This window comes from Pseudarthrobacter sp. B4EP4b, from assembly GCF_006680095.1.
Classification (GTDB): domain Bacteria; phylum Actinomycetota; class Actinomycetes; order Actinomycetales; family Micrococcaceae; genus Arthrobacter.
Map to the genome: position 1 here is coordinate 56,237 of NZ_VHIJ01000016.1, position 50,699 is coordinate 106,935.

Consider the following 50,699-nt stretch of genomic DNA (forward strand, 5'->3'; position numbering starts at 1 on the left):
AAGGTGTCAGCCTGCGGGTTGACGATGAGGATCAGCGGCTGGCGCTCCAGTTCCAGGACCTCCACGCCGGGGACCCGGATGGGCGTGGGGGAGCCTGCCAGCCCGATTTCCGTGCTGCCGCTGCGGACGGAATCGATGACTTCCTCCGGCGTAAAGGCGGCGCTGACGTTGAGCCGGACCGAGGGGTGGAGCCTGGTGAAGTCCGCGATCATCGACGTCAGGGGTTCGATGCCGGGGGAAGGCATGGTGATGATGTCCAGCCGCCCGCTGCGGATGCCGCGCAGTGCCTGGACCGCGGACTGGGCGGCGTCGAGGTCCCGCATCACCAGCCGTGCCGGGCCCACCAGTTCCTTCCCCGCTTCGCTGAGTACCGCCCGCCGTCCGATGCGGTGGAACAGCGGAACGCCAAGTTCCTTCTCCAGGCTGGCGATGGTCTGGCTCAGCGACGGCTGGGCGATCAGCAGGTGCTCCGCCGCCCGGTTGAAGCCGTCATGGTCCACCACGGCGAGGAAGTATTTGAGTTTGCGGGTGTCCACGCCTGCTCCTTTGCCGGTAAGCCTGACCGGGTGGAACGGCAGACGGAAACGGAGCTGATGCACTCCTTCCATTTCCAATGTATCGCCCCGGGTGGGGCTTGCCGCAAGGCCCCGTGGGGGCCGGATAATCGACGAGGCCTCAACCGGAGAGAACGGGAGCAAGCGATGACTGAGCATGCGGTAGTGATTGTGGGTGGCGGCCCCACGGGGTTGATGCTGGCAGGGGAGTTGGCGCTCGCGGGAGTTGATGCAGCCATTGTGGAGCGGCGCCCCAGCCAGGAGCTGGCAGGTGCACGGGCAGGCGGCCTGCACTCACGGACCCTTGAAGTCCTGGACCAGCGCGGCATCGCCGGGCGGTTCATCGCCGAAGGGCAGCCGGCCCAGGTGGCAGGGTTCGCGATGACGCGCCTGGACATCAGTGACTTTCCCACCCGCCATCCCTACGGGCTGGGGCTGTGGCAGAACCACATCGAACGCATCCTGGCGGGTTGGGTGGACGAGTTGGCCGTGACGTTCTACCGCGGGACGGAGGTGACGGGCCTCGCCCAGGACAGTGCCGGCGTCGACCTCCAACTCAAGGATGGCAGCACCCTGCGTGCAGGCTATGTTGTGGGGTGCGACGGCGGCAGGAGCCTGGTGCGCAAAGCGGCGGGCATTGAATTTCCCGGCTGGGATCCCACCACCAGCGCCCTGATCGCCGAGGTGGAGATGACTGGCCAGCCCGAATTCGGCGTGCACCAGAATGCTTTCGGCATCCATTCCTTTGGCCGGCGGGAGTACAAGATCGTGGACGGCAAGGTGGTCTACGCGGACAGCGGGCCGGTGGGCGTGATGGTGACCGAGGAACACGTGGGGCCTCCCACCGAGCCAACCCTGGAGGATCTCCAAGCAGCACTGGTTGCCGTTTGCGGCACCGATTACGGGGCCCACAGTCCCACGTGGATTTCCCGGTTCACGGACATGACCCGGCAGGCTTCGACGTACCGCTCCGGCCGGATCCTGCTGGCCGGCGACGCCGCACACGTGCATGCCCCGGACGGCGGGCAGGGCCTGAACATCGGGGTGCAGGATGCGGTGAACCTGGGCTGGAAGCTGGGGCAGGTGGTCAAGGGGGCCGCCCCGGAAACCCTCCTGGACACCTATCAGGCGGAGCGGCATCCCGTGGCGGCGCGGGTGCTGCGCAACACCATGGCGCAGAGTGCGCTGCGCCGCCCGGATCCTCGGATCAAGGCCGCCGGGGAGGTGGTGGCCGAGCTCCTTGGCATGGAGGAGCCGCGCCGGAAGTTCGCCGGGATGCAGTCCGGCCTGGACGTCCATTACGACCTAGGCGAGGGACACCCGCTGCTGGGACGCCGGATGCCCGACGTCGATCTTGCCACCGGGGATGGGGCGCTGACCGTGTATTCGCTGCTGCACGAAGCGCGGCCGCTGCTGCTGAACCTAGGTGCGCCGGGCGTCTTGGACAACGTGCAGCGGCCGGATCGGGTGAAGCTGGTGGTTGCGCAGTATGGCGGGACGTGGGAACTGCCGGTGCTCGGGGAGGTCCCCGCTCCCGCAGCTGTCCTGGTCCGGCCGGACGGATATGTCGCCTGGGTGTGGGATGGTACGGATGCGGGCTTGGCGGAGGCTCTGGCAACCTGGTGCTGATGCGCCCTAGGTTAGGAGTATGACCGCCAAGACCGCACTTGTAACAGGAGCATCCTCAGGAATCGGGGAGGCCACTGTCCGCAAGCTGCAGGGCCTCGGCTATACCGTGTACGGCGCGGCCCGGCGCACGGACCGGCTGCAGGAAATGGCGGCAGAGGGCATCCGGCCGCTCGCCATGGACGTCACCGACGAGGCCTCGATGAGCACCGGCGTCGAGCAGATCATTGCCGATGCCGGCCGCATCGACGTCCTGGTCAACAATGCCGGATACGGCTCCTACGGCGCCTTGGAGGATGTCCCCATTGATGAGGGCCGGCGGCAGTTTGAGGTCAACGTCATCGGGGCCATCCGGCTGGCGCAGCTGGTCCTGCCGCACATGCGCGGGCAAGCTTCGGGCACCATCGTGAACGTCACCTCGATGGGCGGCAAGATCTATACCCCGCTGGGCGGCTGGTACCACGGGACGAAGTTTGCCCTGGAGGCGCTCAGCGACTGCCTCCGCCTGGAGGTCAAACCGTTCGGCATCAATGTGGTGGTTATTGAGCCCGGCAGCATCGCCACGGAGTGGGGCGGCATCGCGGCGGACAATCTGGAAGCTACCTCCGGGCGCGGACCGTATGGGGCGCAGGCCGAAGCTGTGGCCAGGACCTTGCGGGCGGAGTCGGCCGGAAACCGGAACTCACCGCCGTCGGTGGTGGCGGACGCAATCGGGAAGGCGGTGACCGCCGCGAAGCCCAAGACCCGCTACGCGATGGGCTTCGGCGCCAAACCGCTGATAACTGCACGAGGATTGCTCGGCGACCGCCAGTTCGACGCTGTGATCAGCCGGGCCCTCGGACTGCCGCGCAGTTGACCGCCGGATTGGCCGGTCCCCTGCTCAGGAGCTTTTACAGGTGCGCATCCCTGACATCCGGCGGCGTGGCGCCCTGGAGGACCCACCGGTTGCCGTCCGGATCGGCGAACTGGGCAAACAGCACGCCACCCATGTCCTGGACTTCGCTGATGTCCGCGCCGCGGCGGACCAGTTCGTCGCGGGTGGCACCCATATCCGGCACCACCAGCTGCAGTCCCTCCAGGCTGCCCGGCGGCATGGCAGTCATCCCGGTGCCGATAACGATCGACGTGGCCGAGCCCGGGGGCGTCAGCTGCACCACCCGCATCCCCGGAACGTGCTCCACGTCGTGGTCGAGCACGAAGCCCAGTTGCTCGGTGTAGAAGGACTTTGCCCGGTCCACATCGGACACGGGTACCTGGACAACCTCAAGGCGCATCTCCATTGGGCCACCGTACCCTGCGCAGCCCTTCAGGGAGCGTCATTTAGACGACGGCGCTGTCCCGGCTTTCAGCATCTGCGCCTTGCGCGGCGGCAGCCCGCGGGGAGGCTGGGGCGGCAGCCCGGTACGGCAGGTCAAGGGTGAAAACAGCCAACGGGACTTTGGGCGGTTCCCGGTGGACGTCCCGCTCAGGCCGGTGTTCAAAACCAAACCGGACGTACAGGCGCTGCGAACGCAGGTTGTGCTGCGCGGTATCCAGGACCAGGCGTTCAGCACCCCACTCCGTGGCCACATTCGCCCCTTCCGCCAGGAGGGCGTAGCCAAGCCCTTGTTTCCGGGCCGCCGGAAGTACGGCGAGCAGTCTCAGTTCTGCTTCTCCCACACCGGCCTGGCGCGCGTAGGGGACACCGTGCGGGAAGATGCTGGCGGTGCCCAGGAGTTGGCCGTCGGTTCCCTCGGCCACCAGCAATACGCCCTGCCGGTCCCGGCCCTCGGCATCGAGCAGCAGGGCGAGGCGTTCCCCGTCCGGCAGGGCGGCGCCCGGTTCGAGGTGGCCGAATCCAGCCAGCGTCAGTTGCCCGATGTCCCGGTATTCGTCGGGGCGTGCCCGGCGCACAATAAAAGTCATTGGCCCACCCTACGGCCCCAAAAATCAGCAGCCCAAAGCAGGTGAGCAGTGTTTCACGAGGTTGCGCTGTGTGTTTTCCAACGCCCCGCCTTGCGCCATCAGTGCTGGCCAGATGCCCCTTTTCGTTACTCCATGCTTCGGGCCATGACCGCATGTTGCCTACGGCGTCAGTGGGTTTCAGCCGGGATTGAACAGCGCACCGGCGGGTGGTTGGTTGGAATAACCGGCCTTGAAAGGAAAGAACATGACGGAACACTTTGATCTCACCCCGCAGCGCCTGCGCCACGTCCTGGGCCACTTTGCCTCCGGACTGACCGTCATCACCGCCGCCACGGACAATGGTCCGGCGGGCTTCACGTGCCAGTCCTTCTCTTCCCTGTCGCTGGAACCCGCACTGGTCACCTTCAGCCCGGCACGCAGCTCCAGCACCTGGCCGCAGCTGCGCAACGCCGGCCGGTTCACGGTCAACATCCTGCCCGGGGAGCACCAGCACCTGGCAGCCCAGTTCGCCCGGTCCGGCACCGACAAGTTTGCCGGCGTGGACTACTCGGAGTCGCCCCTGGGCAACCCCGTGCTGGACCAGGCGCTCGCCTGGGTGGATTGCGAACTGCATCAGGAGTACGACGGCGGCGATCACACCATTGTGGTGGGTGCCGTCCGCGCCCTGGGGGCACGGGACGGCGCAGAGCCGCTCCTCTTCTTCAAAGGCCGCTACTTCGAAGGAGTGGAAGCGCGCGCCCGCCGGCTGGAGCAGGTCGCATGACGGGGGCGAGATCCCGCTCGCGGGGACGGGTCCGGCGCGCGGCAGGAGCCTGACGGCATGATCGGCACACTCACCCGCAGGATCCAGGCGACCTGCGCTGATGAGCTTTCCCTGCTCCGCCGCCAGATGTATTCCCTGGCCTGGCAGGAGATCCGCGAAGGCGGGGTGGAGGGGGCCGCCACGGCGATGGCCCGCAAACCTTCGTGCGTAACCCACGGGGTCAGCGTGGACGTTGTCTGCTTCGCCCAACGCGCCACCCTCGAGGACGCGCCCTTGATGATTTCGGTTGCCATGCACCTCCACCCTGGCCGCCGGTCCGATGAGGTGTACTGGGAGGAGGCCGATGCGTGGGCGCAGGCGGTGGCCGGCCACGAACGGTTCAGGGTTGAAGCGCGCGGCGGCCTGGAAACCCTGGATGGCAGGGTCTTCCACTATGCGCTGACCGAGAAGGCGCCCGAGGCCCGGGCCGTTCCGCTGGCATGGCCGTCCTGATCCAAGAAAGGCGCCGTCCAGGAGGCTCATGACCTGGACGGCGCCTTTCTTGCTTTCGCAAGTATCAGTTAGAGCTGGAGTCTGCAGTTGCTGCGTTTTTTGCGTCCAGCTCCTGGGCGGCTGAAATACGCCGATCGAGCTTCGAAAGCGTTTCCGGAGCGAGGATTGTGGCGACCACGGTGATAACGCCAATGATGCTGAAGTACAGGATGACCCAGCCCGGCTTGCCGTTGCCGGCGGTGAGGAGCGCGACGGCGACAAGGGGTGCGATGCCGCCGGCCAGGACCGAGCCGAATTGGTAGCCCATGGACGCGCCGCTGTAGCGCAGCTTGGTGGAGAACAGTTCCGCGAAGAAGGCGGCCTGGGGGCCGTACATTGAGTTGTGGAAGACTGCGAGGCCGATGATGATGGCCAGCGTTGCCAGCAGTGCGCTGCCGGTATCCGTCATGACGAAGTACAGCGGGAAGAACAGGAGTCCGCCGATGGAACCGAACAGGTACAGCGGCTTGCGGCCGATCTTGTCGGAGAGGATTGCCCACAGCGGGACGGCGAAGACGCCGATGGCGGAGGCAATCAGAACGGACATGGTGCCCTGGTTGGCGCGTTCAGCACCGAAGGTCTTCATGATGTAGACCACGGAGAAGGTGGTGTACAGGTAAAACGCGGAGTTTTCGGCCAGGCGCATTCCGACGACCAGCCAGATGCCCTTGGTTTCCTTCTTCATGGCCTCGCCCAGCGGCTTCTTCGCGGTCTCGTTGGCCGCCAGGAGTTCCTTGAAGTCATTGGAGTCTTCGAGCTTATTGCGGACCACCATGCCGGTCACGATCAGGATGACGCTGAGCAGGAACGGCAGGCGCCAGGCCCAGGCGTCAAACTCGGCTGCCGGGACGGCTGCCTTGACGGCAAGGACGCTGGAGTTGGCCAGCAGCATGCCTGCCGGGACGCCCATCTGGGTGAAGCTACCGAAGAATCCGCTGCGTCCGGCAGGGGCGTGTTCGATGGAGATGACAGCCGCGCCGGCCCACTCGGCTCCGGCGCCAAAGCCCTGCAGCAGGCGCAGGACGGTCAGCAGGATGGGAGCCCAGACGCCGATCTGTGCGTAGGTGGGCAGCATTCCCATGGCCAGGGTGGCGAAACCCATGATGAGCAGGGAGAGCACCAGCATCGGCTTGCGGCCGATCTTGTCACCGAAGTGGCCGGCGAACATGCCGCCGAACGGGCGGGCAACGAAGCCCACCGCGTAGGTGACAAATGCCATCAGCAGGCCAGTGGCCGGATCCTGTTCCGGGAAGTACAGGCGGCTGAAGACACCGGTCGCGGCGAGCAGGCCGAAGATGTAGTAGTCATACCACTCAATGGTGGTGCCGATGAAGCTGGCGAGGGGAACGCGCCACGGCGTCTTCGCCTTGGCTTGGGTGTTCGAGATCGTCATTAATCTTTTCTTTCGGATGGAGACGGTGGGACCGGCAGTGCTACCAGTCGAGGGCGATGTATTTGGTTTCGGTGAAGTCCAGCAGGCCCTGGTGGGCACCTTCGCGGCCCAGGCCGCTCTGCTTGACGCCACCGAACGGTGCTGCGGGGTCTGACACAAGTCCGCGGTTGAGGGCCACCATTCCGCTTTCGATGCGCTCGGAGACCCGGAGCCCCCGGCGGAGGTCCTCGGTGAACACGTACGCGGCGAGGCCGTACTCGGAGTCGTTTGCGGCTGCGATGACTTCCTCTTCGGTGTCGAAGGGGATGACCGAGGCCACCGGTCCGAAGATTTCCTCGGTGACCATACGGGCCTGAAGCGGCACGTTGGTCACGACGGTGGGCGGGTAGTAGTACCCGGCGCCGTCGACGGCCTGGCCGCCGGCGAGGAGCCGTGCGCCCTGGCTGACCGCGTCGCGGACCAGCGAATCGACTTTGCGGACGCTGGCCTCATCCACCAAAGGTCCAACTTCGGTGCTGGCATCGGTGCCTGGGCCCACCCGCATGGCGCCCATGCGTTCGGCCAACCTGCGGGCGAACTCGTCGTGGATGCCGCGCTGGACGTAGATCCGGTTCGCCGCGGTGCAGGCCTGTCCGCCGTTGCGCATCTTGGCTACCATCGCGCCCTCGAGCGCCAGGTCCAGGTCTGCGTCATCGAACACCAGGAACGGGGCGTTGCCGCCTAGTTCCATGGAGCATTTGAGGACGTTGTCGGCGGCCTGGCGGAGCAGGTGGCGTCCGACGCTGGTGGAACCGGTGAAGGACAGCTTGCGCACCCGGGGGTCGGCGAGGATGGGCGTCATGACTTCACTGGTCTTGCTCGTGGTGATGATGTTCACCACGCCTGCCGGGACACCGGCGTCGATCATCAGCTGGGCGATCGCCAGGGTGGTCAGCGGCGTGAGCGTGGCCGGCTTGAGCACTGCGGTGCAGCCGGCGGCCAGCGCCGGCGCCAGCTTCCGGGTAGCCATGGCCGCCGGGAAGTTCCAGGGGGTGATCAGGACGCAGACGCCGATCGGCATGTGCTGGACGAGGATCCGGTTGGCGCCCGACGGCGAGACGGACACATCGCCGATGATCCGGACCGCTTCCTCGGCGTACCAGCGGAAGAATTCGGCGGCATACGCCACTTCGCCGCGGGCGTCGCTGAGGGCTTTGCCGTTTTCGAGGGAGATGAGGCGGGCGATCTGCTCGCTGCGCTCGGTCATCAGGTCGAAGCAGCGGCGCAGGATTTCAGCCCGCCGGCGCGGCGGGGTCGCTGCCCAGTCCGGGAAGGCTGCGGCGGCGGCGTCGACGGAGGCGAGCCCGTCCTCGACATCGGCGTCGGCGATGTCGGTGATGACGGAAGCATCGGAGGGGTTGATCACCTCGACGGTGTCACCGTTGCTGGCGTCCTGCCACTTCCCGGCAACCAGCAGCTGGCGGGGCACGGTCAGGCCGTTAATGTCGAGCGGTTCAGAGATTGAAAGGAGGGTCATCAGTGGTCCTTAAGTGCTGATCAACGGATGGTGCGGTCGCCGGCATAGGCAGCGGAAACGATGGAGGTGACGGCGTCGAGGTCAAGCGGCACCGGGTTGTTGTCGATGAGCCGCTTCGAGTTCAGCGACAGTTTGGCGATCCGGGCGAGGTCGCTTTCCTGCACGCCAAGGTCCTGCAGCGTCGGGGGCAGCTCGATGGCTGCGATGACCTCATCGATTGCCTCAACACCTGCGACGGCAGCGGCACGGGTGTCCAGCCCGCGGATGTCGCGCCCCAGGGCTTCAGCGATCTGCGCCAGCTGCGGCTGGATGGCCTCGAAGTTGTGCCGGACAACGTAGGGCAGCAGAAGGCCGACGCCCACGCCGTGGGGAGTGTGGGTGAGGGCGCCTACCGGGTACTGGATGGCGTGTGCCGCCGCGGTTCCGGCGTTGCTGAGGACCACGCCGCCGTAGAGTGCGGCGAGCATCATCCCGGCCCGGGCCTCGGTGTTTTCGGGGTCCTTGTAGGCGGTCACCAGGCTACGGCCCACGAGTCCGATGCCGTTCAGGGCAATGGAGTCCGTCAGGATGTTCTTGCCGACGAAGACCCGTTCGCTTGCCAGTGAGGAGGTGGGTTCCCGGGTGATGGCGGTGAAGGACTCCACCAGGTGCACGAAGGTGTCAGCGCCGGTCGCCGCCGTCAGGGACGGCGGGCAGGAGTAGGTCAACTCGGGGTCGCACACCGAGGCGAACGGGATGATGTGGGGGCTCGAGATGCCCATTTTCATGCCAAGTTCAGGATCGGACACGACGGCGATGGCCGTGGCTTCGGAACCGGTGCCGGCGGTGGTGGGCAGCGCGATGACGGGCTTGACGGGGCCGGGGACGGCGAACTCGCCGTAGTAGTCGCTGGGCTTGCCGCCGTGGGTGAGCAGCACGGAGACGACCTTTGCCATGTCCATGCAGCTGCCGCCGCCGAAACCGATGATGACATCGATCTCCTGGCCCTTGAGCTCCTCGACGCAGGCCACGATCCCGGGCACCGGCAACTCCGCCTGGGTGTCGCCGTAAACCCGGACGGTCAGGTTCTTGTCTTCGAGGCTGCGGACCAGGGCCGAAAGGTCCTCGGAGACGGCCAGCCGCGGATCGGTGCAGATGAGGACGTCGGTTCCGAATTCGGCTGCGATATCGGCGACGGCGAAGCGCTGCTGGGCGCCGACGACGACGCTCCGCGGCAGACGGAGGACGCCGAAAGTTGCGGGACGGATACCCGCTGCGTGCGCACACGACATTGTGAATAACTCCTAGAAATGGGATGGGCGGGCTTCCTGAAAGGTGCCGCAGATCTCAGCATTCCAGAAGCGGGTGACCCTCACCATGTGGTTCCATGCCATATAAATGGCCAGCACGTGTGTGTCGGTGCCATGGGCTTTGGGCTGGCGGCAAAGAGGGTGCGTTGTTCAGGAACCGGCGGAACCGACGCCTGCCGTCTTCATTCGCCACAAGCGCAGCGCAACCTGGACGTCCAGGGAACGGCTTCCCCGGCGCCACGAGGCACCCGCCAGCGCGTCGATCCGGTCCAGCCGTTGTCTCAGGGTGTTCGAGTGGATGTGAAGCGCATCGGCCGTCTCTTGCGTGGCGCCACCGTTGTTGTGGAACGTCCACGCTGTGAGGACCAACTGTGTGCCCCGCCGCTCGTCGTAGTCCAGGAGGGGCCCCAACTGCGCAGAGAGCAGTTGTCCAGCGAAAGGGCTATCCATCGCTCCGAGCAGCATCCCCGCGGTACCCAGGGCTGCGCGGTCCGCTGCCTCTCCGTCACGCGAGAGGGCCTGCAGGGCACGGAGGACGGAGTGGGCTTCACTGTGGGCCGTGGAGAGTCGGGCAAAGCCGGTCACTGGTTCTGAGGACCCAACGGTGGCCGTGATGCGGCGTCGCCTTAGTTCGTCAATGATGGATTGGCCGGCGCGGCCGGAAGCGCGGGCGTCATCCTGACGGCTGCCGTTCCCGTCCACAGGTTCAATGATGCACAGATGTGATTCGTGCAGTGCGGTGATTCCCGGGCTGCCCTCGGACCGGTGCCTGAGCACGGAAAGAGCCCGTTGGCGCTGGTCGTCGGCGACGCCCACCACGCGAACTGCGAGCCGGGCGTGGTTTGCCAAGCCGAACTGCCCGGCCCTGCGGGTCAGTGCGGCCGAGTGCTCAGCCCGGGGGCTGAGCAGGTCATCGATGAGTTCGAGCTGCAGACGGTATTGGGCGTCCTGATAGGTGCGTTCGAAAAGCAGCGACACACTGAGCACCAGGGCGCTGCGTTCCAGGACGGCGAGCTGGGCCGGGCGCAGCTGCTCTGCGACGATCAGGGAGGCCAGGTGCTGCTCGCCCGCGACGGCAGACATGACTGTGTACTTCTTGTCGTTGACCTCGAACTCGATGGCCACACTCTTGGCAGCTGACTCCTCGGCGGCGCTCAGGGCCGGAAGGCTTCCAAAGTCAGGATGCGCCGTCCCGTCCGCCAGCGGCTCGCCCATGGGCGAAACCAAGAAGACAGGACTGCCGAGGGACTCGGCCAGCAGGTGGAGCAGGTGTGGAAGGCTTCCGGCTGACGCCAGGGTCTCCATGAGCCGTCGGTCCAGGGTTGAGAGCTCTTCGAGTGCCTGCATGTGGGACAGGTTCTGTTGCTGTGCCTGGTCCAGCCGCGCTAGAGCATCAGCCATCTCGCTGAAGTAGCGGGCGTTTTCCAGCGCGACGGCAGCGTGCGTACCGATGGATTCCATGAGCGCCACGTCGTCACTGCTGAAATCGTGTGCATGCCTGTCGGCCACCAGCAGCGCGCCGATCACTTTCCCTTCTGCGCGAAGGGGAACGCCCATGATCGCCCGGACACCTTCGGCCGCCACAGCAGCGTCGCTGGATTCCAGATGGGATTTTGACCCGTCCAAGAGGTAGTCCGCGCTCTGGGCCGGCGCCTCGCCGGTGGCCACAGCACCGAGCACGCCTTCGCCCAGGGGCATGCGGATGTTCCGGAAAAGAGCGGTCGTTGCGCCGTCGGTCACCCGGACGTAGGACTCGCCGGTGTCATAGTTGTTCAGGCTCAAGTAGGCGATGTCGCTGCCGATCAAAGACCGGGTCCGCCGTACGATGGCCTTGAGCACCGCCTCGACATCGCGTATGCCCGTCAGGTCGGTAGCCGTATCGTAGAGCACGCGAAGCAGACCCTCCCTGCGGCTCGCCTCCCATAACCGTGCGTTCAGCCGGCGCGCGGCTGCAGCGCTTGACTGGTCGATGGACCCGGAGTCCAGCCAGGCAGAGAGCGTCGTCTCTAGTTCAGCCGCGGAGATGCCGCGATCAAGCATGTCCATAATCTGGCCGGCACCCTTGGCATCGCCCGACGTGCCGCCGCCATGAACAGCAGAGACGTCATTCGTAGCCATGAGCCAATGCTAGTCCGGAGTCCACGGCGCAAACCCAGGAGGAGGCTTCAGTAAACGGAGCCCTCGAGCAGCTCGGAAAGCCTGCTGGCTGCACGCCGGAGTTCCGGGACGCCTGCCTTGAGCGTGGCCTCGCTGGCTGCCTCCACGGGACTGGTGAGGGAAATGGATTCGCTCGGGCGGCGCCCCGTCCTGTTCGGCACGGCCACGGCTACGGAGAGAACCCCAGTGGCCCGCTCATCCGCAGAGTACGCATACTCGGCGTCGGGCTCCGGCAGCCTGGAACGAAGTTCCCCGGCGGTCAATTCTGGGTCCTGACCTGCAATAACGGCCGCCGCCACCACCTGCTCCAGCTCGTCGTCGGACGCCGAAGCGAGCAGGATCTTGCCGGCGGCGCCTAGTGTGAGCGGCAGCCGCTTGCCCAGCGGAAGGTCGTATCGCAGCGGGGCCTCGCCGTCTACGCGTGCCACGAGGATGCGCTCGAACCCCAGCCGCGTGTACAGCGACGCCGTCAGCCCGGTCTGTGACGCGACCTGCTGGAGGATGGGCCGGGCGGCGACCACGAGAGGATCGTTTTCGAGGAAACTCCGGGCGGCAGGCAGGACCGCCGGCCCTATCCGGTAGGACTTGTCGGTCTGGCTCACCATGCCGAAGTCCTGCAGCACGCGCAAGATCCGCAACGTGGTGGGCAGGCTCATGCCGCAATTCCTGGCCAGGTCGCTGAGCCGCTGCGGCCGCTCAGCGCGCTGCAGCTCCGCGAAGACCTGCATGGCCCGTGAGAGGGAGCGCATGTTCGAGGCTTTAGGGCCTTCCTCTGCCGGGGCACCCGAGGCGCTGGATGTCGTCGTCGTCATTCTTCCATTCTATGTAAGTTCCTTGCGCTTGACAGCTCATGTGTCTGCTGTCACTATTTCTCTGTACGCAATATAGTTTCATTCTGTGAAATGAAGCAACGCAGACTGGAACAACGCACGGAGAAGGAACCCATGACAACGAAGTCAGTTGCAATCGCCCCCAAAAGCACTGTCCGAGTGGCACCGTCAGTGTTGGCGGGCATCGGAGCCTTTGCTGCTGTGGGCGCCTACGTCCTGGTCGCCTCGATCGACCTCGGCCTCTGGACTTCCCTGGGCCCGGGCGCCGGTCTGTTCCCCTTCGCCATGGGCGCCGTCCTGGTGGCCATGGCTGTTGTCTGGCTGATCCAGGAACTCCGTCGGCCCAGCCACACGGCAGAAGGTGTTGACCGCGGGCTGGTCCTCGCCGTCGTCCTGAGCCTGGTGGTCCTCGCGGCGGTCCTGGACCTGATCGGCTTCCAGCTGGGCATGTTCCTGTTCCTCATGTACCACCTGAAGCTGCGCGGCCGCAGGGGCTGGCCCTCCTCGCTGATCACCGCGCTGGCCGGCAGCGTCGGCGCGTTCTACGCCTTCAACTACGGCCTGAACGTGTCCCTGCCCGTCTCGGCCTTTCCCTTGCTGAACACGATCGGACTCTGAACGTGGATACCCTCAACGAACTTATGGGCGGCTTCGCGGCCGCCATGACCTGGCAAAACCTGCTTTTTGCCTTCCTTGGCTGCCTGCTGGGCACCATCATCGGCGTGCTGCCCGGCATCGGCCCCGTAGCCGGCGTTGCGCTGCTCATTCCCCTCACGCTGAACCTGGACGCGACCGGCGCGATCATCATGCTCTGCGCCATCTTCTACGGCACCGCCTACGGAGGAACCATCACCAGCGTCCTGCTGAACACCCCTGGCGAAGCCGCCTCGGCCATCACCACCATCGACGGCTATGCCATGACCAAGATCGGCAAGGCCGGCGCCGCCCTGACCATTGCCGCCGTGGGGTCCTTCGTGGGCGGAACCGTTGCAACCATCGGCCTGGTGGCGGCCGCCAAGCCGCTCGGTGAACTGGGCCTGCTGGTAGGGCCGCCGGAATTCTTTGCCCTGATGGTGGTGGGGATCTCCCTGCTCGTCGCACTTGCCGGCAAATCCATGGTCAAGGCCGTCATCTCCGGCGCCCTGGGCCTGCTGATCGCCATGGTGGGCATCGACCCCGTTGCCGGGGCCCCGCGGTTCACCTTCGGCATGGACCGGCTTCTGGACGGCGTGAGCTTTGTTGCCGTAATCGTGGGTGTCTTTGGCCTTTCGGAGCTCCTTTCCTACCGCAAGGACACGGCCACCCCCATAGTGCACGCACCGAACCTGCGGTCCCTGCTTCCCACCCGCGGGGAATGGCGCCGTAGCGCCCCGGCCATGGCGCGCGGCACCGGCATCGGGTTCGGCCTGGGACTCATCCCGGGCATGACCGGTTCAGTATCCTCGCTGCTGGCCTACGGTGCGGAAAAGAAGTTCTCCCGCCACCGCAACGAGCTGGGCAAGGGCGCCATCGAAGGTGTTGCCGGCCCGGAAACAGCCAACAACTCGCACGCCAACGCTGCCCTGATCCCGCTGTTCACCCTCGGCATCCCGGCATCACCCACCATCGCGGTGCTGATGGGCGCCTTCCTCCAGCAGGGCCTCACCCCGGGTCCCACCCTCTTCACCGAACACTCCGAGATCGCGTGGGCCATCATCGCCAGCCTCTTCATCGGAAACCTGCTCCTCCTGCTGCTGAACGTTCCGCTGGTGGGTCTGTGGACCTCCATCCTCCGCGTCCCGTCGTCGATCCTCACCGCACTGATCCTGCTGTTTATGGTGATCGGCGCCTACACCATCAACTTCAGCGTTTTCGATGTCTTCGTGATGATCGGTTTCGGCCTGCTGGGCCTCGCCCTCCGGCACCTGGACATCCCGCTGGCGCCGATGGTGCTGACCCTGGTGCTCGGCCCGCTCATGGAACGTTCCCTGCGGGAATCCCTTGAAATCTCGCAGGGCGACTTCAGCATCTTCACCAGCCGCCCCATCTCCGCAGTCCTGATCGGCCTGGGCCTGCTGATCGTCTTCAGTCCGCTGCTCAAGCTGCGCAAGCCGAAGGCACTCAACGAAGACCCCGAAACCTAGGCCCAAACCCGTACACCCCCAAGCACTACCCCAAGCACACCTTCAAAGGAGAAGAACCATGAAAACCCGTGCACGCATCGCAGCCGCCCTGGCCGCCGCATCCCTGATCGCCCTGACCGGCTGCGGCGCCAACGCCGGCGCCACCAACGCCCCGGCCGGCGACTTCCCCAAAAAGGGCAAAACAATCGACCTCGTCGTCGCCTTCTCCTCCGGAGGCGCGGTGGACACCGCTGCCCGGCTGATCCAGCCCATCCTGGAAAAGGAACTGGGCACCAACGTGGAGGTCATCAACAAGCCCGGCGCCGGCGGACAGATCGGCTATACGCAGCTGACCAGTGCCAAGCCTGACGGATACACCATCGGCGCCACCGGCTCCCCGTCCGTCGTCGTCTCACCCCTGGATCCCGCCCGCGGCGCCAAATACACCCGCGACAGCTTCCAGCCACTGGGCCGCCAGGTCATCGACCCCACCGTGATCGCAGTGCAGCCGGACAGCCCCTACAAAACGCTGAAGGAACTCCTGGACGCGGCCAAGGCCAGCCCCAAGTCCCTGACCGCCAGCACCACCGGGCTCCAGACCGGCGAACACTTCGCCCTGGCGCAGATCCAGGAGAACACCAGCTCCGAATTCGCTCCGGTCCACTTCTCCGAAGGTGCATCCCAGGCCACCACCGCTTTCCTTGGCAAACATGTGGACGTCCTGGTGGCCAACGTCAGTGACGTCACCGACCTGACCAAGCAGGGCAAGGCCCGCGTCCTGGGCGTCATGACGTCAGAGCGGGCACCCTCGCTGCCGGACGTTCCGACGTTCAAGGAAGCGGGCTACGACCTCGAAGCCGGCACGGTCCGCGGCTACTCCGCCCCCGCCGGCCTGCCGGACGACGTGGCCAAGAAGCTCGAAGCCGCCATCAAGACGGCCATCGAAGACCCCACGGTCAAGGAAAAGATGAGCGCCCTCGGCCTGCAGACCAGCTACCTCTCCGGCGAGGACTACAAGCAGTTCTGGGCCGGACAGGAAGAGGACTTCAAGAAGGTCCTGCCGCTGGTCCAGAAGACCAACTGACCCTGCCGCAAACCCACCGGACGGAAGAAACCCTCATGACAACCCCAGCAATCGACACCATCGATGCCGACTTCCCCCGCCCCGACAGGGACGTGGTGGAGCGCCTCGCCAAGCTGCCCGCCGCCAACATCGGCGATGCGATGGACCGGCTCGGCGTGGCGGACTCCGCCATCCAGGCCATCTGGCCCGGCGCCCTTCTCGCCGGCCCCGCCTTCACGGTGTGGACGAGGCCCGGCGACAACCAGGGCATCCACAAGGCCCTGGAACAGGCCCGGCCGGGGGACGTCATTGTGGTGGCCGGCGGCGGCGACGCCTCCCGCGCGCTGCTTGGCGAGCTCATCGGCGAACGCGCCATCAACCTTGGCATCGCCGGCTTCGCACTGGACGGAGCAGCGCGCGACGCCGAAGCGCTGGGTGAGATCGGCATGCCCGTCTTCGCCCGGGCTACTTCCCCCGCCGGCCCTTACAAGAACGGTCCCTTCCGCCTCGGGACAGCGCTCGCCTTCGGCGGCGTCCCCGTCCTGCCCGGCGATGTGATCATCGGCGACTCCGACGGTGTGGTGGTGGTGCCCCGCGATCAGGCAGCCGCAGTGGCCGAGGCTGCCGAAGCAGTCTTCGCAGACGAAACGAACCGCAGGCAAGCCATCGTGGCCGCCCGCGCCTGAAGCAAGAAAGACAGAGAAACCATGACAGCGGTAACCGTCATTGGCCTCGGCGAAGCCGGCGCCACCTACGCCGCGGCGCTCCACGCCGCGGGCCACAAGGTCACCGGGTTTGACCCGGTTGCGCCCACCACCCCCGCCGGCGTCACCCGCGCAGGAACAGCAGCGGAAGCCTGTGAAGGCACGGACATCGTCCTCGTCATGACAGGAGCCGCCGCTGCCCGCAGCGTCGCCCGGGAGTGCCTTCCGGTCCTGGAAGCGGGCAGCTGCTACGCGGACTTCACCTCGTCCTCTCCCGGAGTGATGCGCGAACTCGGACAGCTGCCCGGCAAAGCCGACTTTGCCGACGTCGCCATCCTTGGACCCGTCGCCGCGCTCGGCGAGAAGACGCCCCTGATGGCCAGTGGACCGGGAGCGCAGGCGGTGGCTGACCTGCTCGGTCCAGTAGGCGCCGACGTCGAAATTGCAACGGGAGAACCAGGTGCGGCCATGGCCCACAAACTCCTGCGCAGTGTCCTGATGAAGGGCCTGGCTTCCGTGGTGGTCGAGGCCGTAACCGCCGGCAGGGCAGCGGGGCTCGAAGAATGGATCCGGGCCCAGATCGCCAGCCAGCTCGCCGGTGACGGCCAGGCAGTCATCGACCGGTTCCTGGCCGGCACAGCAAAGCACGCCGTCCGGCGCTCCAAGGAAATGCAGGACACGGCCAGCTACCTCGCCGATCTTGGAGTTCCCGCCGAGATGACCAGCGCCTCCGCTGCCGCCCTGCAGCGCATGGCACTGGAAACTGAGCCGGCCTTGCGCTGACCGCTGTGTCCGGCAGAATCAAGAACGGGTAATACGTGATTCACCACCTAACCGGCATCCCGCCGTCAGGAGCAGCAACATGATCGGCATCTGGGCACTCGGCGCCTACCTTGCCGTCATCCTGTTATGGACCACAGTGCTCAAGCGCAGCGTGGGGGAGGCCATGATCCTGGGCTTCCTGGCCGTGCTTCCGTTCACCGGGGCAGCGGCGGTGTGGATCGGCTGGGACGCGCTCTACTCGGCCATCACCGATGAGATCGTCTACGCCACCATGGCCTTCGTCTTTATGGGCTACCTGCTGGACGAAACCGGTGTGCTGGACAAGCTGATCGATCTCCTGAACTCCCTGATCGGCGGGCTTAAGGGCGGGCCGGCCTGGGTGTCCACCGTGGCCTCAGCCGGCCTGGGCGGGGTGGTCCACAACCAGGCCGCCATTGCCGCCACAGTGGGATCGGTAACCATCCCCTGGATGGAAAAGTCGCGGCTGGACAAGCCCTCGGCGGCCACGCTGGTGGCCGGCAACGCCGGCATGGGAATCACCTTTCCGTTCAGCGCCTCGATGTTCGTGCTGGTGGGGTCCGCCACCGTGGGTCCCCTCCTGGACATCAATGCGCTGGTCCTGCCGTTGCTGTTCGGTGGCCTGTGGTGCTTCCTGCACCGGCTGATCGTCACCTGGCTGCTGATCCGCAAGAGCGGGATGGCTCCGCTTGATGCAGCCCACCGGCTGCCGGTCCGGGCCGCATTTGGCCGTGGCTGGGCCACCCTGCTGCTGTTCGTTGTGGTGGCCATTCCGCTGGTCATCACGTCCGGGGCCATCGCAGAGGGGCTCTCGGACTGGACCGGGGGAGACGTCGCCAAGTCCGTCAGCGTCATCGTCTGGATCCCCGTGGTCCTGATCATCACGGGCTTCCTGCTGGGCCGGAAGAAACTTCCCACGGACGGGCGGGCGTGGTGGGCGTTGCTGCAGAACTCGGCCCCGCGCTTCGGAATCGTGGGCGTCACCGTAGTGTTCGCCTTCGCCGGAGCCAACGCCCTGGCCGCCACCGGCCTGCCACAGCAAATGACAACGCTCCTCAACGGAATGAACCTCCCGCTGTGGATCCTGGCCATCCTGATCGGGCTGATTGTCATCGCCGTCGCCGCACCACTGTCCGCCACCGCCACCATGGCTGCTGTGGGGACAGTCGGCGTCGCCGCCCTGGTGGCGGCCGGGGTGCCGGCAACCACGGCAGCCGTGGCCGTCCTGGTCTTCTCCTCCTGCGAGGCGGCGGTTCCGCCCGGCGGTGCCCCGCTGTATGTGGCCTGCGGCATCGCGGACGTGGACCCGATCACGACGTTCCTCCGGCTGCTCACCCACTATGCCCTGCCGTTGCTCGGCATCGGGGTCCTGATCATCCTCGGCGTCCTGCCCATCTAGAGGAAGTCACCATGCACACCATCCGAAGGGCCATCGAAGTCCTCTTCGTGCTGACCCTCGCAGCGCTCCTTGTTGGCGGCGTTGTGTTCGTGGCCGGGCAGGCCATTGCCCTGGTGGCCGGCCAAGGCGACTGGCTCACCCTGCTCAACGAGACCATCAAGGCGCCCATGTGCATCGCTGCCTCGGTCTGCGCCGTCGCCGGCTTCCTGCTCAGCTACAAACGCCGGCAGAACCAGGAGCAGCCGCAGGAAGCAGGGGCGCGGTGAGCTCCGGGGACGGAACCTATCCAACGTTCGCCGGGCTGCTGAAGCGGGAGGGCGCTCTGGCCGGGACCTCCTGGGGCCTGTTTCCGGACGCAACCCGAGGGACGCCGTCGTTCATTAATTCCCGGGCCGTGCTGGAGGCGCGAAGCTGCATCCGCACCGGCACGGCCTTTGGCCTGGACTATCCGGCCGATGCGTTCTACCCCGGCATGTCCCTCAAACGTGGCGCTCCCCGGCACACCATCTACTCCTCGCACCCGGCCCACCGGGACGACTTCCTGGACGGGTACTACCTGCAGGGATCCAGCCAGATCGACGGGCTGCGGCACCGCCGGGCAGACGACGTGGGCTTCTACAACGGCACACCCGATGACCTTGTCCGTGAGGGGACGCCCGATCTTGGCATCCAGGAATGGGCGGACAACCCGATCGTGGGCAGGGGAGTGCTTGTTGACCTCGCCGGGTACCGGGCCGGGCAGGGCGCTCCGATCGACCACGCCACCGGTGAGCCCCTGGGCCTGGAGCTGATCCAGGCAGCGCTGGACGCCCAGTCCGTGGCCCTCCGGCAGGGCGACATCCTGATGCTGCATACCGGCTGGTGCGAGTGGTTCCTGGCCCTGGCGCCGGGGGACAAGCAGCGTATGCGGGAGAGCAGGCAGGCCACCGGCGTTGCCCAGTCCGAGGACTTCGTCGCCTGGGCATGGGACCACAAGCTGGCGCTCCTCGCGGCGGACAACTTCGCCTTCGAATGCCTGCCAGCATTGGCTTCCAGCCCCTACCGCGACTCCGCCCCAAACGATCACGGGATGATGCACCAGCAGCTCCTCGCCAAGCTGGGCATGCCGCTGGGTGAACTGTGGCGGCTCGGGCCCCTCGCGCGCCACATGCGGGGCATCAGCCAGTGGGACGCCTTCGTTACTATCAAACCGCTGAACATCACCGGCGGGACCGGATCGCCAGCGAACGCCACCGCGTTGCTGTGACGCCTGCCGGGTCAGTTGGCTGCGCCCCTACCCGTCCCCGTCAGGAGCGAGGAACTTCATCAGTGTCTCCATCAGGTGCAGTGTCTTCCGGCCGGGGTCCAGGAGGGACTGGATCCGGAGGCCGTCCATCATTGCCATGACCATGGTGACCTTGTCGTCTGCGCTGAGCTCCTCGCTGTCCTGGGAGGTGGCAAGCCGGGTGCTGGTGAAGTAGTCCCGCATCTTCTCGCGGCGAGTAATGAAGAAGTCGTGCGCGGGGTGGCTGGGATTTGTTGCCGCGATGGTGATCGCAAGCCAGTTCCGCTGCTGGTCCGGGTGGGCAAACTCGTCCCGAAGGATGGTGGACAACACCTGTTCCCGGGGCACTTTCGATTCGATGATGCGGCGGGCGAGTTCCGAATCGTCGGCATCGCGCTGGGCGAGGGCGGCCAGGAGAAGCTCATCCTTCGTCGCAAAATGGCGGAGCAATGCCGCGTGGGTCACGTTCGCCCGGGCCGCGATATCCCTCAGGGATGCCCGTTCATAGCCGTGCTCGGCGAAGCTTGCTGACGCTGCCCTGACAATCTCCGCCCTGCGGGCGGGAGTTGTTGCATACGGGCCGCGTCGCCTGGTGCCGGCCTTTTTTCCGGTCTCTTGCCCGGCAGTGGTGGTCACGGAAATCGTCTCTTTTCTGTGGCCGGGCTTTTCTTCCCGGGGGTATTGCCAATTGTAACCACTCTGGCTACTATTTCTCGAAGAGTAACCACAGTGGTTACTATTTACTTGGCTTTCGACACAGCTGTCGTCCGTCGTCTGCGGCGCTGCGGGCGGGGAGCCATCCGATTAAGGAGTCATAGGTGACTACGAACGAACACGAGGCTTCTGGTTTCGTTGGCGGCATTGCCGCCGCCCAGCCGGTGCCCGGCAACCAGAATCCCGGAGAAGCTTCCGACGGCGTTGCGACCGTCCCAGAGGAACCCCAGTCACCCGTGAGCAGGAGCTACATTCTTTGGCTGATGCTCGCGAGCTTCGGGGCATCCATCGCCATGATGGTGCCCCTTTCCTACGGCATCGCCGTGCGGATCAGCGAACTGGCTCCCGGCCATGAAGAGGTGCTGGGTTACATCACCGGCACGGCCCAGCTGATTTACCTGGTCATCAGCCCGATGGTGGGTATCTGGAGTGACCGCATGCGGTCCGGTTTTGGCCGCCGCACCCCGTTCATCTTCCTCGGCACCGCCATCGGCCTGGCAGGCCTGGTGGTGATGGGACTGGCGCCCGATCTGCTGATTGTCGGCGCGGGATGGGTGCTGGGCATGTCAGGGTGGTCCATTTCCGGTGCGGCGATCCAGAACCTGATGGCGGACAAGTTGCCGGACCAGCAGCGCGGGCGCGTTTCAGCCCTGACATCGCTCATGACCCAGATCGCGCCCGTCCTGGGTATCGGGGTGGCCTATGCCGTTTCGTCGAACACCCTCCTGGTCTTCGTCGTACCAGGACTCATCGGCGCCGTGCTCCTGGCCCTGCTTCCGATCATCAAGCCCGAAGGCAGCTCTAAGGACCTTGCCGTTACCTCGCAGGTCACAGCAAAATCGGTGGTTGCCAGCTACGGCTTCAACGTGCGCAAATACCCCGACTTCGCGTGGAACTGGCTGGGCCGCTTCGTGTTCTTCATCGGCCTGTACTTCAACACCACGTTCGGCACGTTTTTCTACGCGCAGCGCCTCAACCTTCCCGTCCGGGAAGTGGCCGGCGTGGTCGCCACCATCGGTATGCTCGGCGTTGTCGCGGCAGCAGCGGGCGCGCTCCTCGGCGGATTCCTGTCCGACAGACTGCGGCGCCGGCGCCTGTTCGTGCTGATCTCCGCACTCCTCTTTGTCGGCGGAGCGCTGGCAGAGGCAACGGCGTGGTCCCTTCCCCAGCTGATCATCGGCGCCGTGCTCATGCAGACCGCCATCGCCGTCTTCGCCACAGTCGACCAGGCAATCATTTTCGCCATCCTGCCCAACCGCAGCGAAACCGGGCGGTACATGGCAGTGGTGGCCTTCGCGCAGAAGATCCCGAGCGCCGTAGCTCCGCTCATTGCTTCCCTGATTATCACCATCGGCGCCATTGGACCGGAGAAGAACTACACGCTCCTGTACCTCACCGGCGCCGTCCTGGCCCTGCTGGGCGGCACCGTCATCGCGGTCAAGGTCAAGGCAGTCCGCTGAACGGGCCCCACGAAGGAAGAAGGACCACCATGGGCAGAGCGCCCTACGATCTGGCCGTCGACAGCGGCGGAGACCAGTTCCCTGTTACGGGGCCCGCCCCCAGGCTGTCGTGGAAGATTTCAGCCGACACCACCGCTCCCTACGAGCTCGAAGCGGCCATCGACGGCGCGCTCCAGCCCACCGTGACGACGGACCAGCGGCTGTACGTGTCTTGGCCGTGGCAGGCCCTGCGCAGCCGGCAACGGGTTCACTGGCGGGTGCGGGCCGGTGCCTCCGGGGACTGGTCTGCGTGGTCCGCTTTCGAAGCCGGGCTCCTGGACGTGGACTGGACCGCGGCCTGGATCTCCCCGGCGGAACCCGAAGACCCGGGCTATGGACGCCGTCCCGCCTACCTGCTCACCACCCACTTCGAGCTGCCCGGCGCCGTGAAGTCTGCCCGCCTCTACGCCACGGCACTCGGCGTCTACACCGCGGCGGTCAACGGCGAAAGGGCCGGTACCGCGGAACTGTCCCCCGGGTCGACGTCGTACGACCGCACGCTCTACGCGCAGGCCTTCGACGTGGCATCCTCGCTGAGGCCCGGCCGCAACCGGATGGACCTTGAACTGTCCGACGGCTGGTACCGCGGCCAGGTGGGCGCTTTCCGGCTGCCCGCCGGCTGGGGCACCACAGTGGGAGCACGTGCAGAACTGCACATCGAACTGAGCGACGGAACCCGCCAGGTCGTCCCCACGGACGGCACTTGGACGAGCGCCCCGTCAACGACGACCCGTGCGGACCTGATGGACGGGCAAAGCGTTGACTTCGGGAAGGCGGCCGCTTCGGAGAAAGTTCTTGTAAACGTGGTGGAGGTGCCGTCCATCGACTGGTCGCCCGCACCGCCGGTCCGGGTCATCGACTCCCGTGCGCCCAAGAACCTCCAAGAGGTCAGGCCGGGCGTATGGGTGGCCGACTTCGGCCAGAACGCGTCCGGGTGGATCCGGCTGGCGGACCTCGGACCAGAGGGCACCCGCACGGTCATCGAGTACGGCGAACACCTCAGCCCGGACGGTGACCTCTCCACCTCGCACCTCGATTCCCACCGGCCGGGAGAGCCGGCAAGAATCTTTTCGCAGCGTGATGAAGTGACAGCAGGACCTGCCGGCGCAATATTCGAGCCCCGCCACACGGTCCACGGCTTCCAGTACGCCCGCATCAGCCGTTTTGGCGCCGCCTTGGATCCGTCCGCGCTGACCATGCAGGTGGTCCATACCGACCTTCGTCCCACCGGTGAATTCTCCTGCAGCAATGAGGACCTCAACCGGCTGCACAGCATCGGCGAATGGAGCTTCCTGGGGAACGTGGTAGATGTCCCCACCGATTGCCCCACCCGGGAACGGGTGGCCTGGACGGGCGACTACCAGGTCTTCATCTCCACCGCCACCAGGCTGCGGGACGTGCTGGGGTTCAGCCGGAAATGGCTGAGGTCAGTGCGGGACGACCAGCTCGAGGACGGCCGCATCGCCAACTTTTCCCCCGACGGACGCCGCATCAAAAACAACCTGGATGACCAGTTCGCGATGATGACCGGATCCGCCGGGTGGGGAGACGCCATTGTGGCAGTTCCCTGGGCACTTTACGAGGAGTACGGCGATGAGGCAGTACTCGCCGAGAACTGGGATGCCATGGACCGGTGGGTCCGGTGGGCCCTCGACAAGGCACGCACAACCCGCCACCATGCCCGCGCGCAGCTCTCACCCGAGCCGGAGCCCTTCGAGGAGTACCTCTGGGACGGCACCTTCCACTGGGGCGAATGGACCGAGCCGAAAAAGCGCGACGCCGACGGGAAACTGATCGACCCCGTCCAGGACAACCCGATGGCCTGGTTCATGGAAGACAAGGGCGAAGTGGGCACGGCCTACCTCTACCGCTCCACGGCTACACTTTCCCGGGCAGCCCACGTTCTGGGACGCGCCGAAGAGGCAGCAAAGTATGCGGACACCGCGGAGTCCATCCGGCTGGCGTGGCAGGCCGCCTACCTTCGCGCGGACGGCACCACCGTCACGGACAGCCAGGCCAGCTATGTCCGGGCGCTCTCGTTTGGCCTGCTGCCGGACGAAGCCCGCGGGCCTGCCGTAACCCGCCTCGTCGAGCTGATCCGGAACGAGGACACACATCTGGGAACAGGATTCCTCTCCACCGGAGACCTGCTGCCCGTTCTCGTTGAGGCTGGCCGGGAGGACGTGGCGTACGGGCTGCTCCTGCAGCGCAGCGCGCCGTCGTGGCTCTACATGGTGGACAAGGGCGCCACCACCATCTGGGAATCCTGGGAGGGCATTGACGAGGACGGCAACGCCCACGACTCACTGAACCACTACAGCAAGGGAACAGTCCTCCGGTTTCTCCACGAATACACGCTGGGACTGCGGCAGGATCCGGGTTCGGTGGCCTGGCGGTCCGTCGTCATCGCTCCAACCCCTGGCCCGGACCTGAGTTGGGCGCGCGGGTCGCATGAGACACCCAACGGGACCATCAGGGTCCACTGGCAGCTCGATGAAGAAGAACTGCGCATCGACGCTGACATCCCGGCTGAAACCACCGCCCGGATCGTCTTCCCCGATGGCACTGAATACGCGGCCGGCCCGGGCAGGTTCCGCGCTGCAAGATCCATCCCCTCCACGAACGCCCACCTGACCTACGCAACTTAGAGGACCAAATGACTACTTTCCCCGACGGCTTCCTGTGGGGCGCCGCAACTGCCGGCCACCAGATTGAAGGCAACAACGTCAACAGCGACTGGTGGGCCCGCGAGCTGACCATGCCCGGCATGGAGCTTTCCGGCGACGCCTGCGACAGCTACCACCGCTACCGCGAGGACATCGCCCTCCTCGCAGACGCGGGCCTGACTTCCTACCGGTTCAGCCTCGAGTGGTCCCGGATCGAACCGGTTGCCGGGCACTTTTCCAAGGCGGAGCTGGCCCACTACCGCCGCATGATCGAGTACTGCTTCGAGCGGAACGTGGCGCCCGTGGTCACCCTGCAGCACTTCACCACACCCCAGTGGTTTGCGAACGACGGCGGCTGGCTGGCTCCGGATGCGTCCGAAAAGTTCCAGCGCTACGTCACAGCCACCACGGAAATCCTCGACGGTGTCGAGTGGGTGGTCACCATGAACGAACCCAACATGCAGGCGGCCATCATGACAGCCATGCGCCGCATGCAGCAGAACCAGGGTGCCCAGTGGCAGAGCCCCACCGTCGAAGGGGAGGGTGAAAAGAAGCAGACGCACAGCGACTTCCTCACCTACGCAGACCCCGAAATCGGGCGCGCCTTCACGGCCATCCACCATGCCGCCCGTGACATTATCCGGGCACGGACCAACGCCAAGGTCGGATGGACCATCGCCGCCGGAGCCCTCACCCCCGCCCCCGGCGGAGAGGAAAAACTCCTCGAAATCCGGTACGGCAAAGAGGACGTCTATTGGGAGGGCAGCCGTGGCGACGACTTCGTCGGCGTACAGGCCTACTCCAGCCAGGAAGTGGACGCCAACGGACTCGTTCCCCACCCGCCGCACCCCGACAACACACTCGTTGGCACTGCGTACCGGCCCGACGCGCTCAGCATGGCCGTCCGCCACGCCTGGGACATCACCGGTGGCGTGCCCGTCCTCATCACGGAAAACGGCATCGCCACTGCCGATGACGAACAAAGGATCCGCTACACCACCGAAGCGCTCGTTGGCCTCCTTGAAACCATGGCTGAGGGCATCGACGTGCGCGGCTACCTGCACTGGTCGCTCCTGGACAATTTCGAGTGGGGACACTGGGAGCCCACCTTCGGCCTGATCGCCGTCGACCGGGACACCTTCGTACGGACGCCAAAGCCAAGCCTGGCGTGGCTCGGAGGCGTGGCCCAGCACAACGCCCTGGACGCCGGGGTCCTCTCGTGACCACCGCTTTCGCCGACGTTTCCGCCGCACCCCTCGCAGAGCTCCTGTCCCTGGCCGGCAGGCAGGCGGTGGTCACGGGCGGGGCCCAGGGGCTCGGCAAGGCCATCGCGCTCCGGCTGGCGGAGGCAGGCGCCAACATCCTCATCGGTGACCTCAACGCCGACCGGGCCCAAGCCGCGGCAGACGATATAGCTGCACGCTTTCCGGTGCGGGCACTCGGTGCCGCCATGGACGTCTCCGACTCCGAATCCGTCCGCGCCGCCGCTGCATCCGCGGTCGAGGAGCTCGGCGGAATCGACATTTGGGTGAACAACGCGGGCATCTTCCCCAGCGTCCCGGTCCTGGAAACACCGGATAGGACCTGGGAGCAGGTGTTCGCCGTGAATACCCGCGGCGTCTTCAACGGCTCCCGTGAGGCTGCCCGGCACATGACGGACGCTGACCGGGGCGGCGTCATCATCAACATCGTCTCCACCGCCGGATTCACCGGGACAGCTCCCGGACTCTCCGCCTATGTCGGATCCAAGCACGCCGTGCGCGGCATGACGAAGCAGATGGCCCTTGAGTTCGCTCCCCTCGGGATCCGCGTCCTCGGGGTCGCACCCACCTTCGTCCCTACGGAAGGCAACATGGCCGCGGCCGCAGCTCACGCGCCAACGGAAGAATCCGGCCAGGCGATGGCCGTCATGACCAACAGCCTCATCGGCCGGATGGGCACCCCGGACGACATCGCACGCGTTGTCCTCTTCTGCGCGAGCGATCTCTCCACCATCATGACCGGAAGCACCCTCCTGGCCGACGCGGGGCAGACCATCTGAGCGGAAGCGGTGGTGCCGGATCAGGCCAGGCGCTCGCCGGTGATATCGGCCAGGTGGTCCAGGAGTGCGTTTTGGAACCGCTCGTCGCGGGCTGCGTGGTGCGGCTTCTCCCGGTTCTGGTGGAACCAGTAGCCGCCGCTGGTGAGCGCCGCCGGGTCATCGCTCGTGGCGAGCCATTCCTGGGTCAGGTGTCCGAGCCGGAGATCGTCCGGGGCGCTGGCGCCGCCCATCCGGGTGGGCACCCAGCCTGGATCGACGGCGTTGCTGAGGACGTCGGGCCATAAACGGGCGACGACGGCGGCGAGGGCTGTGAGGTAGAGCTTGCTGTCCGAGTAGGTCACGTTGTCCGTGCCCGGTTCGAGCCTGCCGAGATCGGCGTGCCCGCCGCGGTGCATCCCGCTGCTGAGGTAGACCAGCCGCTGGGGGCGTTCGATGAGCGCGGTGAGGAGGTATGGAGCGACAACGTTCACCGTGAAGATGTCCGGGCTGTGCAGCACTCCCGCGTTGTGGATGACGGCATCCATCCAGCCGATCGCGTTGACCTGACGGGCGAGATCACGCGTCTGTTCCAGGTCCGAGAGGTCGCCCACCACGGCTGCGGCCCCGCCGTCCACCAGATCCTGGACGGCATCCAACCGGGCAGTGCTCCGGGCATGCACAGCGACGTCGTGGCCGTTTTCCAGGAGGGTCTGGGCGGTAGCCCGTCCAAGCCCGTCAGCGGATCCGGTGATAAAAACACGCATCCCTACACCTTATCGGTCGCGTTCCCCGAGGGAATCATACTTGTATACATCTATACAAGTATGATGGGTACCGGAGGTCGAACATGACTGATTTACCTGCCCGGAACACCGGCGCGCATTTTGTTTATGCGGAACTGAAACGGCAGATCCTCAGCCTTGAACTGAAGCCCGGGGAGCGGATTTTTGAGCCTGCAATGGCGGCTTCATTGAAGGTGAGCCGTACGCCGCTGCGTGAGGCCATGAGGCGGCTCATCTCGGAGAACCTCCTGGAGCAGCAGCCCACGGGGGCCGTCTTGGTGCCAAACCTGGACGAGGCGGTCATTTCGGAGTTATACGAGGTCCGGGCGGCCATGGAGTCGTTGATGGCACGGAACGCCTGCATTAAGGCGACGCCTTCTGACATCGAAGCGCTCCGAGGCATCCTGGCACGTAACGCTGCAGTGGTGGAGTTCGCCGATGACGCCATGCGGCAGGGCATGGCACTGCACAGCAGGCTTGCGGAGATCGCCGGAAATTCCTGGGCCCGCCGTTTCCATGGCCAGGTGTCAAGCCAGATGGAGCGGTACCGGCACTTCACCAACAGCACCCAGGAACGGCGTGACCAGGCGCTGGCCCAGCACCGGGCCCTCGTTGACGCCGTGGCAGCGGGCGATCCGGACAACGCTGCGAAGATTGCTTTCGAGCATGTCATGGGCGCCCGGGATGCCGCGGTGCGTGCCATCTCAGGCAGCGGCCTGGGCATCTCATGATCGGCGAACTTGGAAGCCGCACCACAACTTCCCTCCTGGTCCATTCCGCGCTGATCCAGGCCGTGACCTTCCTGGTCCGGCCCGCGGCAACCTACCGCGCGCTTGAACTGGACGTCCCCGGGTATGCCCTGGGCCTTCTGGCAGCAAGCTATGCTGTTTTCCCCTTACTGCTCGCGGTGCCGACGGGCGGCCTGGTGGACCGCCTGGGTGAGCGCCGGCTGATGGCCATCGGGTCCGCCGTCGTTCTTGCCTGTTCTGCTTTCCTGCTGCTGTGGGGCTCGTCAATCGTCGCCCTGGTCATCGGAACCGCGCTGCTGGGTGCCGGGCAACTCGCCTGCGTTGTAGGGCAGCAGGCCGTGGTGGCCAACAACGCTCCCCCAACCCGGATGGACGCAGCTTTCGGTTACCTGACTTTCGCCGCATCCCTGGGCCAGGCCCTCGGACCCCTGGCGATCTCCCTCGTGGGAGGCGCCTCCATCCGCCCCGACACGCAGGCGATCTTCTTCCTGTCGACGTGCATGAGCCTGGCGCTTTTCGTGACCACGTTTGGCGTGGCCGCACATATCAGCGGCGCGAAGAGGAAGGCAATTGCAGGTGGCGGCAACACCGGCAACGCACTCTCGCTGCTTCGGACTCCTGGCGTCGCCCGCGCATTGGCCACCAGCGCCACCGTGCTTGCCGTGGTGGACCTGACCATGGTGTACCTCCCGGCACTCGGATCCGAACGCGGGCTTACTGCGGCAACGGTGGGCGCCATGCTCACTGTCCGGGCAGTGTTCTCCATGGTTTCCCGGATCCTGCTGGGCCGGGTGTCCCGGAAGCTGGGCCGCATGAGGCTGCTGGTGTTGAGCCTGGCACTGTCCACCGTCGCCTTGGCCGTGGCGGCGATTCCCATGCCGACGTGGCTGTTGTTTGTTGTGATGGCCGTTCTCGGGCTGGGCCTGGGCATCGGCCAGCCGCTGACCATGTCCTGGCTTTCGGCGCAGGCCCCCGCGGGGCAGCGAGGACGGGCGCTGGCTCTGAGGCTCGCCGGGAACCGGGTGGGCCAGGTGGTGCTGCCGAGTGCCATCGGGGTGGTCGCGGCAGGGCTCGGTGCAGGGGGTGTTTTCCTTGCGTCCGCCGCGGTGGTGGGCGGGACGATGCTGCTGCTCCGGGGCGTGGAGTTGGACTAGGACGTGCAGTTGGATTAGCTACGGCAGCCGGCTCGGCCGGAGCACCGAAGGCACGCCGGCTTGTGCAGGATCCAGCGGAACGGGACTGAGCAGCACCGCAGGGCCGCGGTGCAGGGTTCCGCTGGAGAGTGCACGGCAGCGGATGCCGCCCCTGCCCCGCATCGCGGCATGGGCCCCCGGCGCAAGCACCTCGTTCATCCAGGCGCATGGGTGGGCAGGCCGCCCGCCGTGGAGCTCCACTACGGAGCCGCCGGATTCCAGCGCGAAATCCTGCCCCAGCAGTGGAGCCAGGTGCGCGCCCCGCAGGATCACGTTCCGGCGCGTCGCCAGCGGATCGAACGGCCCCGCCTCCAGCTCCGCGGCCATGGCTTCGAGGGCCTCGACGGCGAACAGGGTCACCGCCGCGTCCATGTGTGCCGCCTTCCCAAAAAACCGGTCGCCCACGATGCCCTTGCCGGCTACCACCTCCGCCGTTTCAGCATCGAATGTAGGCACATCTGCCGCGCCGTCCTTAGCCCGCCCGAAGTAGGCATGCTCGGGTGACACCAGCAGGTGCAGGATTTCGACGCCGTACTTATAGGTCTCCGCCATGCCGCCTAGCCGCCAACGTAGGCCGCAAGGTGTTTGCCGGTGAGCGTCGAGGCGTCAGCCACCAGCTCAGCCGGCGTGCCCTCGAAAACGATCCGCCCGCCGTCGTGCCCTGCTCCCGGGCCCAGGTCGATAATCCAGTCAGCGTGCGCCATCACCGCCTGGTGGTGCTCGATGACGATCACGGACTTGCCGGAATCAACCAGCCGGTCCAGCAGGCCCAGGAGGTTCGCCACGTCGGCAAGGTGCAGGCCCGTGGTGGGCTCGTCCAGGACGTACACGTCGCCCTTTTCGGCCATCTGGGTGGCCAGCTTGAGCCGCTGGCGCTCGCCGCCGGACAGTGTGGTGAGCGGCTGGCCGAGGCTGAGGTAGCCCAGGCCCACGTCCGCGAGCCGGTCAAGGACTGTGCGCGCCGCCGGCGTTTTGGCATCACCTTCGGCGAAGAAGCCGGCAGCCTCCGTCACGGACATCGCCAGGACGTCCGCGATGTTCTTCCCGCCGAGGGTGTATTCCAGCACCGATGCCTGGAAGCGGCGGCCCTCGCAGTCCTCGCACGGCGACTCCACCGTTGCCATCACACCCAGCTCGGTGAAGATGACACCGGCACCGTTGCAGGTGGGGCAGGCGCCCTCGGAGTTGGAGCTGAACAGCGCCGGCTTCACCCCGTTGGCCTTTGCGAAAGCCTTGCGGATGGGCTCCAGCATGCCCGTGTACGTGGCCGGGTTGCTGCGCCGGGAGCCCTTGATGGCGCCCTGGTCGATGACCACCACGCCCTCGCGCTTGGCCACCGAACCGTGGATCAGCGAACTCTTGCCCGAGCCCGCCACGCCCGTCACCACCGTCAACACGCCCAGGGGGATGTCGACGTCGACCGCCTGCAGGTTGTGTGTTGACGCGCCGCGCACCTCGAGCGCTCCGGATGCTTTCCGGACCGTTTCCTTGAGGGACGCGCGGTCCCCGAGGTGGCGCCCCGTGATGGTGTCGCTGGACCGCAGGCCCTCCACGGTGCCCTCGTAACAGACGGTGCCGCCCGTGGTGCCGGCGCCCGGCCCGAGGTCAACGATGTGGTCCGCGATCGCGATGGTTTCCGGCTTGTGCTCCACTACCAGCACGGTGTTGCCCTTGTCCCGCAACTGGAGCAGCAGCTGGTTCATGCGCTCGATATCGTGCGGGTGCAGCCCGATGGTGGGCTCGTCGAAGACATACGTGACGTCGGTGAGGGAGGAACCGAGGTGCCGGATCATCTTGGTGCGCTGGGCCTCGCCGCCGGAGAGCGTCCCGGCCGGGCGGTCCAGGCTGAGGTAGCCCAGGCCGATGTCGGAGAACGAGTCCAGCAGGTGCTGCAGGCCCTTGAGCAGGGGAGCCACCGAGGGGTCCTTGAGGCCGCGGATCCACTGGGCGAGGTCGCTGATTTGCATCTGGCACAGTTCGGCGATGTTCTTCCCGTTGATCCTGGAGGACAGCGCCTGCTGCGTCAGCCGGGTCCCCTCACACTCGGGGCACGTCTGGAACGTCACAGCGCGCTCCACGAACCGGCGCACGTGCGGCTGCATCGCCTCGGGGTCCTTGGACAGCATGGACTTCTGGATCTTGGGGATGATGCCCTCGAAGGTCAGGTTGACGCCCTCCACCTTGATCTTGGTGGGCTCCGCGTACAGCATGGTCTCCAGCTGCTTCTTGGTGAACTTCGCAATGGGCTTGTCCATCGGCAGGCCCATGCCCTCGAACAGACGCCCGTACCAGCCGTCCATCGAGTACCCCGGAACAAGCAGCGCTCCCTCGCCCAGGGACTTTTCGTCGTCGTACAGCGCCGTGCGGTCAATGTCGCTGACGGCGCCCATGCCCTCGCAGCGCGGGCACATGCCGCCCAGGTAGACGGCCTGCTGGACCACGGCCTTCTCCACCCGGCCGTCACTTTTCTCCGTGGACATTACGCCGCTGGCCTTGCGGGTGGGCACGTTGAAGGAAAACGCCGTCGGCGGGCCGCCGTAGGGTGAGCCCAGCCTGCTGAAGAGGATACGCAGCATGGCATTCGCGTCGGTGGCAGTGCCCACGGTGGAGCGCGGGTTGGCGCCCATCCGCTCCTGGTCCACGATGATCGCCGTGGTGAGCCCTTCCAGGAAGTCCACCTCGGGCCGGGCCAGCGAGGGCATAAAGCCCTGCACAAAAGCACTGTAGGTTTCATTGATCATGCGCTGCGACTCGGCGGCGATGGTGGCGAACACCAGGGAGCTCTTGCCCGAACCGGACACACCCGTGAACACTGTCAGCCGGCGCTTGGGCAGCTCAACGCTGACGTCCTTGAGGTTGTTTTCCCGTGCCCCCTGCACCCGGATCAGGTCGTGGGTGTCGGCAACGTGCAGCCCGTTGGTCTGGGGATCGGTGTTCGTGGCGGTACTGGTGTCCGTGCTCATCGGGTCTCCATCTGTCGGGCTGCAATATGTCCTGCGAGGGGGAGGCCGCGCCCGCAGCCTCCCCCTCGTGCCGCTGGTTCCTATCCTCGCAGCTCAGGGCTGCTGGTTGATGCGGACGGTGTTGCCGGCCGGGTCGCGGAAGGCGCAGTCACGGATTCCGTAGGGCTGGTCAACGGGTTCCTGGACCACGTCGGCTCCGGTGGCCTCCACCGAGGCGAACGCGGCGTCCACGTCCGGGGCGGACAGGATCACGGTGGCGTAGGTGCCCTTGGCCATCATTTCGGCGATGGTGCGGCGTTCGTCGTCGGTGATGCCGGGATCCACGGCCGGCGGGTGCAGGACGATGGAAACATCCGGCTGCCCTGCAGGGCCCACCGTGATCCAGCGCATGGTGCCGCGGCCAACATCGTTACGGACCTCGAAGCCCAGGGCGTCGCGGTAGAACGCCAGGGAGGCGTCGGGATCGGTGTGCGGAAGGAAGGTTGAGGAAATGCTGATCTTGTTCATGGCAGTCATGCTAGTTGCGGCTCCTGCATGGGCGCTTCTCGATTCCTGACCGGTCTGGTGACCTGTTTCGCCACGCACGCGGGAATGCCCGCCGTCGACATTTCTGCCTCCTGTTTGTAGACGCTGGGCGGCATACCCACAAGCTCCGTGAAGCGGGTGCTGAAGGTTCCCAGCGAGGAACAGCCGACGGCGAAACACACGTCCGTGACGGAAAGGTCACCGCGGCGGAGCAGCGCCATGGCCCGCTCGATGCGCCGGGTCATGAGGTAGCTGTAGGGCGATTCCTGGTACGCAGCCTTGAAGCGGCGGCTCAGGTGCCCGGCGGACATGTGGACGCCGCGGGCCAGGGACTCGACGTCCAGCGGCTGCGCATATTCCCGGTCGATCCGGTCCTTGACGCGGCGAAGATCCGTAAGCTCACGGAGGCGGGCGTCGGAGAGGGGGCTGGAGGTCACACTTCAGATCGTGCTACGGCCCGGCGGAGTTGTCCAGAGTCCCGGAACCTGCGGACCTGACACAGCACAATGCCGGGCAGGGACCGCTTTCACGGACCCTGCCCGGCTGGGCGCAAGCCGGCGCTTTGGCTAGGAAGCAGCCTCCTGCGCCTGGAGTTCGCGCACGTCCCCCGTAAGGACGGTCAATTCGACGCCGGCAGGCCGCTCTACTGTGCTGCTGATGCGCACTGAGGAACCGGTGTGGGCCGACTCCAGCACTGACTCCATCACCTCAAGGACATGGAAGGCCAGGGTGCCGCCCGCGCGGGGCTCGGCACCTTCCGGGGTGGCGGCGAGGTCGGCGATGCCGAAGCCGCGCCCTGAGTCAACGTAGCCGGCGGACACGGGGAGGGTCTCCCACGCATCGGCGCCCAGGGAGAACAGCTGGACGTCGCCGTCGAAATGGTTGGGGTCCGGCACCACCAGGGAGCCGTGTTCGCCGTGGATCTCAATGTTCGGGGACTTGGACTTCACGGCGTCGAAGCTCATGAACAGGGTGGAGAGCGCGCCGGAAGCGTGCGTCAGGACGCCGGTGACGTGGGAGTCGATCGCAACGGGGACCTTTTCGCCCTGCCGGGGGCCGGAGCCGATGGTCCGTTCGCTGCGCGTGTGGCTCGCCGCGCCCGTCACCGAGACCACCGGGCCCAGCAGGGTCACCAGGGCCGTGACGTAGTAGGGGCCCATGTCCAGGAGCGGCCCGCCGCCGGGCTGGTAGTAGAAGTCCGGGTTCGGGTGCCAGCGCTCGTGGCCGGGGGTCACCATAGTGGCGGAGGCGGAGATGGGTGCGCCGATCAGGCCGTCATCGATCGCCTTGCGGGCGGTCTGGATGCCGGTGCCCAGTACCGTGTCAGGCGCGCAGCCGACGACGACCCCGGCCTCCCGCGCTGCCTCCAGCACCGTCCGTGCCTCCGCGGTGGTGGCGGCGAGGGGCTTCTCGCCGTACACGCTTTTGCCCGCTGCAATGGCTTTCAGCGCCACCTCGGCGTGCGCTGCGGGGATGGTGAGGTTCAGGACCAGCTCGACGTCGTCCGCGGCGAGGAGTTCGTCCACGGAAACGGCGCGGACGCCGTCGTACTGCTCCGCCACCGCCTGGGCGCGAGCTGGATCCAGGTCCGCCACCGCTACAAGTTCCAGGTCCTGGAGCTTGCGGAAGTTGGTGAGGTACTGCGCGATGATGGCGCCGCAGCCAACGATTCCTACTTTTAACGGCTTGCCCACAGCAGGCCCCTTTCGATGATGGTGCGGACGTTGGTGTCCTGGAGGATTTCGACCCGGTGGCCGGGGGTGGCGACGAAGATGCGGCCCTTGCCCCATTGGCGGGTCCAGATGGCGGGGGAGGTGACTTCGCGGTTCCAGGGGTCCCATTCCCGGACCTTTTGGGTGGTGGTGGCGAGGACGTCGATGTAGTCGTCGGAGAGGACCCAGTACTGTTCGGTGACCAGGTCGAAGTCCTTGATGCCCTGGGTGATGGGGTGTTCCGCGGCCGCGGGCAGCATGTTCACGGTGTAGGGCACGTAGTTGTCAGACTGCTCGCCGATGCACTCGTCCGGGTGCTTGCCCGGGTGGCAGGCGAACTGGCCGCCGATCAGGTGGAGGTAGTCGGAGTTGTTGCGGTAGGAATCGGCGATCCCGCCGTGCCAGCCGGCCAGGCCGGTACCGTTTTCCACCGCCGTCCGCAGCCCGGCGAACTCGTCCTTTTCGATGGTGGTCATGGTCATGCACTGCATGATCAGGTCCACGCCGGCCATGTATTCGGCGTCGGCGTAGACCTTCGGGGATTCCTCCACGCGGACGTGGTAGCCGTTGTCCTTGAGGTAGGGGATGAACAGCTCGGTGGCCTCGTAGGGCTGGTGGCCGTCCCAGCCGCCGCGGACCACCAGGGCATTTTTGGGTTCTGTCATTGGGTTTCCTTTGGTTGGCTGCCGGCTTTTGTTTTGCCGGCACAGGTCGGGTCAGCGGCTGGAGAAGGCGGCGTCGAAGGCTGCTGCGGGTGGGGCGATCCGGGCCAGTTCCTGCAGCATGGCCAGCGCCTGCGGTGCCCCGACGAGGCGGTCCATGCCGGCGTCCTCCCACTCGATGCTGGTGGGGCCGTCATAGCCGATCGCGTTCAGGGTCCGGAAGATGCGGTTCCACTGCACGTCGCCGTGGCCTGCAGTGACGAAGTCCCAGCCGCGGCGGGGATCCGCCCACGCGAGGTGTGAGCCCAGCCGTCCGTTGCGGCCATCGAGCTGGCGGACGGACTCCTTCACGTGGACGTGGAGGATGTGTCCGGCGAAGTCCTGCAGGAACATCACGGGGTCCAGGTCCTGCCAGATGAAGTGGGAGGGGTCGAAGTTCAGCCCGAAGCTGCTGCGGTGCCCGATGGCTTCCAGCGTGCGTTTGGTGGTCCAGTAGTCGTAGGCGATCTCGGAGGGGTGGACTTCCAGGGCGAACCGGACACCCTCTTCCTCGAAGACGTCCAGGATGGGGTTCCAGCGGTCCGCGAAGTCCCGGTAGCCGGCGTCGATCATTGACTCTGGCGCGGGCGGGAACATCGCGACGGCCTTCCAGATGGATGACCCGGTGAACCCGGTGACCGTTTTCACGCCGAGCCTGGCGGCGGCCCGTGCGGTGTCCTTCATCGACTCGGCGGCCCGGGCGCGGACGCCCTCCGGATCGCCGTTGCCCCAGATTTCCGCGGACAGGATGCCCTGGTGGCGTTCATCGATGGGATCGTCGCACACGGCCTGGCCGGTGAGGTGGTTGGCGATGGCGAAGACCTGGAGGTTGTTCTTTTCCAGGATGTCCAGCCGGCCCTGGAGGTAGTTGTCGTCCTCTGCCGCCCGTCGCGGGTCCAGGTGGTCTCCCCAGCAGGCGATCTCCAGCCCGTCAAAGCCCCACTCGCCGGCGAGCCGGGCCACCTCTTCAAACGGCAGGTCGGCCCACTGGCCGGTAAACAGGGTGATTGGTCGTGTCATCGTTTCTAGACTTTCTGCCACTGGCTGGAGTTGGCGGCGCTGGACTCCACGGCTGCCAGGACACGCTGGACCTGCAGGGCATCGGCGAAAGAGGGTTCCGGCTGGCGGCCTTCGCCAATGGCCGTGACCAGGTCCACCACCTGGTGTGTGAAGCCGTGTTCATACCCCAGCCCGTGGCCGGTGGGCCACCAGTTGCCGACGTAGGGGTGCTCGGGCTCGGTGACGTAGATCTTGCGGAAGCCGGCGTCGGGGGATTCGGCTGCGTCGTAGAAGGACAGGACGTTCATGTCCTCGAAGTCGAAGGCCAGTGACCCCTTGCTGCCGTTGACCTCCAGGCGCATGGCGTTCTTCCGGCCCAGCGCGTATCGGGTGGCTTCGAAGACGCCCACGGCGCCTGTGGAGGCAGCTCCGCCGTCGAACTTTGTGTCTTCAAAGCGGGCACTGAAGATGGCAGCATCGTCCACCGTGACGCTGCCGCGGGGAGTGTCGCTGCTGAGGTCGCCGTGCCCGCCCAGGCCTACGAGGTCCCCGGCGAGCGGCCGCTGCGGCACGAACGTTTCGAGCAGTGCCGAGACGCCGGTGATGTTCAGCCCGGTGACCCATTGGGCGGCGTCGATGCTGTGCGCCCCGATATCGCCCAGGGAGCCGGACCCGGACTTGCTCTTATCCAGCCGCCACGTCATGGGGGCATTCTCGTCCGAGAGCCAGTCCTGCAGATATTGCGCGCGGACGTGCCGGATCTCGCCCAGCCGGCCCTGGTCCACGAACCGCTTGGCCAGTGCCAGGGCGGGGGTGCGCCGGTAGCTGAAGCCGCACATCGAAGCGACGCCCTGCTTGGCGGCGGATTCCGCCGCAAGGGTCATCCTCTCAGCTTCCTCCACGGAATTGGCCAGCGGCTTTTCGCACAGTACGTGCTTGCCGGCCTCCAGGGCGGCGATCGCAATCTCGGCATGGGTATCGCCCGGCGTGCAGATATCGATCAGGTCGATGTCGTCCCGCTCGATCAGGCGCCGCCAGTCTGTCTCAACCGACTCCCAGCCGAGCTTGTCCGCGGCGGCCCGGACGCCGTCGGCATTCCTGCCGGCCACCGCGGCCAGCTGGGGCTGCAGCGGCAGATCAAAGAACCGCGGTGCGGTGCGCCAGGCATGCGAGTGGGCGGCGCCCATAAAGGCATAGCCCACCATGCCGACGCGCAGTGGCTTTTCGCTGGTCATGTAAGTGTCCTTTCTACTTGCTGAAGCCGGCTGTGAGGCCGGCGAGCAGTTGGCGGCGCGCGACGACGTAAATCACCAGGAGGGGGAGCGTCGCCAGGACCACGGAGGCCAGGATCGCGGGGATATTGACGCTGAACTCTCCCTGGAAAGTCCAGAGCGACAACGGCAGGACCCTGGTGGCGGGGCTTTGGGTCAGGATCAGCGGGAAGAGGAAGCCGTTCCAGACATGCAGGGCGTTATAGATACCCACAGTGATGACGGCCGGTTTGGTCATGGGGAGGGCGAGCCGCCACATCATGGCCCAGTCCGAGCAGCCATCCAGCCGCATCGATTCGAACAACTCGTTCGGGACATCGCGCATGAAGTTGGACAGGATGAGCACGCTGACCGGGATGGCAAACGCCACGGACGGCAGGATCAGGGCGAGCAGGGTGTCATACAGGTGCGCCCGGGTGATCATCCAGTAGATGGGGATGATGGTGGCATGGAGCGGGATGGCCAGGCCCAGGAGGAACAGGTTGTTCGTCATGGACAGGAACCGGCCCCTGCCGCGGACGATTGCGTAGGCGGCCATAAATGACACCAGCAGAGCCGGGAGCACCGTGCCAAGCGTGACGATCAGGCTGTTGGTGAAGTAGCGGACAAAATTGTTCTCCAGCACCAGCTTGTAGTTGTCCAGCGTCGGCTCCGTTGACGGAAGCATCGGGTTGGACGTAAAAAAGCCTGCCTGGTTCTTGAAGCTGGTGATCACCACGTAGTAGATCGGGACGATGATGATCGCGAGCCAAAGCCAGCCTCCCAGGCCGCCCAGAAGGTTCGGACGCAGCCGTCCCGGCCCCTTGCTGCGGATAACAGGTTCCGCGGCGATGCTGCTGGCGGCCGAAGGAGGAACCGGGAGTTGAGTTGTGGACGCCATCAGGCACCTTCCAATTGGCTTGCATTGCGGTTCTTGCCGCCCAGGCGCTGCAGCAGCAGGGCCAGTCCGAGGCCGATCACAACGAGCATCACGCCCAGGGCGCTCGCCGCTCCCATGTCGTTGGCTTTGAACCCCGTCAGGTACATGTGCAGCGGGAGCAGCCGGGTGCTGTAGCCGGGTCCTCCGCCGGTGAGCACGAAAATGAGGTCGAAGTACGCCAGGCTTCCCACCACCATCAGGGTGGACGAGGTGATGATCGTGTACTTCAGCTGGGGCAGCGTGATGCTCCAGAACTGCCGGAACCGTCCGGCGCCGTCAATCTCTGCTGCCTCATAGAGCGACGCCGGGATCTGCCGCACGCCTCCCTGGTAAATCAGCGTGTGAAAGGGAACAAACTGCCACGCGATGACGAAGACCACCACGAACAGCACCAGGTCCGAATTCCCGAGCCAGTCCTGGGCCAGGGCGGGAAGCCCGAACCCCGGGCCCAGGCCGAAGTTCGGATCCAGCAGGGCTTTGAAGGCGATGGCAACTGCGGCGGAGGAGAGCAGCAGGGGCAGGAAGTAGAGCACGGCCAGGGCGGCACGGTATTTCTGGGCGCCCGCCGTGAAGACGCCCAGGAGCAGGCTGACCGGTGCCTGGACGATGAACGAGAAGAACATGATTTTGGCCGTCACTACCAGGGCGTTGCCTGTCACGGGATCGGTCAGGACGGTGGTCCAGCTGGACAGTCCGTCCAGTTTGATTTCGCCCAGGCCGTTCCAGCTGGTGAAGCTCAGGAAGACCACCCCGATGAGCGGGACCACCGCAAATACGAGGAAGAAGATCAGCGCCGGAGCGGCCAGCCACCCCGAGGGGCCCGCGTCGCGGACCCCTCGGCCAGCAGTAACTGGAGATGCCACGGTTGCTACTTCCCCACCGTGGCGTTCATCGTGGTGATGAACTGTTCCGGGGTGATCTTCTTCAGGAAGATCTGGTCCAGGTTGGAGAGCATCGCATCACCCTGCGCCGGGCTCAGCGCCTGGTCCCAGGAGAGCGTAAAGCTGGGGGCGTTCTTGGCCAGCCCGTAGACGAACGTCAGGAAATCCTTGTCCGGCGAGGCTTCGAGTTTGCTTTCGATGCCTTGGACCACGGGCACGGCTCCGGAGTTGATCAGGGCATCGGTGTTGGCATCGGTGAACATCCCGTCCTTGACGTAGTCCAGGGCGGCCTTCTTCTGGGCGTCCGTTGCTTTGGCGGAGATGGACCAGAAGTTGGACGGGTTGCCCACAACGTTGGCGGGGTCGCCCTTGCCCCCGGGCACCGTGGGGAACGTGGTGTAGCCAAGCTTGCCGCTCTTGACGAAGTCCGCAGCATCCTTCTTCATGCCCTGGTAGATCCAGCCGCCCTGCAGGATCATGGCTGACTTGCCCGTGTACATGAGAGCCTGGTCAGCGTTGCTGTCCGCGGCAATGGACGAGAAGCCGTTGATGAATCCGCCGGCGTCAACCAGCTCCTGGATCTTGGTGAGTGCCTCTTTTACTGCCGGGTCTGACCACGCGCCGGGCTTATTGGCCGCGATGTTGGCGAAGACTTCCGGTCCGCCGATGCGCTCGACGAGGTACTCAAGCCACATCAGGTCCGGCCATTTTGACTGGCCGCCGAGCGAGAACGGGGCGATGCCGGCGTCCTTGAATTTCGGCACGAGGGCCATCAGTTCGTCCCATGTCTTGGGAGGCTGCGCGCCCGCCTTGTCGAAGGCTTCCTTGTTGTAATAGAGGACCACAGGCTGCACGTTGTTGTTCGGCAGGGCGTAGGTTTTGCCGTCCACCTCGCCGTTCTTCAATACAGAGGGAAGGTAGCGGTCCTTGACCTCCGGGTTGTCCTTCAGGAAACCGGACAGGTCATCCACCTGCCCGGCGTCCACGTACGACTTCAGTACGCCGCCGCCCCAGCCGTAGATGAAGGTGGGGCCTTCGCCGGCACCGACGGCGGTGCGGACCTTGGTTTTGTAAGCATCGTTGGCGAAGAAGTCGAGCTTGATCGACTTGTCCGGATTTGCCTGGTTCCAGTCGTCCACGGACTTCTGCAGGACCGGCTGGTTGCCGCCGGTAAGGCCCCACATGGTGGCCGCGTCACTGCTCACGTTTGAACCGGCAGGACCTGCAGAACCGCAGGCGGCCAGGCTGATTGCCACTCCCGCAGCGGAAATTGCCATGGCTGCCGAGCGCAACTTTCGAATGTTCATTTCGCTTCCGTTCATCCTCCGGGCTCAACGCTGGGTCCCGGTAACGTGTAACGCGGGCATGCACTTCGGCTTCGAAGCGGATGCCTGCATCAATTCGGTTCTGGGCCGCACTGACAATATTCGAAACTTTTCGAAAAGCTTGCGACCGGTGAAGCAAATCTAACGGTGAGGCGCATCACAGTCAAGGGGTCGTTCCTGCGATATTTGCGCTGGATTTACTGCACCGTTGACGCCGTTGCTCTGTTGGATGCAGTATTGGACCTATCGAAATATTTCGAAAGACGGGACTGACCCTTGGCTACAAATGTGCGGCCGGAAAAAACCACCCTGGCAGCTGTTGCCCTGCAGGCCGGGGTTTCAACACCCACGGTTTCCAAAGTGGTGAACGGCCGGGAGGATGTCGCGCCTGAAACCCGTGCGCGGGTCCTTGCCGCACTTGAACAGGCCGGGTACCAGTCGCCCCTGCAGCGCCGCACCGCAACGAAGACCAGCACTGTCGTGGAGGTGGTGGTGGACGTGCTCACCGCCGCCTACACCGTTGAAGTCCTTGACGGCATATTGCAGTTCGCCGCGAAAGCAGACGTTGAAGTCCTCATCAGCGCCACCGGGCCGGCGGCATCGGGCATGGCTTCCACGGCGCAAAGCCCTGAGCGGCGTGCCCAGCGGATGGTGGACGAGGGCAGGGCGGGAATGATTGTGGTGACATCAGCCTTCGGCGAGGCGCAACTGCAGGCGTTCCGGCGCCGCAAGCTGCCCGTCGTCGTGATTGACCCGCTCAACCCGCCCCCGGCGGACGTGGTCAGCGTCGGTGCCACCAACTGGGCAGGCGGCAAGTCCGCAACCGAACACCTACTGGAGCTGGGGCACCGGCGCATCGCCTACATCGGCGGCATCGAACAGGCTGAATGCAACCAGGCGCGGCTGCACGGCTATATGGCCGCCCTGACGGCACACGGCGTCCCTGTGGATCCCCAGTACATCGTTTCCGGCGGCAGGTTCCGCCGCGACAGCGGAACTGCGGGGCTGCAGGCCCTGCTCAAGCTCGACCAGCGGCCAACGGCCATCTTTGCCGCGAGCGACAGCATCGCGTTGGGTGTCCTGGGCGAAGCAGCCCGCCAGGGAGTCAGGATCCCCGAGCAGCTGAGCCTCATCGGGTTCGACGGGACAATCCAGGGCGAGGAGTCGGTCCCGGCCCTCACCTCAGTGTCCCAGCCGCTCGAGGAAATGGGCCGGACGGCATTGCGGTCATTGCTCCGCCAGGCCCGCGGCGAGGTCCTGGATTCCCGCCGGGTTGAGCTGGCCACGCAGGTGATCGTCCGAGACACCACAGCACCGCCCGCGGCCTGAGCCCGGCTTTTCGAAAGGAACACCCATGTCATCCAACACTCCTCCCAACGGTGAGCTGACCGTCCTTCGCGCGGGGGACTACGAGGCAACTGTCGCGAGCGTGGGGGCGGGGCTGGTGAGCTTGTCCTTCGGTGGCACGGACCTTGTCCTGCCCTTCCCGGCGGACGAACTGCCCCCGGCCTATGCAGGAAAGGTGCTGATGCCCTGGCCGAACAGGGTGGCCGGCGGCGCCTACAGCTTTGCCGGGCAGCGTTTCGAACTGCCGGTGAACGAGGCGGGCACCGGCAGCGCCCTGCATGGGCTGGCCCTGTGGAATGCCTGGCAGGTGGAACGGCGCTCGGATGCCGAGGTGGTGCTGACGCACCTGCTGCACGGCGAGCCGGGTTACCCGTTCCAGCTCGCGCTGACGGCCCGTTACGCGCTGGACGCAGAGACCGGGCTGTCCATCGAACTCGGGGCCAGGAACCAGGGAACCGCCCCCGCCCCCTATGGCTGCGGCTCTCACCCCTACATCACCGTGGGCGGGGACATCTCCACGTGTGAGCTGACATTCCGCGCGGGCAAGGTGCTGATGACGGATGAAAAACTCCAGCCCACCGAGCTCCGGGACATCGCGGGCACGGAGTTCGACTTCTCCCAGGCCCGCATACTGGCTGGGCAGCAACTCGACCACGCCTTCACTGCCCTCCCCGAGGGGGCATGGGACGTCCGGCTGCGGCACCCGGCCCGGCAGCTTTCGGCGGTGGTGGAATCAACGGGTACGGATGCCCCTTGGCTGCAGCTCTACTCAGGGGAGCTGCGGGGCCGGAAAGGGCTCGCTGTGGAGCCCATGACCTGCCCGCCCGATGCCTTCAATTCCGGCCAGGACCTGGTTGTCCTGGCGCCGGGACAGTCACACTCGCTGGCCTGCAGGATCCACGCTGTGGACGGCTGAAGGCGGCAGCCGCAGAGGTGGAGTTAACCGCCCCTTCCGGCAGGTATGATTATCCCGCCGACCAACAAACGAGGTCCTCGCCCTCCCGGGCTCGAGTCAACGGTTTGTCCGGCACAACCAACCTTCAAAACCCTCATCACCCCTGCCCGGCTCCGGCTGGCAGGCCCTGAAAGGACACCATGGAACTGCTGTGGGAAATCGCCGGCTGGGCCGGCGCGGCTGCGATCCTCAGCGCCTACCTCGCCGTCTCCATGGGCTGGCTGAAGGCCGGCAAAGGTTTCCAGACTGCAAACCTGTTCGGCGCCGTCGCCTTCATCATCAACGGCACCGTCCACGAGGCCTGGCCTTCCGTGGTCACCAACGTGGCCTGGTTCCTGATCTCCGCCATCGCCCTTTTCCGCATGCGCTCTGCGGCTCCCCAGCCGGTGGTGCCGGCTGAGGAGCCGCAGGTTCAATTCCCCGGCGTCCCGGACACCACCGGCCAGCTTGCCGTGGTGGAGGCCCTCACCGGTTCCGTTCACGGTGAGGCGGACGTGCACCGGGTGCCTGTGGAATGCACGACGGCGGTCAGGCCGGCTGGGGTGCCCTGCTGACCTCGGCGTCTTCTGCCTGGGCCGTCCGCACCTGCGCCTGGCGGCCCAGCCAGCGTGCGCTCTCCTTGGGCGTCCGTTCCTGGGTCTCCCGGTCTACGCCGATGAGGCCGAACTTTGGCCCGTAGCCGAACACCCACTCAAAATTATCGAAGGCCGTCCAGGCGATGTAGCCGCGGACGTCGATGCCGTCCGCCAGGCAGGACGCCACGCACTCGACGGCAGTACGCAGGTAGTCCACCCGCTGGGTGTCGTCCTCGGTGGCCAGGCCGTTTTCCGTGACCATCACGGGAATGCCGGCGATCCGGTGGGCTTCCCGAATGGTGGCTTCAAGGGCCTGCGGGTAGATCTCCTCGCCCATCTGGTTCGTGGGAACCCCTTCGGGCGCCGGTGCGTGCCCGTCCGGGCCGTACACGGTGCGGCCATAGGTCTGGATCCCCACAAAGTCGTCGCCGCGTGACGCCTCGAGGAAGCGCTCGTTCACGCCGCGGCGGACCTTTTCCGCAAGTTCCTCGCCGCCGTCGATGGACTGAATGTCGGAGTTGGCAAGCGTCCAGCCCACCAGCAGGTCCGGCCGGTGCGCCTTGATGACCGCGGTGCCTGCCCGGTGCGCCGCCACCTTCACGTCGAACCCGGCCTCCGTGGAGCAGAACTGGAACGGGGCAACGGTGCTGGCATCAACGCCAAGGCGGTCGGCTGCCGCCGCCCACACGGGTACTGAACCGCGGTTTTCCGGGGCCACGCCGCCGATGCCGAAGGACTCCAGCAGCCACGGCAGGTTGGGTTCATTCAAGGTGCACGCGACGCCGATCAGGTCGCCCAGGTGCGCCATCACCCGGTCGCAGTAGCGGGCAAAGAGCTCAGCGGTGCGCGGGCCTTCCCACCCGCCCAAGGCCAGGAGCCAGCGCGGGGACGTGAAGTGGTGGAACGTCACCACGGGGGTGAGGCCGCGCTCGTGGCAAGCCTCCAGCATGCGGCGGTAATGGTCCAGTTCGGCCTGCGAGAACAGCCCCTCCTCCGGCTCAACGCGCGCCCACTCAATCGAAAAGCGGTAGCTGGTGAACCCGAGGTCCGCGATCAGGGCGATGTCCTTGCGGTAGCGGTGATAGTGGTCCACGGCATCCCCGGACGGCTCGGAGAACATGCTGCCCGGCAGGTGTTCGAGGAACCAGGTGTCGCTGTTGACGTTGTTCCCCTCCACCTGGTGCCCGGCGGTGGCGACGCCCCAGAGGAAGTCCTGCGGGAATGCTGATGCGGTGGTCATGTAGTTCCTTTCGGTTCAGCGCCGACGTACAGCGCACGGGGCCTCTCTGCCCTGGCTTTCCATCCTGACCGCCTGCGTGACCGGGGCCACAATACTTTTTCAATCAATGACATTCTCATGTGAGCGCCTGCAGCCACCGCTTGATGCTTGGAAGGAGCCGGCCAGCAGCCAGCCCCAAGACATTCCCTCCGTTGTCACATCAGAATGCAAAGGCGCACTACATGAAACTCCTGAACTCCACCGCCCGTGCGAGCTCCGCCGTTCTGGCCGGAGCGCTCCTGCTGGGATCATTGACCGCCTGCGGCGGCGGCTCCAGCCAGGCCACCGCCAAGGCAGACACCAGCTCCCTGACGCTCGCCATCGACAGTGACTCGGCCTCGTTCGGCTTTGATCCCCTGCGGGTTTCAGCTGCCCAGCGGCAGTTCTTCGAGGGCCTCTACGAGAGCCTGATGACGCTGCAGCCCGATGGCTCGGCAGGCCCGGGCCTGGCCAAGGAGTTCAACTACAACGGGGATAACACCATCCTGACGCTGACCCTCACGGACGGCGTGACCTTCACGGACGGCTCCAAGCTCGATGCTGAACTGGTCAAGGCCAACCTGGACCGCCGGTCCGATCCTGCGCTCAGCGCCTACTCCGCCGTCGCCAAGGGCGGCGCGCAGGAAATCACGTCGGTGGACGTAATCAGTCCCACCCAGGTGGCCCTGACCTTCGCCGCGCCGCAGCCGGGCTTCGAAAAGAACCTGGCATCCACCACAGGCATGATCGTGGGCAAGAACGGCGTCACTGACTCCGCCAGCCTCGCCGCCACCCCTGACGGTTCAGGCCCCTACACCCTGGATGCTTCCACGGTGAAGGGCAACAAGTACGTGCTGGTGAAGAACGAGAAGAGCCCCGAAGCCTCCAAGTACGCCTTCAAAAAGGTGATCTTCAGCGTGGTCCAGGACCCCCAGGCCCGCGCCAACGCCCTGGTCTCCGGCCAGGCGGACGTGGCCATGCTGACCTCCTCCACCGTTGACTTCGCCAAGTCCAAGGGTGTGGGCGTGTCCCAGATCGGCGGGACCGTCAACACCATGATTTCCTTCGACAAGATCGGCAAGACCGCCCCGGCATTCGCCGAGGAAAAGGTCCGCCAGGCCATCCAGTACGCCATTAACCGCCAGGCACTGGTGGACGCCCTGCACAAGGGTGACATCCCGGCCTGGAACGCCCTGCCCAAGGACTCCGCAGGCTTCAGCAAGGACATCGAAACCACGTTCGCCTACAACCCCGGGAAGGCCAAGAGCCTGCTGGCCGAAGCCGGCTACCCGAACGGCTTCGACTTCACCATCATCGCCAGCGCCCAAACCCAGACAGACCTGCAGGCCGTCCAGAAGGACCTCGCCGCCGTCGGCATCACCATGAACGTGAAGATGGCCTCGTCCACTGACGAAGCCTTCGCCGCCGTCGCCACCACGCCCCTGGGCTACGCGCCGTTGAACTGGGACAACCCCGTGGGCGTGATGTACGGCGCCATCCTGAACGGTTTCACCAACGTGCAGAAAGCCACCGACGAACAGCTCAGCGCAGCCACCGGCGAGCTGGCCGCCGCGAAGGACGACGCCGCCGTCAAGGCCGCGGCCACCAAGCTGAACACCCGCCTGGTGGAATCCGGCTGGATGATCCCGCTGTACGAGGCCCTCACCAACCAGGGCTACAACACCAAGAAGGTGGCACCGGTGGAGTTCGCCGGAACCAACGCCTACCCGCTCCTCTCGTCCTACAAGCCGGCCAGCTGATACCCGCACCTGCCGGACGGGCACTCCCCACCAAGGAGGAGGGCCCGCCCGGCAGGGCCTGATCGATGGAGGTCACCATGGCACTATTCATCACCAAGCGCCTGCTGATGGCGCTGGCCACCGTGCTGGTGGTTGCGGTACTGGCGTTCCTGCTGGTGCACGCAATGCCGGGCAGCCCGGGCGCCGTGTCCCTCGGCGCCGGCGCCTCCCAGGAAGCCATCGACGAAGTCAACCAGCGTCTCGGCTGGAACGATCCGCTCCTGGTCCAGTTCATCAGCTGGCTCGGCGCCGCAGTCCAGGGCGACCTCGGTATATCGCTCATCGACGGCCGTTCCGTCAGCGCGGACCTGGCCAGCAGGCTCCCCGTCACGGCCTCGCTGGCCGCCGGCGCCACGCTCCTCAGCGCAGTCCTCGGCATCGCCCTGGGCGTCACCGCGGCTGTCCGCGGCGGAACCGTTGACCGGATCATCGGCGGTGTGGCCGGCATGGCCGTAGCCCTTCCGGCGTTCTGGATCGGCATCATCTTCGTCTACCTCCTGGCGGTCCAGTCCTCCGTCTTCCCCGCCACCGGCTACGTCCCGTTCGAGGTCTCACCCCAGGACTGGGCGCTGTCCCTGGCACTGCCGGTGATCACCCTGGCCGTGGGCGGCGGAGCGTTCATCGCCCGCCAGACCAGGGCCTCCATGCTCGAAGCGCTCCAGCAGGAACACATCCGGACCCTCCGCGCCACGGCCACCCCCACCTGGAAAATCCTCTACATCCACGCCCTGCGCTACGCCAGCCTCCCCATCGTGGCCGGCATCGCGCTCCAGTTCATCCAGCTTTTCGGCGGTTCGGTCATTGCCGAGCAGCTGTTCGCCATGCCGGGCCTGGGCCAGGCCGTCCAGAACTCCGTCAGCACCCATGACGCCCCGTCCGTCCAGGGCGTCGTGGTGATCGCCACCGTGGTGGTGGTCGCCGTGAACCTGGTGCTGGAACTCGCCACCAAGTTCCTCGACCCGAAGTTGCGTGCCTCATGATCCCCAACGTTGCCCCCGCACCTGCAGATTCAGCGGAGCCGACGGCGGCTGCCGTCCTTCCCAAGGCCCCGCGCCGAAGCGCGGCCAGGAAGTTCTCCGGCAGCAAGCTGTTCGCCTCGCCGGCGAGCATCGCCGGCGTGGTCTGGCTGGCCGCTCTCGTGGTTGCCTCCCTCACCGCGCCGCTGTGGCTGCCGTTCAAGACCGAGGACCAGGACTTCACCGCCGTCCTCTCCGGACCCACCGCCGCCCACTGGCTCGGCACCGACGAACTGGGCCGGGACCTCCTCAGCCGCATCTTCGCTTCGGCGGCCGGCACGCTGGGGACGTCCATGATCACGGTGATTGTCGCCGTCGGCCTCGGAACCCTGCTGGCGATGCTGGCCGCAGCCGCCGGCGAACGCGTGGAAACTGTCATCAGCCGCGTCACCGAAATCATGATGTCCCTGCCCGGCACAGTGATCATCCTGGCCGTCATCGGCGCCGTGGGAACCAACATTCCGCTGATCATGGGCATCCTGGGCGTGCTGATCGCGGCAGGCATCTACCGCGTGATGCTGGGCCAGGCCAAGTCCCTGCAGTCCCAGCTGTACGTTGACGCCGCCAAGGTGGACGGCGTCAGCACGGCCGGCATCAGCCTCCGGCACGTGCTGCCCGGCCTGACCAACACCATCGTGGTGCAGGCAGCCCTGATCTTCGCCGTCGGCATGCTCATCCAGGCCGGCCTGGCCTTCATCGGCTTCGGCCCGCCCATCCCGCAGCCCAGCTGGGGCGGCATGATCCAGGGCGCCTCGCAGCACGTCTACGACGCCCCCTGGCTGATGGTCCCCACCGGCGCGGTGCTGGCCCTGACAGTCCTGGCCGCCAACGCGATCGGCAATGCGCTGGGCAAGGCGCCCAACGCCACCGTCTCGCACCTGCCCTCGGCGTCAGCCCGGCGCCAGCGCGCCAAAGCGGTCGCCGCGATGGCCGCTGCTGCACCGGCTTCGCAGGACGCTCCGAAGAACACGCTCAGCGTCCGCAATCTCTCCGTGGGCGTGGACTCCGTGGGTGCAGGCAAGGGAGTCCGCCTGGTCACGGATGTCTCCTTCGACGTCGAACCCGGCACCGTCCTTGGCCTGGTGGGTGAATCCGGTTGCGGCAAGACCATGACGGCGCTGTCCCTCCTGGGCCTGCTGCCCTCCGGGGTTTCCGTGACCGGCGGCCAGATCCTGTGGAACGGCCGGAACCTGGCCGCGGCCACCGAGAAGGACATGGAAGGCATCCGCGGACGCGGCATCGCCCTGATCTCGCAGGAACCCATGCGCGCCCTGGACCCCATGTTCACCGTGGGCTACCAGCTCACCGCCACCGTCCGGCGGCTCCGCGGGATAGGCCGGGCCGAGGCGAAGGCCGAAGCCCTGGGGCTGCTGGAAAAGGTGGGCATCGTGGACGCCGCCCGGATCCTCAAAACCTACCCGCACCAGATCAGCGGCGGCATGGCCCAGCGCGTGGCCATCGCCCTGGCGCTCGCCGGGCGTCCCCGCCTGCTGGTGGCGGACGAACCGACCACTGCACTGGACGTCACCGTGCAGGCCGAGATCCTCTCGCTGCTGCGGTCCCTGGTAAAGGACACGGGAATGTCCGTAGTGATGGTGACGCACGATCTTGGCGTGGTGGCCGACCTCTGCGACCAGGTGGCCGTGATGTACGCCGGCGAAGTAGTGGAGAACGGCCGGACGGACAGCATCCTGGACAACCCGCGCCACCCCTACACCCTGGCCCTGCTTGCCGCGGATCCGCACGCCAACCACGCAGCGGACATGCCCGAGCGGCTCGCCACCATCAGCGGACAGGTCCCGCAGCCCAAGGACTGGCCGAGCACCTGCCGGTTCGCCGCCCGCTGCCAGTTTGCCGGGTCCGCCTGCCTGGTGCCCATCCCGCTGCTTCCCTCCGGAACCGGCGACGGCGTGGTGCGCTGCGTTAAGGCCGACGAACTCGCCGTCGAAGGCCTGGACTGGGTGGCCACGGACGTTCCCAGCCACCACATCCTGAACCTGGTTGAGGCCCCGGCTGCTGCAACCCGAACTGCTGAAAAGGATCCCGCATGAGCACCGCAACCTCGGTCCGCCCCGAAGCGCCGCGGCCCGCCGCCGCCCAGCCCCTGCTGGAGGTCAAGGACGTGGTGGTCCGCTACGGACGCGGCCGCAAGGCAGCCGCCGCTCCCGCCGCCGTCGACCGCGTCAGCTTCAGCATCGCCCCCGGGGAAACCGTGGGGCTGGTGGGGGAGTCCGGCTCGGGCAAATCGACCATCGGCAAGGCTATCCTGGGCCTGCAGAAGGTGTCCGGCGGGTCCATCACCTATCAGGGCAAGGACATCACCTCCGCCGGAGCGTCCCAGCGCAGGGCTTTGGGAAGTGAGCTGCGGGCCGTCTTCCAGGACCCCAACTCCTCGCTGAACCCGCGCAACACCGTAGGTTCCTCGCTCGCCGAACCGCTCCGGCTCCGCGGGGTTGGGGCCACGGAGGCACGGCAGCGCGCCGAGGACATGCTGGAACGCGTGGGCCTGCCCCGCGAAGCTGTTGACCGGTACCCCAGCCAGTTCTCCGGCGGCCAGCGCCAGCGCATCTCCGTGGCCCGCGCCCTCATTTGCGACCCCAAGCTGGTGGTCTGCGACGAAGCCGTGAGCGCCCTGGACCTCTCCACCCAGGCCCAGGTGCTGAACCTCCTGGCCGACCTGCGGGACGAGCGCGGCCTGGGCTACCTGTTCATCGCGCACGACATCGCCGTGGTCCAGTTCCTGGCCCAGCGCGTGGTGGTCCTCTACCGCGGGCAGGTGATGGAAAGCGGGCCCGCCGCCGCCGTCACCGAGAACCCCAGGCACCCGTTCACCCAGGCCCTCGTTGCCGCGTCCCCGGTCCCGCGGCCCGCCGAGCAGGCCGCCCGGCGGGAGGCCCGCGAGTCCCTGGGCGTGCGCACGGGAGCGGCCGCGG

The 50,699-nt window shown here is 66.2% G+C and carries 47 protein-coding genes (1 of these 47 cut by a window edge); 25 read left to right on the plus strand and 22 right to left on the minus strand.

The window, feature by feature from the left end; translation table 11 throughout:
• On the minus strand, positions 1-536 hold the 5' portion of the coding sequence (locus tag FNL14_RS05880; RefSeq protein ID WP_142058436.1) for a LysR family transcriptional regulator. 364 nt of this gene lie to the left of the window's left edge; 536 of the gene's 900 nt are visible here — the first part of the coding sequence; the start codon lies at positions 534-536; the stop codon falls past the left edge of the window.
• A 165-nt stretch (positions 537-701) separates the two neighbouring features.
• On the opposite strand from FNL14_RS05880, the gene FNL14_RS05885 reads away from it, so the two are divergent.
• The gene (locus tag FNL14_RS05885) at positions 702-2,183 is read left to right on the plus strand and encodes an FAD-dependent monooxygenase (RefSeq protein WP_142058438.1); all 1,482 of its coding nucleotides are present in this window, start codon (positions 702-704) and stop codon (positions 2,181-2,183) included.
• 19 nt (positions 2,184-2,202) lie between these two features.
• On the plus strand, positions 2,203-3,036 hold the full coding sequence (locus FNL14_RS05890) for an oxidoreductase (RefSeq protein ID WP_142058440.1): 834 nt from the start codon (positions 2,203-2,205) through the stop codon (positions 3,034-3,036).
• A 34-nt stretch (positions 3,037-3,070) separates the two neighbouring features.
• On the opposite strand, the gene FNL14_RS05895 is transcribed toward FNL14_RS05890, so the two are convergent.
• Both FNL14_RS05895 and FNL14_RS05900 read right to left on the minus strand, forming a co-directional pair.
• Complete coding sequence (locus FNL14_RS05895; protein ID WP_142058442.1) at positions 3,071-3,460, minus strand: VOC family protein; 390 nt, start codon at positions 3,458-3,460, stop codon at positions 3,071-3,073.
• A 40-nt stretch (positions 3,461-3,500) separates the two neighbouring features.
• Positions 3,501-4,085, minus strand: a complete 585-nt coding sequence (locus FNL14_RS05900; RefSeq protein ID WP_142058444.1) for a GNAT family N-acetyltransferase — start codon at positions 4,083-4,085, stop codon at positions 3,501-3,503.
• Between the two features lie 244 nt (positions 4,086-4,329).
• Between FNL14_RS05900 and FNL14_RS05905 the strand changes: the two genes are divergently transcribed.
• Together FNL14_RS05905 and FNL14_RS05910 are read left to right on the plus strand one after the other, a co-directional pair.
• Positions 4,330-4,848: a flavin reductase family protein gene (locus tag FNL14_RS05905; protein WP_142058448.1), complete on the plus strand. Its 519-nt coding sequence runs from the start codon at positions 4,330-4,332 to the stop codon at positions 4,846-4,848.
• Positions 4,849-4,905: 57 nt separating this feature from the next.
• Complete coding sequence (locus FNL14_RS05910) at positions 4,906-5,340, plus strand: hypothetical protein (RefSeq protein ID WP_142058450.1); 435 nt, start codon at positions 4,906-4,908, stop codon at positions 5,338-5,340.
• 64 nt (positions 5,341-5,404) lie between these two features.
• On the opposite strand, the gene FNL14_RS05915 is transcribed toward FNL14_RS05910, so the two are convergent.
• The 5 genes from FNL14_RS05915 to FNL14_RS05935 all read right to left on the minus strand — a co-directional run bounded on the left by FNL14_RS05915 (position 5,405) and on the right by FNL14_RS05935 (position 12,546).
• Positions 5,405-6,772, minus strand: coding sequence for an MFS transporter (locus FNL14_RS05915; RefSeq protein WP_142058452.1), 1,368 nt, complete (start codon positions 6,770-6,772; stop codon positions 5,405-5,407).
• A 40-nt stretch (positions 6,773-6,812) separates the two neighbouring features.
• A complete protein-coding gene (locus tag FNL14_RS05920) occupies positions 6,813-8,288 on the minus strand; it encodes an NAD-dependent succinate-semialdehyde dehydrogenase (RefSeq protein ID WP_091419005.1) in 1,476 nt (491 codons plus the stop codon).
• Positions 8,289-8,308: 20 nt separating this feature from the next.
• The gene (locus FNL14_RS05925) at positions 8,309-9,559 is read right to left on the minus strand and encodes an iron-containing alcohol dehydrogenase (RefSeq protein WP_142058454.1); all 1,251 of its coding nucleotides are present in this window, start codon (positions 9,557-9,559) and stop codon (positions 8,309-8,311) included.
• 168 nt (positions 9,560-9,727) lie between these two features.
• Entirely contained in the window at positions 9,728-11,695 is a 1,968-nt protein-coding gene (locus tag FNL14_RS05930; protein ID WP_091419008.1) for a GAF domain-containing protein, read from the minus strand.
• Positions 11,696-11,742: 47 nt separating this feature from the next.
• Positions 11,743-12,546: an IclR family transcriptional regulator gene (locus FNL14_RS05935; protein ID WP_142058456.1), complete on the minus strand. Its 804-nt coding sequence runs from the start codon at positions 12,544-12,546 to the stop codon at positions 11,743-11,745.
• A 132-nt stretch (positions 12,547-12,678) separates the two neighbouring features.
• On the opposite strand from FNL14_RS05935, the gene FNL14_RS05940 reads away from it, so the two are divergent.
• The 8 genes from FNL14_RS05940 (at position 12,679) to FNL14_RS05975 (ending at position 19,879) form a co-directional block, all read left to right on the plus strand.
• Positions 12,679-13,182, plus strand: coding sequence for a tripartite tricarboxylate transporter TctB family protein (locus tag FNL14_RS05940; RefSeq protein ID WP_142058458.1), 504 nt, complete (start codon positions 12,679-12,681; stop codon positions 13,180-13,182).
• Positions 13,183-13,184: 2 nt separating this feature from the next.
• A complete protein-coding gene (locus tag FNL14_RS05945) occupies positions 13,185-14,687 on the plus strand; it encodes a tripartite tricarboxylate transporter permease (RefSeq protein WP_091419013.1) in 1,503 nt (500 codons plus the stop codon).
• A 58-nt stretch (positions 14,688-14,745) separates the two neighbouring features.
• Positions 14,746-15,750 carry a tripartite tricarboxylate transporter substrate binding protein gene (locus FNL14_RS05950; protein ID WP_091419015.1) on the plus strand — a complete coding sequence of 335 codons (1,005 nt, stop codon included), beginning with the start codon at positions 14,746-14,748 and terminating at the stop codon, positions 15,748-15,750.
• Positions 15,751-15,785: 35 nt separating this feature from the next.
• Positions 15,786-16,415: a methyltransferase gene (locus FNL14_RS05955; RefSeq protein WP_091419016.1), complete on the plus strand. Its 630-nt coding sequence runs from the start codon at positions 15,786-15,788 to the stop codon at positions 16,413-16,415.
• Positions 16,416-16,436: 21 nt separating this feature from the next.
• Positions 16,437-17,216, plus strand: coding sequence for a DUF1932 domain-containing protein (locus tag FNL14_RS05960; protein ID WP_142058460.1), 780 nt, complete (start codon positions 16,437-16,439; stop codon positions 17,214-17,216).
• 79 nt (positions 17,217-17,295) lie between these two features.
• Positions 17,296-18,633 carry a TRAP transporter large permease subunit gene (locus FNL14_RS05965; RefSeq protein ID WP_142058463.1) on the plus strand — a complete coding sequence of 446 codons (1,338 nt, stop codon included), beginning with the start codon at positions 17,296-17,298 and terminating at the stop codon, positions 18,631-18,633.
• 11 nt (positions 18,634-18,644) lie between these two features.
• A complete protein-coding gene (locus tag FNL14_RS05970) occupies positions 18,645-18,899 on the plus strand; it encodes a hypothetical protein (RefSeq protein WP_091419021.1) in 255 nt (84 codons plus the stop codon).
• A complete protein-coding gene (locus FNL14_RS05975) occupies positions 18,896-19,879 on the plus strand; it encodes a cyclase family protein (protein ID WP_142058465.1) in 984 nt (327 codons plus the stop codon). Before FNL14_RS05970 ends, FNL14_RS05975 begins: the two co-directional genes overlap by 4 nt.
• Before the next feature lie 27 nt (positions 19,880-19,906).
• On the opposite strand, the gene FNL14_RS05980 is transcribed toward FNL14_RS05975, so the two are convergent.
• Positions 19,907-20,533, minus strand: coding sequence for a TetR/AcrR family transcriptional regulator (locus tag FNL14_RS05980; RefSeq protein WP_142058467.1), 627 nt, complete (start codon positions 20,531-20,533; stop codon positions 19,907-19,909).
• Positions 20,534-20,715: 182 nt separating this feature from the next.
• On the opposite strand from FNL14_RS05980, the gene FNL14_RS05985 reads away from it, so the two are divergent.
• From FNL14_RS05985 to FNL14_RS06000, 4 genes are read left to right on the plus strand one after another with little or no spacing between them, the layout of a single operon-like run.
• Entirely contained in the window at positions 20,716-22,071 is a 1,356-nt protein-coding gene (locus FNL14_RS05985; RefSeq protein WP_220126152.1) for an MFS transporter, read from the plus strand.
• Positions 22,072-22,100: 29 nt separating this feature from the next.
• Positions 22,101-24,758 (plus strand): alpha-L-rhamnosidase, encoded by a 2,658-nt coding sequence (locus tag FNL14_RS05990; protein ID WP_142058469.1) that lies wholly within the window; start codon positions 22,101-22,103, stop codon positions 24,756-24,758.
• Between the two features lie 8 nt (positions 24,759-24,766).
• On the plus strand, positions 24,767-25,999 hold the full coding sequence (locus FNL14_RS05995; RefSeq protein WP_142058470.1) for a glycoside hydrolase family 1 protein: 1,233 nt from the start codon (positions 24,767-24,769) through the stop codon (positions 25,997-25,999).
• The gene (locus FNL14_RS06000) at positions 25,996-26,817 is read left to right on the plus strand and encodes an SDR family NAD(P)-dependent oxidoreductase (protein WP_142058472.1); all 822 of its coding nucleotides are present in this window, start codon (positions 25,996-25,998) and stop codon (positions 26,815-26,817) included. The genes FNL14_RS05995 and FNL14_RS06000 overlap by 4 nt, the downstream gene beginning before the upstream one ends.
• 20 nt (positions 26,818-26,837) lie before the next feature.
• Here FNL14_RS06000 and FNL14_RS06005 read toward each other — a convergent pair whose 3' ends face one another.
• Positions 26,838-27,560, minus strand: a complete 723-nt coding sequence (locus FNL14_RS06005) for an SDR family NAD(P)-dependent oxidoreductase (RefSeq protein WP_142058474.1) — start codon at positions 27,558-27,560, stop codon at positions 26,838-26,840.
• 83 nt (positions 27,561-27,643) lie between these two features.
• Here FNL14_RS06005 and FNL14_RS06010 point away from each other — a divergent pair, with 83 nt between their 5' ends.
• Together FNL14_RS06010 and FNL14_RS06015 are read left to right on the plus strand one after the other, a co-directional pair.
• Positions 27,644-28,309: a GntR family transcriptional regulator gene (locus FNL14_RS06010; RefSeq protein ID WP_142058476.1), complete on the plus strand. Its 666-nt coding sequence runs from the start codon at positions 27,644-27,646 to the stop codon at positions 28,307-28,309.
• Positions 28,306-29,481: an MFS transporter gene (locus tag FNL14_RS06015; protein ID WP_142058478.1), complete on the plus strand. Its 1,176-nt coding sequence runs from the start codon at positions 28,306-28,308 to the stop codon at positions 29,479-29,481. The genes FNL14_RS06010 and FNL14_RS06015 overlap by 4 nt, the downstream gene beginning before the upstream one ends.
• Positions 29,482-29,499: 18 nt before the next feature.
• Here FNL14_RS06015 and FNL14_RS06020 read toward each other — a convergent pair whose 3' ends face one another.
• The 11 genes from FNL14_RS06020 to FNL14_RS06070 all read right to left on the minus strand — a co-directional run bounded on the left by FNL14_RS06020 (position 29,500) and on the right by FNL14_RS06070 (position 40,798).
• On the minus strand, positions 29,500-30,072 hold the full coding sequence (locus FNL14_RS06020; RefSeq protein WP_142058480.1) for an MOSC domain-containing protein: 573 nt from the start codon (positions 30,070-30,072) through the stop codon (positions 29,500-29,502).
• Positions 30,073-30,077: 5 nt separating this feature from the next.
• Positions 30,078-32,483, minus strand: coding sequence for an excinuclease ABC subunit UvrA (locus FNL14_RS06025; RefSeq protein WP_142058482.1), 2,406 nt, complete (start codon positions 32,481-32,483; stop codon positions 30,078-30,080).
• Positions 32,484-32,576: 93 nt separating this feature from the next.
• Entirely contained in the window at positions 32,577-32,999 is a 423-nt protein-coding gene (locus FNL14_RS06030) for a VOC family protein (RefSeq protein ID WP_142058484.1), read from the minus strand.
• The gene (locus FNL14_RS06035; protein WP_142058486.1) at positions 32,996-33,445 is read right to left on the minus strand and encodes a helix-turn-helix transcriptional regulator; all 450 of its coding nucleotides are present in this window, start codon (positions 33,443-33,445) and stop codon (positions 32,996-32,998) included. The genes FNL14_RS06030 and FNL14_RS06035 overlap by 4 nt, the downstream gene beginning before the upstream one ends.
• A 129-nt stretch (positions 33,446-33,574) precedes the next feature.
• Positions 33,575-34,702 (minus strand): Gfo/Idh/MocA family protein, encoded by a 1,128-nt coding sequence (locus FNL14_RS06040; RefSeq protein WP_142058488.1) that lies wholly within the window; start codon positions 34,700-34,702, stop codon positions 33,575-33,577.
• Positions 34,687-35,385 carry a ThuA domain-containing protein gene (locus tag FNL14_RS06045; RefSeq protein WP_142058490.1) on the minus strand — a complete coding sequence of 233 codons (699 nt, stop codon included), beginning with the start codon at positions 35,383-35,385 and terminating at the stop codon, positions 34,687-34,689. The genes FNL14_RS06040 and FNL14_RS06045 overlap by 16 nt, the downstream gene beginning before the upstream one ends.
• A gap of 51 nt (positions 35,386-35,436) precedes the next feature.
• Entirely contained in the window at positions 35,437-36,441 is a 1,005-nt protein-coding gene (locus FNL14_RS06050; RefSeq protein ID WP_142058492.1) for a sugar phosphate isomerase/epimerase, read from the minus strand.
• A 5-nt stretch (positions 36,442-36,446) separates the two neighbouring features.
• Entirely contained in the window at positions 36,447-37,655 is a 1,209-nt protein-coding gene (locus tag FNL14_RS06055) for a Gfo/Idh/MocA family protein (RefSeq protein ID WP_142058494.1), read from the minus strand.
• Positions 37,656-37,668: 13 nt separating this feature from the next.
• A complete protein-coding gene (locus tag FNL14_RS06060) occupies positions 37,669-38,571 on the minus strand; it encodes a carbohydrate ABC transporter permease (RefSeq protein WP_142058497.1) in 903 nt (300 codons plus the stop codon).
• On the minus strand, positions 38,571-39,473 hold the full coding sequence (locus tag FNL14_RS06065; RefSeq protein ID WP_142058499.1) for a carbohydrate ABC transporter permease: 903 nt from the start codon (positions 39,471-39,473) through the stop codon (positions 38,571-38,573). The genes FNL14_RS06060 and FNL14_RS06065 overlap by 1 nt, the downstream gene beginning before the upstream one ends.
• Positions 39,474-39,478: 5 nt before the next feature.
• A complete protein-coding gene (locus FNL14_RS06070) occupies positions 39,479-40,798 on the minus strand; it encodes an extracellular solute-binding protein (RefSeq protein WP_091419055.1) in 1,320 nt (439 codons plus the stop codon).
• A 294-nt stretch (positions 40,799-41,092) separates the two neighbouring features.
• Here FNL14_RS06070 and FNL14_RS06075 point away from each other — a divergent pair, with 294 nt between their 5' ends.
• The 3 genes from FNL14_RS06075 to FNL14_RS23235 all read left to right on the plus strand — a co-directional run bounded on the left by FNL14_RS06075 (position 41,093) and on the right by FNL14_RS23235 (position 43,672).
• The gene (locus tag FNL14_RS06075) at positions 41,093-42,145 is read left to right on the plus strand and encodes a LacI family DNA-binding transcriptional regulator (RefSeq protein WP_142058501.1); all 1,053 of its coding nucleotides are present in this window, start codon (positions 41,093-41,095) and stop codon (positions 42,143-42,145) included.
• Positions 42,146-42,170: 25 nt separating this feature from the next.
• A complete protein-coding gene (locus FNL14_RS06080; RefSeq protein WP_142058503.1) occupies positions 42,171-43,079 on the plus strand; it encodes an aldose-1-epimerase in 909 nt (302 codons plus the stop codon).
• 179 nt (positions 43,080-43,258) lie between these two features.
• Positions 43,259-43,672: a hypothetical protein gene (locus tag FNL14_RS23235; RefSeq protein WP_181762551.1), complete on the plus strand. Its 414-nt coding sequence runs from the start codon at positions 43,259-43,261 to the stop codon at positions 43,670-43,672.
• Here the strand turns inward: FNL14_RS23235 and FNL14_RS06090 are convergent.
• Positions 43,647-44,933, minus strand: coding sequence for a glycoside hydrolase family 1 protein (locus FNL14_RS06090; protein ID WP_142058505.1), 1,287 nt, complete (start codon positions 44,931-44,933; stop codon positions 43,647-43,649). The genes FNL14_RS23235 and FNL14_RS06090 overlap by 26 nt on opposite strands.
• A gap of 221 nt (positions 44,934-45,154) precedes the next feature.
• Here FNL14_RS06090 and FNL14_RS06095 point away from each other — a divergent pair, with 221 nt between their 5' ends.
• From FNL14_RS06095 to FNL14_RS06110, 4 genes are all read left to right on the plus strand, one after another.
• Complete coding sequence (locus FNL14_RS06095) at positions 45,155-46,711, plus strand: ABC transporter substrate-binding protein (protein WP_142058507.1); 1,557 nt, start codon at positions 45,155-45,157, stop codon at positions 46,709-46,711.
• Positions 46,712-46,776: 65 nt separating this feature from the next.
• Positions 46,777-47,730, plus strand: a complete 954-nt coding sequence (locus FNL14_RS06100) for an ABC transporter permease (protein ID WP_142058509.1) — start codon at positions 46,777-46,779, stop codon at positions 47,728-47,730.
• Positions 47,727-49,817 (plus strand): dipeptide/oligopeptide/nickel ABC transporter permease/ATP-binding protein, encoded by a 2,091-nt coding sequence (locus FNL14_RS06105; RefSeq protein ID WP_142058511.1) that lies wholly within the window; start codon positions 47,727-47,729, stop codon positions 49,815-49,817. The genes FNL14_RS06100 and FNL14_RS06105 overlap by 4 nt, the downstream gene beginning before the upstream one ends.
• A partial coding sequence (locus FNL14_RS06110) for an ATP-binding cassette domain-containing protein (RefSeq protein WP_142058513.1) occupies positions 49,814-50,699 on the plus strand: 886 nt, incomplete at its 3' end. The genes FNL14_RS06105 and FNL14_RS06110, both read left to right, overlap by 4 nt.

Coding starts and splice junctions, on each gene's coding strand:
- FNL14_RS05960 (WP_142058460.1), top strand. CDS start 16,437: ATGACAGCGGTAACCGTCATTGGCCTCGGCGAAGCCGGCGCCACCTAC.
- FNL14_RS05935 (WP_142058456.1), bottom strand. CDS start 12,546: ATGACGACGACGACATCCAGCGCCTCGGGTGCCCCGGCAGAGGAAGGC.
- FNL14_RS06100 (WP_142058509.1), top strand. CDS start 46,777: ATGGAGGTCACCATGGCACTATTCATCACCAAGCGCCTGCTGATGGCG.
- FNL14_RS05990 (WP_142058469.1), top strand. CDS start 22,101: ATGGGCAGAGCGCCCTACGATCTGGCCGTCGACAGCGGCGGAGACCAG.
- FNL14_RS05955 (WP_091419016.1), top strand. CDS start 15,786: ATGACAACCCCAGCAATCGACACCATCGATGCCGACTTCCCCCGCCCC.
- FNL14_RS06070 (WP_091419055.1), bottom strand. CDS start 40,798: ATGAACATTCGAAAGTTGCGCTCGGCAGCCATGGCAATTTCCGCTGCG.
- FNL14_RS05930 (WP_091419008.1), bottom strand. CDS start 11,695: ATGGCTACGAATGACGTCTCTGCTGTTCATGGCGGCGGCACGTCGGGC.
- FNL14_RS06055 (WP_142058494.1), bottom strand. CDS start 37,655: ATGACCAGCGAAAAGCCACTGCGCGTCGGCATGGTGGGCTATGCCTTT.
- FNL14_RS06105 (WP_142058511.1), top strand. CDS start 47,727: ATGATCCCCAACGTTGCCCCCGCACCTGCAGATTCAGCGGAGCCGACG.
- FNL14_RS05940 (WP_142058458.1), top strand. CDS start 12,679: ATGACAACGAAGTCAGTTGCAATCGCCCCCAAAAGCACTGTCCGAGTG.
- FNL14_RS05895 (WP_142058442.1), bottom strand. CDS start 3,460: ATGGAGATGCGCCTTGAGGTTGTCCAGGTACCCGTGTCCGATGTGGAC.
- FNL14_RS06005 (WP_142058474.1), bottom strand. CDS start 27,560: ATGCGTGTTTTTATCACCGGATCCGCTGACGGGCTTGGACGGGCTACC.
- FNL14_RS05920 (WP_091419005.1), bottom strand. CDS start 8,288: ATGACCCTCCTTTCAATCTCTGAACCGCTCGACATTAACGGCCTGACC.
- FNL14_RS06080 (WP_142058503.1), top strand. CDS start 42,171: ATGTCATCCAACACTCCTCCCAACGGTGAGCTGACCGTCCTTCGCGCG.
- FNL14_RS05900 (WP_142058444.1), bottom strand. CDS start 4,085: ATGACTTTTATTGTGCGCCGGGCACGCCCCGACGAATACCGGGACATC.
- FNL14_RS06095 (WP_142058507.1), top strand. CDS start 45,155: ATGAAACTCCTGAACTCCACCGCCCGTGCGAGCTCCGCCGTTCTGGCC.
- FNL14_RS06015 (WP_142058478.1), top strand. CDS start 28,306: ATGATCGGCGAACTTGGAAGCCGCACCACAACTTCCCTCCTGGTCCAT.
- FNL14_RS06060 (WP_142058497.1), bottom strand. CDS start 38,571: ATGGCGTCCACAACTCAACTCCCGGTTCCTCCTTCGGCCGCCAGCAGC.
- FNL14_RS06045 (WP_142058490.1), bottom strand. CDS start 35,385: ATGACAGAACCCAAAAATGCCCTGGTGGTCCGCGGCGGCTGGGACGGC.
- FNL14_RS05910 (WP_142058450.1), top strand. CDS start 4,906: ATGATCGGCACACTCACCCGCAGGATCCAGGCGACCTGCGCTGATGAG.
- FNL14_RS06030 (WP_142058484.1), bottom strand. CDS start 32,999: ATGACTGCCATGAACAAGATCAGCATTTCCTCAACCTTCCTTCCGCAC.
- FNL14_RS05915 (WP_142058452.1), bottom strand. CDS start 6,772: ATGACGATCTCGAACACCCAAGCCAAGGCGAAGACGCCGTGGCGCGTT.
- FNL14_RS05925 (WP_142058454.1), bottom strand. CDS start 9,559: ATGTCGTGTGCGCACGCAGCGGGTATCCGTCCCGCAACTTTCGGCGTC.
- FNL14_RS05995 (WP_142058470.1), top strand. CDS start 24,767: ATGACTACTTTCCCCGACGGCTTCCTGTGGGGCGCCGCAACTGCCGGC.
- FNL14_RS05965 (WP_142058463.1), top strand. CDS start 17,296: ATGATCGGCATCTGGGCACTCGGCGCCTACCTTGCCGTCATCCTGTTA.
- FNL14_RS05905 (WP_142058448.1), top strand. CDS start 4,330: ATGACGGAACACTTTGATCTCACCCCGCAGCGCCTGCGCCACGTCCTG.
- FNL14_RS06090 (WP_142058505.1), bottom strand. CDS start 44,933: ATGACCACCGCATCAGCATTCCCGCAGGACTTCCTCTGGGGCGTCGCC.
- FNL14_RS06010 (WP_142058476.1), top strand. CDS start 27,644: ATGACTGATTTACCTGCCCGGAACACCGGCGCGCATTTTGTTTATGCG.
- FNL14_RS05950 (WP_091419015.1), top strand. CDS start 14,746: ATGAAAACCCGTGCACGCATCGCAGCCGCCCTGGCCGCCGCATCCCTG.
- FNL14_RS23235 (WP_181762551.1), top strand. CDS start 43,259: ATGGAACTGCTGTGGGAAATCGCCGGCTGGGCCGGCGCGGCTGCGATC.
- FNL14_RS05970 (WP_091419021.1), top strand. CDS start 18,645: ATGCACACCATCCGAAGGGCCATCGAAGTCCTCTTCGTGCTGACCCTC.
- FNL14_RS06020 (WP_142058480.1), bottom strand. CDS start 30,072: ATGGCGGAGACCTATAAGTACGGCGTCGAAATCCTGCACCTGCTGGTG.
- FNL14_RS06025 (WP_142058482.1), bottom strand. CDS start 32,483: ATGAGCACGGACACCAGTACCGCCACGAACACCGATCCCCAGACCAAC.
- FNL14_RS05885 (WP_142058438.1), top strand. CDS start 702: ATGACTGAGCATGCGGTAGTGATTGTGGGTGGCGGCCCCACGGGGTTG.
- FNL14_RS05890 (WP_142058440.1), top strand. CDS start 2,203: ATGACCGCCAAGACCGCACTTGTAACAGGAGCATCCTCAGGAATCGGG.
- FNL14_RS06050 (WP_142058492.1), bottom strand. CDS start 36,441: ATGACACGACCAATCACCCTGTTTACCGGCCAGTGGGCCGACCTGCCG.